The sequence below is a fragment of the Kitasatospora sp. NPDC002543 genome, assembly GCF_053594915.1.
The window spans coordinates 1-53,572 of the sequence record NZ_JBSFWR010000053.1 but is presented as its reverse complement, the minus strand read 5'-3'; the positions used below and the strand labels follow the sequence as shown (position 1 = coordinate 53,572).

General features: G+C 75.2%; 46 protein-coding genes and 1 pseudogene. 23 read left to right on the top strand and 24 right to left on the bottom strand.

Annotation, left to right across the window (positions count from 1 at the left end):
* Window positions 1-110: 110 nt before the first annotated feature.
* The 3 genes from ACWD4P_RS22410 to ACWD4P_RS22400 are packed head-to-tail and all read right to left on the bottom strand — an operon-like array spanning window position 111 to window position 3,105.
* Complete coding sequence (locus ACWD4P_RS22410; protein ID WP_449780773.1) at window positions 111-779, bottom strand: DUF6875 domain-containing protein; 669 nt, start codon at window positions 777-779, stop codon at window positions 111-113.
* A complete protein-coding gene (locus tag ACWD4P_RS22405) occupies window positions 776-1,585 on the bottom strand; it encodes a hypothetical protein (RefSeq protein WP_449780772.1) in 810 nt (269 codons plus the stop codon). Before ACWD4P_RS22405 ends, ACWD4P_RS22410 begins: the two co-directional genes overlap by 4 nt.
* On the bottom strand, window positions 1,582-3,105 hold the full coding sequence (locus ACWD4P_RS22400) for a pyridoxal phosphate-dependent decarboxylase family protein (protein WP_449780771.1): 1,524 nt from the start codon (window positions 3,103-3,105) through the stop codon (window positions 1,582-1,584). Before ACWD4P_RS22400 ends, ACWD4P_RS22405 begins: the two co-directional genes overlap by 4 nt.
* 410 nt (window positions 3,106-3,515) lie before the next feature.
* Between ACWD4P_RS22400 and ACWD4P_RS22395 the strand changes: the two genes are divergently transcribed.
* Window positions 3,516-5,039, top strand: a complete 1,524-nt coding sequence (locus ACWD4P_RS22395) for a multicopper oxidase family protein (protein ID WP_449780770.1) — start codon at window positions 3,516-3,518, stop codon at window positions 5,037-5,039.
* Window positions 5,040-5,222: 183 nt separating this feature from the next.
* Here the strand turns inward: ACWD4P_RS22395 and ACWD4P_RS22390 are convergent, their stop codons facing one another.
* On the bottom strand, window positions 5,223-6,731 hold the full coding sequence (locus tag ACWD4P_RS22390) for an FAD-binding protein (protein ID WP_359829577.1): 1,509 nt from the start codon (window positions 6,729-6,731) through the stop codon (window positions 5,223-5,225).
* A gap of 63 nt (window positions 6,732-6,794) precedes the next feature.
* Window positions 6,795-7,148 (bottom strand): hypothetical protein, encoded by a 354-nt coding sequence (locus tag ACWD4P_RS22385; protein WP_449780769.1) that lies wholly within the window; start codon window positions 7,146-7,148, stop codon window positions 6,795-6,797.
* Window positions 7,149-7,465: 317 nt separating this feature from the next.
* Here ACWD4P_RS22385 and ACWD4P_RS22380 point away from each other — a divergent pair, with 317 nt between their 5' ends.
* Entirely contained in the window at window positions 7,466-7,765 is a 300-nt protein-coding gene (locus ACWD4P_RS22380; RefSeq protein WP_359829575.1) for a YciI family protein, read from the top strand.
* Between the two features lie 206 nt (window positions 7,766-7,971).
* Window positions 7,972-9,612, top strand: coding sequence for a phosphoglucomutase (alpha-D-glucose-1,6-bisphosphate-dependent) (gene pgm, locus ACWD4P_RS22375; RefSeq protein WP_449780768.1), 1,641 nt, complete (start codon window positions 7,972-7,974; stop codon window positions 9,610-9,612).
* Window positions 9,613-9,865: 253 nt separating this feature from the next.
* Here the strand turns inward: pgm and ACWD4P_RS22370 are convergent, their stop codons facing one another.
* The gene (locus ACWD4P_RS22370) at window positions 9,866-11,050 is read right to left on the bottom strand and encodes an MFS transporter (RefSeq protein ID WP_449780767.1); all 1,185 of its coding nucleotides are present in this window, start codon (window positions 11,048-11,050) and stop codon (window positions 9,866-9,868) included.
* 174 nt (window positions 11,051-11,224) lie between these two features.
* Here ACWD4P_RS22370 and ACWD4P_RS22365 point away from each other — a divergent pair, with 174 nt between their 5' ends.
* The 3 genes from ACWD4P_RS22365 (at window position 11,225) to ACWD4P_RS22355 (ending at window position 13,188) form a co-directional block, all read left to right on the top strand.
* A complete protein-coding gene (locus ACWD4P_RS22365; protein WP_449780766.1) occupies window positions 11,225-11,611 on the top strand; it encodes an ArsR/SmtB family transcription factor in 387 nt (128 codons plus the stop codon).
* 115 nt (window positions 11,612-11,726) lie between these two features.
* Entirely contained in the window at window positions 11,727-13,001 is a 1,275-nt protein-coding gene (locus ACWD4P_RS22360; RefSeq protein ID WP_449780765.1) for an alpha/beta hydrolase family protein, read from the top strand.
* Window positions 13,002-13,038: 37 nt separating this feature from the next.
* Entirely contained in the window at window positions 13,039-13,188 is a 150-nt protein-coding gene (locus ACWD4P_RS22355) for a hypothetical protein (protein ID WP_449780764.1), read from the top strand.
* A gap of 1,192 nt (window positions 13,189-14,380) precedes the next feature.
* Here the strand turns inward: ACWD4P_RS22355 and ACWD4P_RS22350 are convergent.
* Both ACWD4P_RS22350 and ACWD4P_RS22345 read right to left on the bottom strand, forming a co-directional pair.
* Entirely contained in the window at window positions 14,381-14,803 is a 423-nt protein-coding gene (locus ACWD4P_RS22350; protein ID WP_449780763.1) for a tautomerase family protein, read from the bottom strand.
* A 104-nt stretch (window positions 14,804-14,907) separates the two neighbouring features.
* The gene (locus tag ACWD4P_RS22345) at window positions 14,908-15,627 is read right to left on the bottom strand and encodes an SDR family oxidoreductase (RefSeq protein ID WP_449780762.1); all 720 of its coding nucleotides are present in this window, start codon (window positions 15,625-15,627) and stop codon (window positions 14,908-14,910) included.
* Between the two features lie 145 nt (window positions 15,628-15,772).
* Here ACWD4P_RS22345 and ACWD4P_RS22340 point away from each other — a divergent pair, with 145 nt between their 5' ends.
* Both ACWD4P_RS22340 and ACWD4P_RS22335 read left to right on the top strand, forming a co-directional pair.
* Window positions 15,773-16,357 (top strand): TetR/AcrR family transcriptional regulator, encoded by a 585-nt coding sequence (locus ACWD4P_RS22340; RefSeq protein ID WP_449780761.1) that lies wholly within the window; start codon window positions 15,773-15,775, stop codon window positions 16,355-16,357.
* A gap of 14 nt (window positions 16,358-16,371) precedes the next feature.
* Complete coding sequence (locus ACWD4P_RS22335; RefSeq protein WP_449780760.1) at window positions 16,372-17,100, top strand: HAD family hydrolase; 729 nt, start codon at window positions 16,372-16,374, stop codon at window positions 17,098-17,100.
* Window positions 17,101-18,467: 1,367 nt separating this feature from the next.
* Here the strand turns inward: ACWD4P_RS22335 and ACWD4P_RS22330 are convergent.
* The 3 genes from ACWD4P_RS22330 to ACWD4P_RS22320 all read right to left on the bottom strand — a co-directional run bounded on the left by ACWD4P_RS22330 (window position 18,468) and on the right by ACWD4P_RS22320 (window position 21,571).
* A complete protein-coding gene (locus ACWD4P_RS22330; RefSeq protein WP_449780759.1) occupies window positions 18,468-19,118 on the bottom strand; it encodes a GNAT family N-acetyltransferase in 651 nt (216 codons plus the stop codon).
* A 912-nt stretch (window positions 19,119-20,030) separates the two neighbouring features.
* Complete coding sequence (locus ACWD4P_RS22325; RefSeq protein ID WP_449780758.1) at window positions 20,031-20,864, bottom strand: alpha/beta fold hydrolase; 834 nt, start codon at window positions 20,862-20,864, stop codon at window positions 20,031-20,033.
* A 41-nt stretch (window positions 20,865-20,905) separates the two neighbouring features.
* Window positions 20,906-21,571, bottom strand: coding sequence for a DUF4097 family beta strand repeat-containing protein (locus ACWD4P_RS22320; protein WP_449780757.1), 666 nt, complete (start codon window positions 21,569-21,571; stop codon window positions 20,906-20,908).
* A 274-nt stretch (window positions 21,572-21,845) separates the two neighbouring features.
* Here ACWD4P_RS22320 and ACWD4P_RS22315 point away from each other — a divergent pair, with 274 nt between their 5' ends.
* Window positions 21,846-22,568 carry a helix-turn-helix domain-containing protein gene (locus ACWD4P_RS22315; RefSeq protein WP_449780756.1) on the top strand — a complete coding sequence of 241 codons (723 nt, stop codon included), beginning with the start codon at window positions 21,846-21,848 and terminating at the stop codon, window positions 22,566-22,568.
* A 94-nt stretch (window positions 22,569-22,662) separates the two neighbouring features.
* Here the strand turns inward: ACWD4P_RS22315 and ACWD4P_RS22310 are convergent, their stop codons facing one another.
* The 3 genes from ACWD4P_RS22310 to ACWD4P_RS22300 all read right to left on the bottom strand — a co-directional run bounded on the left by ACWD4P_RS22310 (window position 22,663) and on the right by ACWD4P_RS22300 (window position 24,981).
* Entirely contained in the window at window positions 22,663-23,196 is a 534-nt protein-coding gene (locus ACWD4P_RS22310; protein WP_449780755.1) for a hypothetical protein, read from the bottom strand.
* Window positions 23,197-23,300: 104 nt separating this feature from the next.
* A complete protein-coding gene (locus ACWD4P_RS22305; RefSeq protein ID WP_449780754.1) occupies window positions 23,301-23,552 on the bottom strand; it encodes a hypothetical protein in 252 nt (83 codons plus the stop codon).
* A 490-nt stretch (window positions 23,553-24,042) separates the two neighbouring features.
* Window positions 24,043-24,981, bottom strand: a complete 939-nt coding sequence (locus ACWD4P_RS22300; protein ID WP_449780753.1) for an NADP-dependent oxidoreductase — start codon at window positions 24,979-24,981, stop codon at window positions 24,043-24,045.
* 111 nt (window positions 24,982-25,092) lie between these two features.
* Between ACWD4P_RS22300 and ACWD4P_RS22295 the strand changes: the two genes are divergently transcribed.
* Both ACWD4P_RS22295 and ACWD4P_RS22290 read left to right on the top strand, forming a co-directional pair.
* The gene (locus tag ACWD4P_RS22295) at window positions 25,093-25,506 is read left to right on the top strand and encodes a winged helix-turn-helix transcriptional regulator (RefSeq protein ID WP_359831836.1); all 414 of its coding nucleotides are present in this window, start codon (window positions 25,093-25,095) and stop codon (window positions 25,504-25,506) included.
* A gap of 107 nt (window positions 25,507-25,613) precedes the next feature.
* The gene (locus ACWD4P_RS22290; protein ID WP_359831838.1) at window positions 25,614-26,009 is read left to right on the top strand and encodes a hypothetical protein; all 396 of its coding nucleotides are present in this window, start codon (window positions 25,614-25,616) and stop codon (window positions 26,007-26,009) included.
* 80 nt (window positions 26,010-26,089) lie between these two features.
* On the opposite strand, the gene ACWD4P_RS22285 is transcribed toward ACWD4P_RS22290, so the two are convergent.
* The 3 genes from ACWD4P_RS22285 to ACWD4P_RS22275 form a co-directional block, all read right to left on the bottom strand.
* The gene (locus tag ACWD4P_RS22285) at window positions 26,090-26,692 is read right to left on the bottom strand and encodes an AAA family ATPase (RefSeq protein ID WP_449780752.1); all 603 of its coding nucleotides are present in this window, start codon (window positions 26,690-26,692) and stop codon (window positions 26,090-26,092) included.
* 243 nt (window positions 26,693-26,935) lie between these two features.
* Entirely contained in the window at window positions 26,936-27,457 is a 522-nt protein-coding gene (locus ACWD4P_RS22280; protein WP_359829965.1) for a DUF6328 family protein, read from the bottom strand.
* Window positions 27,458-27,622: 165 nt separating this feature from the next.
* A complete protein-coding gene (locus ACWD4P_RS22275; RefSeq protein ID WP_449780751.1) occupies window positions 27,623-28,258 on the bottom strand; it encodes a MarR family winged helix-turn-helix transcriptional regulator in 636 nt (211 codons plus the stop codon).
* Window positions 28,259-28,306: 48 nt separating this feature from the next.
* On the opposite strand from ACWD4P_RS22275, the gene ACWD4P_RS22270 reads away from it, so the two are divergent.
* From ACWD4P_RS22270 to ACWD4P_RS22240, 7 genes are all read left to right on the top strand, one after another.
* Entirely contained in the window at window positions 28,307-29,320 is a 1,014-nt protein-coding gene (locus ACWD4P_RS22270; protein ID WP_449780750.1) for a DMT family transporter, read from the top strand.
* 82 nt (window positions 29,321-29,402) lie between these two features.
* Window positions 29,403-29,960 (top strand): nuclear transport factor 2 family protein, encoded by a 558-nt coding sequence (locus tag ACWD4P_RS22265; protein WP_449780749.1) that lies wholly within the window; start codon window positions 29,403-29,405, stop codon window positions 29,958-29,960.
* Window positions 29,961-30,161: 201 nt separating this feature from the next.
* Window positions 30,162-30,731: a hemerythrin domain-containing protein gene (locus ACWD4P_RS22260; RefSeq protein WP_449780748.1), complete on the top strand. Its 570-nt coding sequence runs from the start codon at window positions 30,162-30,164 to the stop codon at window positions 30,729-30,731.
* A 373-nt stretch (window positions 30,732-31,104) separates the two neighbouring features.
* Window positions 31,105-33,213: an elongation factor G gene (gene fusA / locus ACWD4P_RS22255; protein WP_449780747.1), complete on the top strand. Its 2,109-nt coding sequence runs from the start codon at window positions 31,105-31,107 to the stop codon at window positions 33,211-33,213.
* A gap of 203 nt (window positions 33,214-33,416) precedes the next feature.
* Window positions 33,417-34,325 carry a KPN_02809 family neutral zinc metallopeptidase gene (gene ypfJ / locus ACWD4P_RS22250; RefSeq protein ID WP_449780746.1) on the top strand — a complete coding sequence of 303 codons (909 nt, stop codon included), beginning with the start codon at window positions 33,417-33,419 and terminating at the stop codon, window positions 34,323-34,325.
* Between the two features lie 427 nt (window positions 34,326-34,752).
* Window positions 34,753-36,393, top strand: a complete 1,641-nt coding sequence (locus ACWD4P_RS22245) for an alkaline phosphatase D family protein (protein WP_359827380.1) — start codon at window positions 34,753-34,755, stop codon at window positions 36,391-36,393.
* A gap of 511 nt (window positions 36,394-36,904) precedes the next feature.
* Entirely contained in the window at window positions 36,905-37,426 is a 522-nt protein-coding gene (locus ACWD4P_RS22240; protein ID WP_359827382.1) for an LppU/SCO3897 family protein, read from the top strand.
* On the opposite strand, the gene ACWD4P_RS22235 is transcribed toward ACWD4P_RS22240, so the two are convergent.
* Together ACWD4P_RS22235 and ACWD4P_RS22230 are read right to left on the bottom strand one after the other, a co-directional pair.
* Window positions 37,413-38,660 carry a cytochrome P450 family protein gene (locus tag ACWD4P_RS22235; RefSeq protein ID WP_449780745.1) on the bottom strand — a complete coding sequence of 416 codons (1,248 nt, stop codon included), beginning with the start codon at window positions 38,658-38,660 and terminating at the stop codon, window positions 37,413-37,415. The two genes, ACWD4P_RS22240 and ACWD4P_RS22235, sit on opposite strands and share 14 nt — an antisense overlap.
* A 339-nt stretch (window positions 38,661-38,999) precedes the next feature.
* A complete protein-coding gene (locus tag ACWD4P_RS22230) occupies window positions 39,000-40,463 on the bottom strand; it encodes an alpha/beta hydrolase family protein (RefSeq protein WP_449780744.1) in 1,464 nt (487 codons plus the stop codon).
* Between the two features lie 379 nt (window positions 40,464-40,842).
* On the opposite strand from ACWD4P_RS22230, the gene ACWD4P_RS22225 reads away from it, so the two are divergent.
* The 3 genes from ACWD4P_RS22225 to ACWD4P_RS22215 all read left to right on the top strand — a co-directional run bounded on the left by ACWD4P_RS22225 (window position 40,843) and on the right by ACWD4P_RS22215 (window position 45,065).
* Window positions 40,843-42,162 (top strand): sensor histidine kinase, encoded by a 1,320-nt coding sequence (locus tag ACWD4P_RS22225; protein ID WP_449780743.1) that lies wholly within the window; start codon window positions 40,843-40,845, stop codon window positions 42,160-42,162.
* A complete protein-coding gene (locus ACWD4P_RS22220) occupies window positions 42,159-42,821 on the top strand; it encodes a response regulator (RefSeq protein WP_449780742.1) in 663 nt (220 codons plus the stop codon). Before ACWD4P_RS22225 ends, ACWD4P_RS22220 begins: the two co-directional genes overlap by 4 nt.
* Before the next feature lie 156 nt (window positions 42,822-42,977).
* Window positions 42,978-45,065, top strand: coding sequence for a HelD family protein (locus ACWD4P_RS22215; RefSeq protein WP_449780741.1), 2,088 nt, complete (start codon window positions 42,978-42,980; stop codon window positions 45,063-45,065).
* A 40-nt stretch (window positions 45,066-45,105) separates the two neighbouring features.
* Here the strand turns inward: ACWD4P_RS22215 and ACWD4P_RS22210 are convergent, their stop codons facing one another.
* From ACWD4P_RS22210 to ACWD4P_RS22200, 3 genes and pseudogenes are all read right to left on the bottom strand, one after another.
* Entirely contained in the window at window positions 45,106-45,672 is a 567-nt protein-coding gene (locus tag ACWD4P_RS22210) for a GNAT family N-acetyltransferase (protein WP_449780740.1), read from the bottom strand.
* Window positions 45,633-46,058 carry a hypothetical protein gene (locus ACWD4P_RS22205; protein ID WP_449780739.1) on the bottom strand — a complete coding sequence of 142 codons (426 nt, stop codon included), beginning with the start codon at window positions 46,056-46,058 and terminating at the stop codon, window positions 45,633-45,635. The genes ACWD4P_RS22210 and ACWD4P_RS22205 overlap by 40 nt, the downstream gene beginning before the upstream one ends.
* 318 nt (window positions 46,059-46,376) lie before the next feature.
* Window positions 46,377-46,874, bottom strand: a pseudogene (locus ACWD4P_RS22200) (DUF1062 domain-containing protein); the annotation flags it as partial.
* Window positions 46,875-47,378: 504 nt separating this feature from the next.
* On the opposite strand from ACWD4P_RS22200, the gene ACWD4P_RS22195 reads away from it, so the two are divergent.
* Window positions 47,379-48,614 carry a serine hydrolase domain-containing protein gene (locus ACWD4P_RS22195; protein ID WP_449780738.1) on the top strand — a complete coding sequence of 412 codons (1,236 nt, stop codon included), beginning with the start codon at window positions 47,379-47,381 and terminating at the stop codon, window positions 48,612-48,614.
* Window positions 48,615-48,847: 233 nt separating this feature from the next.
* On the opposite strand, the gene ACWD4P_RS22190 is transcribed toward ACWD4P_RS22195, so the two are convergent.
* A complete protein-coding gene (locus ACWD4P_RS22190; RefSeq protein WP_449780737.1) occupies window positions 48,848-50,497 on the bottom strand; it encodes a GDSL-type esterase/lipase family protein in 1,650 nt (549 codons plus the stop codon).
* Between the two features lie 189 nt (window positions 50,498-50,686).
* Complete coding sequence (locus tag ACWD4P_RS22185) at window positions 50,687-52,063, bottom strand: hypothetical protein (RefSeq protein ID WP_449780736.1); 1,377 nt, start codon at window positions 52,061-52,063, stop codon at window positions 50,687-50,689.
* A gap of 759 nt (window positions 52,064-52,822) precedes the next feature.
* Between ACWD4P_RS22185 and ACWD4P_RS22180 the strand changes: the two genes are divergently transcribed.
* On the top strand, window positions 52,823-53,572 hold a 750-nt coding region (locus ACWD4P_RS22180; protein WP_449780735.1), incomplete at its 3' end, for a trypsin-like serine peptidase.

The following is a 53,572-nucleotide window of genomic DNA, read 5'->3' as shown; positions in this document are numbered from 1 at the left end:
GCGAAGCGCACCTCGACCGGGAAGCCGACCTTCCAGTCGGAGCGCTCCACCAGGGCCTTCAGCTCGCGCAGCACCTCGCCGACCGGGCTCCGCGCGCGAGGGGGAGGGGGTCAGGCGGCGGCGTTCTCGCGGCGGGTGCGGACGCTGGTGACCAGCTGGGCGCGGATGCGGGCGGGCACCTCGGGGGCGAAGCGGGCCAGGTAGTGGTCCAGGTGGGTCTCGTCGCCGGCGAGGAAGGGCAGGTCGAAGACCAGCAGTTTGCGTACCGCGAGCAGCGGGACGGGGGCGCGCAGCGGCCGGAAGGAGTGGTTCCACAGGCCGGGTTCCTCGCAGACCGGGTGGAACTGGCCGATCATCAGGCCCTGTTCGACGAACTCGTCCTTGGCCTTGCGCTGGAGTTCGTCCAGCACGGTGGAGTCCTCACGGTCCAGCTGGGGCATGACCAGCAGCACGGTCAGCAGTTCGCGGTCGGACTCCTGGGTGAGCTCGGCGAGCAACTCGTCGTAGTGGGAGCGCAGTTCGGCGACCAGGGCGGGCAGGTCCCCGTCGGGGGCGGCGTCGGCGACGGCGATGTGGAACAGGCCGCGGCGCAGCGAGGGCTGGGTGTAGGGGCAGACCGGGCCGCTGCGGCCGAGGTCGGGGTGGGCGGTGGTGAGGAAGGCGCGGGCCCAGGCGAGGGTCTCGGCGGCCTCGGGGCGTGCGGTGGCGTGGCCGGCGTCGATCTGCGCGGCGCTGTACAGGTGCAGGGCCGAGGCGGCGGGGGCGGCGGGGGCGGTCATCGCGGTCCCCTCCACACCGGGGCCAGGCGGGGGCCGCCGCCGGGCAGGGCGATGGCCTCGCCGAAGCGGGCGAAGCCGCCGGCGGCGAGCAGGTGGGCGCCGCTGGGGGAGCTGGTCTCGGCGTAGGCGGCCTGGCCGGCGGTGTCGACCTCGGTGAGGAAGGCGTGCAGCAGGGCGTGGCCGGCGCGGGTGCGGCGGTCCTCGGGGCGTACCCCGACGAAGGCGAGGTAGTGGTGGGAGCGGTGGCGCGGGTGGCGCAGGGCCTGCAGGCGGGTGATGGCGGCCAGGCGGCGGGAGCTCTCGCCGTGGCCGTCGGCGTCGATCGCCTCGGCCAGGGCGGCGCCGGCGGTGCCGTCGTGCAGGCGCGGGTCGTCCCAGCGGCCGGGCGGCAGGAACAGCAGCGCCCCCAGCGGCTCCCCGTCCTGCGGCCCGCCGGGCCCGTCGGCGCCGTCGGCAGCGGAGTCGGTGGCGGAGTCGGTGGCGTGGTGGGCGACCAGGACGCCGCGGTGGGCCAAGCACTGGTCGACGTGGACGCGGAAGAAGGCGGGCAGGACGCGGGCGCGGTGTTCGGGGTCGGGGAAGGCCCAGAGCATCAGCGCGTCGTCGGCGAAGGCGGCGGCGAGCACGGCGGCCAGGGCGTCGCGCTCCTGCGGGCGTCCGGGGCGTACGACGCCCCGCCCGGCGGGCGATACGGCGGGCGATACGGCGGGCGATACGGCGGGTGGTGCGGCGGGCGACGCGGTGGGTGGTGCGGCGGTCCGTAAGGCGGTGCCCGCGGCGGCGGGCAGGGCGGTGGCGGTGGTCAACGGGCACTCTCCTCGAACGAGGGGGCGGACGGAGGGGAAGGCGGGTCAACGGTCACATCGGTGGACACGGAAGCAGCGGAAGGAGCGGCAGGAGCGGAAGCAGCGGAAGCAGCGGCAGGAGAAGCGGGCGGCGCGGTGGCCGAGGCGGCCAGGGCGGTGACGCGCGCGTGCAGCGGCGCCACCCACTCCTCGGCCTCCGGCTTGATCAGCACGCTGCGCAGGACCCGTGCCCCGTCGGCGTCCGCGCGCGTGCCGGGGTGGCGGCGGGTGAAGTCGGCGGCGTCCACGCGCAGCACGCTCAGGTAGACGGGGTCGTGTTCGTCGGCCATGCCCCGGCGCAGGACGTGGTCGCTGGCGGCGTCGATCGCCGACAGGGCGGGCGGGCGGGGGCCGGGGACGGTGGGGAAGTAGGTGACGATGTCCAGCTGCGGCTTCTGATGGAGCGTCAGTTCCTCGCTGGTGTCGATGAGTTCGGCCCATGCGAGGGCGGCGCGGCGGGAGGCGGCCAGTCCGGCGCCCAGCCCCTGGGGGGTGAGCGGCAGCAGTTGCAGGGTCAGCCACAGGGCGGCGGCCGAGGCTCCGGCGCGCGAGCACTCCAGGCTGATCTCGCCCAGGTGCAGTTCGGCGTCGGTGAAGTAGGTGTACGGGGAGTCGTGGGCGAAGTGGCGTCCGATGCCGGGGTCGGCGAACAGCACCGCCCCGCAGCCGTAGGGCTGCAGGCCGTGCTTGTGCGGGTCGACGGTCACCGAGTCGCAGCCGGCGATCGCCCGCCACGGCGCGGTGTCCACGCCGAGGGAGGCGGCCAGGGCGTCGTCGGCGGCCAGCAGGGTGAAGAACCCGCCGTAGGCGGCGTCCACGTGCACCCGCGCCCCGTGGCGGCGGGCCAGCGGGAGGATCTCGTGGACCGGGTCGACGGCGCCGGCCCCGGTGGTGCCGCAGGTGACCACGACCGTGCCCACCCGTCCGGTGCGCAGCAGTTCCTCCAGCGCGCCGACGTCCATGCGGCCCTCGGCATCGGCGGCCACCGCGTGGCCCTCGACGCCCAGGACGTGGCACATCCGGCTGTGGGTGTAGTGGGCCTGGCCGCTGTAGGCGACGCCGCGCCCGGGGTGGCTCTGGCGCGCCACGTACAGCGCTTCGAGGTTGGCGATGGTGCCGCTGCTGGTCAGGTGGCCCACGTGGGCGGGCAGGGCGAACATGGCGGCGAGCTGGGCGACGCACTCGCGTTCCATGTCGTTGGTGGCCGGCCCGCCCTCGTAGGCGTGGTTGTTGGGGTTGAAGCGCATCGCCGTCAGGTAGCCCACCACGGCCGCCGGGTGCGGCGGTTTGACCATCTGGCCGGCGTAGCGCGGGTGGAAGAACGGGTAGTTGTGCTCCAGGCGCTTGGCGAAGCGCTCGAACGCGGCGGCGAAGTCCGCCTCGTCCACCAGGTGGGAGGGGTGGGGGCGCAGCGGCCCGAACCGCTCGCCCCACCGCTCGGCCACCTCGGCCGCCCTCGGCAGCCAGTACCGCAGGTCCACGCTCCGGCCCTTCCCCTCAGTGCTTCGTGCGGGGTGCCGGCGCGTGGGTGAGCAGCACGCCGGGCCCCTGGCGAGTACGAGCGTTCACCGCGTGCCGAGTCCTCGTGAGCGTTCTTCCGGCTCTTGAGCGTTCCTCGACCGCGTCCGCTGCCACGGTGGCGAGCACCCGCAAGGCGCCCGCAACACCCGCAGCTCACCCACCGCCGCGCCCGCCGGCCCCACCCGCCCCGCCGCCGCATCCGCCGCCGCCGCACCCGCCCGGTCCGCCCGGCCGTCGCCCGGCGGGCGGGCCCGCTCAAGCCGGACCCCACCGGCACCCGAGGCGGCGCTGCTGCAATCACCCCCGGACGAGGGCCGCCCGCACCCACCCGGGGCGGATCCGGGGGACCGCACGCGGGAGGAACGACGCGATGGTGACCAGACGCAGGATGATCGGCGCCGCCCTGGCGACCGGGGGAGGAGTCCTGCTGGTGCGCACCACCGTGCGCCCGGCCGCCTCCACCCCCGCCACCGCCCCCGCCGCCGCGGCCGCGGGCCAGGACGCGGGCCACGCCCACCCGGTGGGCGCCGCCCTGCCCGACCCCGGCCCCGACACCGGCCCCTCGCTCGCGGAGAAGTTCACCACCGCGCTGCCGCTGCCCCCGGTGCTCAGCCCCGTGTCCACCGACGGCGGCGCCGACACCTACGCGGTGACCATGCTGCGCTCCTACGCCCGCATCCTGCCCGGGCGCCGCACCGAGGTCCTCACCTACAACGGCGCCTTCCCCGGCCCCGTCATCCGCGCCCGCTCGGGCCGGCCGGTGATCGTGCGCCAGACCAACCTGCTGGACGACCCGGTCTCGGTGCACCTGCACGGCTCCGCCGTCCCCGTGGACAGCGACGGCGGCCCGATGAACCTGCTGGGCGCCGGCGCCACCCGCACCTACACCTACCCCAACGACCAGCCCCACGCGAGCCTGTGGTTCCACGACCACGCCCACCACCTGGAGTCCGAGCACGTCTACCGGGGCCTGGCGGGCAGCTACCTGCTCACCGACGCCACCGAGGCCGCCCTGCCCCTGCCCTCGGGCCGCTACGACCTGCCCATCGCCCTGCGCGACGCCCGCTTCGACGCCTCCGGCAACCTCGTCTACCGGATGGACGACGCCGAGGGCCGCGCCACCGTCCTCGCCAACGGCCGCCCCTGGCCCAAGGTCGACGTCGCCGCCCGCCGCTACCGCATCCGCCTGCTCAACTCCTCCAACCTGCGCTTCTTCTCGCTGCGCCTGGCCGACGGCGGCCCCATCACCCAGATCGGCTCCGACGGCGGCCTGCTGGAACGCCCCCACACCACCGACACCATCGACCTCTCACCGGGCGAACGCGCCGACGTCGTCATCGACTTCTCCCGCTACCGCCCCGGCACCGGCGTCGTGCTCACCAACTCCATGCCCCCCGGCCCCGCCGAACACATCGGCCAGGTCCTGCGCTTCGACGTCGGGCGCCCCGCCCCCGACCCCTCCCACGTCCCCGACCGGCTGCGCACCCTGCCCCCGCCGGGACCGGCCGTGCGCGAGCGCACCGTCGTGCTCAAGGTCGAGGAGGGCGGCGCCGGCGCCACCGCGCGCGGACTGATCGACGGCAGGCAGTACGACCCCGACCGGGTGGACGCCGCCGTCGCGTTCGGCACCTCGGAGATCTGGACCGTCCACAACGCCAACACCGACGTCCCGCACAACTTCCACCTGCACCTGGTGCAGTTCCGCGTCCTGGCCCGCAACGGGGCGGCCCCCGGCCCCGAGGAGTCGGGCCTCAAGGACACCGTGCGCCTGATGCCCGGCGAGAGCGTGCGCCTGCACGCCACCTTCGACACCTACCGCGGCCGCTACCCGTACCACTGCCACCTGCTGGACCACTCCGCGATGGGCATGATGGCCCAGATGGAGATCACCTGACGCCCCGGGCGGCGCCCCGGGCCCGAGGGCCGCAGACGCCACCGGCCCGGGCCGTCCGTCCGCCCGCCCGCACGCCCGCACGCACACGCGCGCGCTGGCGGGCGGGCGGGCCGGCCCGGGGCCGACGGGCGCGCCGGAACGCGCCAGGACGCGCCGGAACGGGTCAGGACGCGCCGGAACGCGTCAGGACGCGTGGATGCCCTGGCCCGGCGTCAGGATCCCCGCCGGGTCCCAGCGCCGCTTGGCCGCCACCACCCGCCCCCACAGCGCCCCGTAGTGGCGCTGCCAGTCCGCCCGGGTCATCCCCGGCACCGCCCCGATCAGGTACCGCTTGCCGCCCAGCTCCACCGCCAGGTCGTACAGGCGCCGGTTGCGCTCCAGCATCGCCGCGGTGTCCGACCCCGGCCCGGGGAAGGCCAGCAGGTCGAAGTGCCAGCCCACCTCCTGCCCCGGCAGCACCGCCAGCGGCGCCGTCACCTTCGAGCGCAGGTACGGGTAGAACAGCAGCAGCCCCGCCCCCAGGTCCTCGGCCGTCAGCACCTGCGCGGCGCGCGCCATGAACGCCCGCGCCGAGGACGCCGGCACGAACACGCTCAGCCACGGCTTGGGCAGCGCCCAGAACCCGGCCGCCCGCAGGTACCCCGAGAAGCCGTCCACCCGGTAGGCGTACTCCCGCCAGCCCTGCTCCACCACCTCCGTGTCCACCGGCGTCAGCCCGGCCAGCAGCGCCGCCCGGTCCACCGCCTGCCCGGCGTCGGTGAACGCCACCAGCTCCGCCTTGTAGCGCCAGCGCGAACCGTCCGCGCTGCGCACCACGTCGCCGACCTGGAAGTCGAAGCGGCGCCGGGCCAGGACCTTCTCCTGGTCGGCGAGGTAGGCGTCCAGGTCGTCGTAGTAGAGGGAGAAGACGTGGGCGCGTTCGCGGACCCGGACCAGGGCGAGGGTGACGCGCACGATGACGGCGACCTGGCCGCCGCCGGCCAGCACCGCCTCGAACAGTTCCCGGTTGCGGGTGCGCGAGGCGGTGACCAGCTCGCCGGTGCCGGTGACCACGTCCAGTTCCAGCACGTTGTCGACCTGCATGCCGTAGCGCTGGACGCCGCCGCCGATGCCGCCGACGCTCAGGGTGCCGCCCACCGACAGGTGCAGGTAGTCGGTGAGCACCGGCGGCACCCAGCCGGCCGCCAGGCCCGCCTCGGTGACCTGGGCCCAGGTGGCGCCGGCCTCGACCACGGCGCGCCCCGGGTGCACCGAGACGATCCGGGACAGGCCGCGGGCGTCGATGGCGACGCCGCCGCGGGGGTTGGCCTGGCCGTAGCTGGAGTGCGACTCCAGCCCGGCGTCGCCGAGCTGGGCGCGGTCGCCGCTCTGCCCGTTGACGGCCACCGGGATGCGGTGGCGGCGGGCGAAGGCGATCAGCTGCTGCACGTCGCGCACCGAGCCGGGGCGCAGCACGGCCCGGGGCCTGGCGGTGACGAGGTGTCCGAAGTCGGTGGAGAAGCGTTCCAGTCCGTCGCCCTGGAGGGTCATGGTGCCGTCCAGGGCGGGCAGTCGGGCGATGTCGGCGGCCGTGCCGTCGTCGGCCTCGGTGGCCCAGGCGGCGGTGGTGGTGTTCCAGCCGACGACGGCGGTCAGGGCCCCGGCGCCGGCGGAGGACAGCAGGGTGCGGCGCGACATTCCTGAGCTGCTCATATCAGGTTTTCTCCGATCAGTCGTCAAATAGGGATTGTTGTACCGCACCCTCCGGGTGATCACCTACTGCCGTGCACCGGTGATCTGCTGCTCGACGCGCCGCAGCTCGGACACCGGGTACTCCCACATCCGCAGCTGGTGCCCGGGGGCGTGGGAGGGGATGTGCGCGGCGGCGGCCCGCGCCTCGGCCAGCAGCGCCTGACGCACCCGCTCGCGCCGCTCCTCGGGCAGCACCGCCACCCGCGGCCCCTGCGCGGCCTCCCGCAGGACCAGCGCCAGCTTGTAGGCGTGCACGGCCGGGCTGACGGCGAACAGCGTCCGGTACACCCACAGGCCCTCCTCGCCGTGCAGGATCCGCTCGTTGTGGCTCAGCAGCCGCACCCGCGCCTTGAGTACCAGGTCCTTGTGCACGCGCATCCGCCCGTCCCCCTTCGTCGTTCGTCCGGTTCCTCCCCGTCCGCGGGCAGCACGCCGTCCGCGCCGGGCGCCCGGGACGGGGCGCGCGGCACGCACGGCGCGTGGCGCGGAGAAGGGGATGCGCACGAGTCTGCGGGCGCGCACCACCGGGCGGCAAGGAGCGGGAAGGGTGTGCTGTGTCCTACCGAAGCCTTGCGCGACCTGGCAGGATCGGGGTCGGCACCCCGGCGGCGGGGCGGTTGCGGCGGGCGCGTTCCGGCGGGGCGCGGCGGGCCCTGGCGGCGGGGCGTGGCGGCCCCGGGTCTAGCCTGGGCCCCATGTTCGTACTGGAGCTGACGTACACCGCCGACCTCGAGTCGATCGACGCCGTCCTGCCGCGGCACGTCGCATGGCTGCGGGAGCACTACGCCTCCGGCACCTTCCTCGCCTCGGGGCGCAAGGTGCCGCGCGACGGCGGGGTGATCCTCGCGGTGGGCGAGGACCGGGCCGGCGTCGAGGCGCTGGTGGCCACCGACCCGTTCGTGCGGGCCGGGTTGACCGAGTACCGGGTGACGGAGTTCCTCGCCACCACCACCGCCCCCGAACTGGCCTCCCACCGCCAGGAACCGCCCGCCTGAGGCCCGGCCTGAGGCCCCGTCGGGGCCGCGGTCCTCGACGCGTCGCCCGGGCGCGTCCCCCCGTCCGTCCCCCCGGCCGCCGGCACCGTCCGTGCGCGGTGGCCCGCACCGCGCGCGGTTCGGGACACGGTCGCGTTCTGGCTACGATCGGTGAGCGCGGGACGGGGACGTATCGCGAGTTACCGACTTTCGGCGGGAGAAGACGGATGGCACACGCACGGGCCGGGCAGCCGGCGCAGCCCGGTGACCTGGTGGACGTGGCGCGGCTGGTGACGGCGTACTACGCGCTGAACCCCGACCCTCAGGAGCCCGGGCAGCGGGTCTCCTTCGGGACCTCGGGACACCGGGGCTCGTCACTGGACGCGGCCTTCAACGAGGACCACATCGCCGCGACCACGCAGGCGATCTGCGAGTACCGGGCCGAACAGGGCGTCGCGGGACCGGTGTTCCTGGGCGCCGACACCCACGCCCTGTCCGAGCCGGCCAAGGCCACCGCCCTGGAGGTGCTGGCCGCCAACGGCGTGCAGGTGCTGATCGACGCCGCCGACGGCTACACCCCCACCCCGGCCGTCTCGCACGCGATCCTCGCCCACAACCGGCGCAGCCCCCGCGCGCTGGCCGACGGCATCGTGGTCACCCCCTCGCACAACCCGCCGCGCGACGGCGGCTTCAAGTACAACCCGCCCAGCGGCGGCCCGGCCGGATCCCAGGCCACCGGCCGGATCCAGGACCGCGCCAACGAGCTGATCCGCGAGGGCATGCGCGGCGTCAGGCGGGTCCCCTACGCGCGGGCCCTGGCCGCCGCCACCACCGGGCGCCACGACTACCTCACCGCCTACGTCGAGGACCTGCCCTCCGTCCTGGACCTGGACGCCGTGCGCGAGGCGGGCCTGCGCATCGGCGCCGACCCGCTGGGCGGCGCCTCGGTGGCCTACTGGGAGCGCATCGCCGACACCCACCGCCTGGACCTGACCGTCGTCAACCCGGTGACCGACCAGACCTGGCGCTTCATGACGCTGGACTGGGACGGAAAGATCCGCATGGACTGCTCCTCCCCGGCCGCGATGGCCTCCCTCATCGGCCGCAAGGACGAGTACGCCATCGCCACCGGCAACGACGCCGACGCCGACCGGCACGGCATCGTCACCCCCGACGGCGGCCTGATGAACCCCAACCACTACCTCGCCGTCGCCGTCGACTACCTCTACCGCCACCGCACCGACTGGCCCGGGGACGCCGGCGTCGGCAAGACCCTGGTCTCCTCCTCGATGCTCGACCGCGTCGCCGCCGACCTCGGCCGCACCCTGGTGGAAGTCCCCGTCGGCTTCAAGTGGTTCGTCGACGGCCTGCTGGAGGGCTCGATCGGCTTCGGCGGCGAGGAGAGCGCCGGCGCCTCCTTCCTGCGCCGCGACGGCGGGGTGTGGACCACCGACAAGGACGGCATCCTGCTCGCCCTGCTGGCCTCCGAGATCGCCGCCGTCACCGGCGCCACCCCCAGCGCCCACTACCGCGCGCTGACCGAGCGCCACGGCGCCCCCGCCTACGCCCGCGTGGACGCCCCCGCCGACCGCGAGCAGAAGGCCCGCCTGGCCCGGCTCTCCCCGGAACGCGTCGGCGCCGGCGAGATCGCCGGCGAGAAGATCACCGCCGTCCTCGCCAAGGCCCCCGGCAACGGCGCCCTGATCGGCGGCATCAAGGTCTGCACCGAGAACGCCTGGTTCGCCGCCCGGCCCTCCGGCACCGAGGACGTGTACAAGATCTACGCCGAGTCCTTCCACGGCGAGGAGCACCTCGCCCGCGTCCAGGACGAGGCCCGCGCCCTGGTCGGCGAGGTCCTGCGGGGCTGAGACCCGCCCGCGCCCGCGGCGGTGCCCCGGCCCGGCTCCCGCGCCGGGCCGGGGCACCGCCGTCGGCGCCGCACGGCCGTTGCCCCGCACGGGTGTTGTGCTGTACGGGCGTTGCCCCGTACGGCCGTTGTGCTGTACGGGCGTGGCGGCGTACGGGCGTGGTGGCGCACACGCGCCGTCCCGTACGGCCGTTGCGGCGCACGTCGGCCGTCCCGTACAGGGGCCGCCGTGCGGGGCCGTCGCCCCGGGCGGCTCAGGCGCGGGCCGGCCGCACCCGCTCGGGCGCCGCGGCGCGCGCCGCCCGCCCGTCCCGGGTGGTCGCCGCCGCCACCGCGCACGCCACCAGCGCCAGCGCCGTGGCCGCCAGCGGGAACCACCGCCCGCCCAGCACCGCGATCGCCGCCGACCCCGCCACACCGCCCGCCGCCGTCCCCAGGTACAGCGCGCTGCTGTTCAGCGAGATCAGCAACGGCGCGTTCCCCGGATCGAGCGACGCCAGCCGGTGCGGCAGCGCCACCGACACCGCCCACCCCGCCAGCGGCACCACCATCGCGTACACCAGCGCCCCCGGCATGCTGCGCCCCAGCCACGGCAGCGCGGCGAAAGCGGCCGCGGCCGCCGCCGAGCCGGCCAGCAGCACCCGGCGCACCCCGAGGCGGTCCACCAGGCGCCCGCCCAGCCAGCTGCCGGCCACCGACATCACGCCGCAGGTCAGCAGGATCAGGCTCAGCCGGTCGGCGTCGCCGCCGGTGGCGTCCTTCACGGCGGTGGCCAGGTAGATGTAGACGCTCTGGAAGGCGAGGAAGAACACCAGGGTGGTGGCCGCGGCGCCCAGCACCCGGCCCCGGCGCAGCGGTGCCAGGCGGGCCCGCAGGGTGGGGGCGGCGGTGGGGGCGGGCAGGTCGCGCAGCAGCAGGGCCAGGCCGGCGAGCGCCGCCAGGCCCAGGGCGGTGACCAGCCACATCGTCATCCGCCAGTCGGTGCGTCCCACCCAGGTGCCCAGCGGCACGCCGAGGGCGGTGGCCACCGTCATCCCGCCGAGCACCGTCGCCAGGGCCCGTCCGCGCCGTTCGGGGGCGACCAGGGTGGTGGCCACCGCGTTGGCGGTCGGGGTGTAGAGGGCGGCGCCGGCCGCGGCCAGGACGCGGGTGGCCAGCAGCAGCCCGTAGGTGGGGGCGAGGGCGCTGAGCGCGTTGGCGGCGCTGAACACCGCGAGCGCGGTCAGCAGCAGGCGCCGGCGCGGCCAGCGGGCGGTGAGCGTGGCCAGCACCGGGGCCAGCAGCGCGTAGCCGAGCGCGAAGACGGTGACCAGCTGGCCGGCGGCGGGCACCGACACCCCCAGGTCGGCGGAGATCGGGCCGAGGATGCCGGCGACGACCATCGAATCGGTGCCCATGGCGAAGGTGCCGAGGGCGAGCAGGAGCAGACGTACGGGCACGGGAGGGCCCCCCGGGGTGCGTGGGAACAAGTTGTTGGACGAACATGCAACAGTTGGATGCTCGCCAAACAATCGGGGATGGGTGGATGATTGTCAAACCATCCGTCCCGTCCCGACCCCTCCCGCGACCCCAGCGACCCCAGCGACCCCCATGACCCCCGAGGAGCGTGCGCCATGACCGACGACGAGCGGCTTCCCCAGCCCGCCACCGCCGACATCGACCTCGTCACCGTCCTGCACGCCCTCGGCGACCCCGTGCGCATGACCCTGCTGCTCAGCTACGCCGACGGCGGCGAGCACTCCTGCGACCCGCGCGGCCTGGGCCTGGAACACCTCCACAAGTCGACCGTCTCCCACCACATGCGGGTCCTGCGCGAGGCCGGCGTCACCACCACCCGCGTCGCCGGCCGCAACCGCTTCGTCAGCCTGCGCCGCACCGACCTCGACACCCGCTTCCCCGGACTGCTCGACGCACTCCTGTCCGCCCGGGCAACCGCCCTACGGCAGAAGCCCGTTGACCCCCTAGGGGACGGTGCGGCGGGGCTGGTGCCGCAGGCGTAGGCCCGCGGTCGCAAACGGCCCGCACCCCCTCCTGCCCCGGGCGGACGCGCCCGGCCGGCCCGGCCCGGCACCGTGGACGCGGCACGCCGCCGCCCCCGCCGTCGAAGGAGCCCCCGTGACCGGAGCCCAGCCCACCCCTGCGCCCTCCTCCTCCCCGTTCTCCCCTCCGTCTTCTCCGTTCCCCGCGTCCTCCCACCGGCTGTCCCGCCGCCGCCTCCTCGGGGCGCTCGCCCTGGGCGCCGCGACCGCCGCCTGTGCCGCACCCGCCGCCGGTGCCGCACCCGCCCGGGCCGACGGCGGCACCGACGCCCGCTCCGGCGGGGCGGGGGAGCCCTGCCTGACCCTGCCCCCACCCACCGGCCCCCGCCCCGTCGGCACCGCCCTGCTCCACCTGACCGACACCACCCGCACCGACGCCTGGGCCCCCACCCCCCGCCCGCGCGAACTGCGCGCCCGCCTCTGGTACCCCGCCGCGCCCGGCGCCCGGGGCCCGTACGCGCCCTGGATGAGCCCCGCCGAGACCGCCCACCTGCAGGCCGCCTACTTCGGCGTCCCCGACGCCCGCCTCACCTGGCCCACCACCCACGCCCGCCCCGGCACCCCCGCCGACCGCACCCGCCGCCACCCCGTCGTCCTCAACTCCCACGGCTCCGGCGCCGACAGCGCCTTCAACACCGCCCTCGCCGAGGAACTCGCCTCCCACGGCCACGTCGTCGCCGCCCTCGACCACACCTACGACGCCGGCGAAGTCGAATTCCCCGGCCACCGCCTCGAAGTGCGCGACAAGGCCCGCGTCCAGGCCATGACCGACGCCGAGATCGTCGCCTACCGCGCCGCCGACACCCGCTGCCTGCTCGACCGCCTCCACCACGGCCCCCTGCCCGCCGGCCTGGACGGCACCCTCGACCTCGACGCCGTCGGCATGTTCGGCCACTCCATGGGCGGCGCCACCACCGCCCAGGCCCTGCACGACGACCCGCGCATCCACGCCGGCGCGATCCTGGACGGCCCCCTGTTCGGCCCCGCCGCCACCGCCGACCAGCCCCGCCCCCTGCTCCTGATGGCCTCCGCCTGGGACAGCCCCGCCCGCGACACCATGTGGGACACCCTGTGGCCCCACCTGACCGGCTGGCGCCGCCGCCTGACCCTCACCCACTCCGGCCACCTCTCCTACTGCGATCTCCAACTCCTCATCCCCCAGGGCCAGCCCGCCTTCGCCTGGCCCGCCGACCAACTGGAACACTTCCTCGGCACCGGCGACCCCCACCGCGCCGTCGCCGCCCAATGCGCCTACCTCACCGCCTACTTCGGCCTCCACCTGCGCGGCACCCCCACCACCCTCCTCGACGCCCCCACCCCGCACTGGCCCGAGATCCGCTTCGACGCCTGAGCCTCGGCGGGGCCGGCGCGTGTGCGGTGGCCCTCCGATGCGCCCGCCCCACGGCCTGCCCGGGGCCCCCGGCGGCGGGGTTCCCTCGGCCGTCGCCGCCCAACGCTCCTGCCTCGCCGCCTGCTTCGGCCTGCGCCTGCGCGACGTCCCCGCCCCGTCCCGGCCCGAGGCCCGCTTCGACGCCTGAACCCCGGCGGGGCCGGTGCGCGCGGCATGCCCGCCCGATGCGCCCGCCCCACGGCCTGCCCGGGGCCCCGGCGGCGGGCTTCCCTCGGCCGTCGCCGCCCAACGCTCCTGCCTCGCGGCCCACTTCGGCCTGCGCCTGCGCGGCGTCCCCGTGCCGTCCCGGCCCGTGGCCCGCTTCGACGCCTGAGCCCCGGCGGGGCCGGCGCGCGCGGCATGGCCGCCCGATGCGCCCGCCCCGCGGCCTGCCCGGGGACCCGGTGGCGGGTTCCCTCGGTCCTGCCGCTGGATGTCGCTGCGCCGTACCGGCCCGGGCCCGCCCCGGGTGGGTCGGTCGGGCGGCCGGTCCGTGTGCTGCGGCCACCCAACGTGCGCGCCGCAGCTTGCTTGGGCCGCTGCGTGCGGGGTGTCCTCGGCCCGCGCTGCTGGACGCGGCTGCGCCGTACCGGCCCGGGGCCCGCTTCGCCGCCGGGCCTCGGCCGATCGGTCCGACGGACGGCTCGTATGCTGCGGCCGCTCAACGCACGGGCCCCGCAGCTTGCTTGGGCTGCCGCCTACGGGGTGTCCTGGCCCCGCGCTGGGCGCTGCTGCGCCGTACCGGCCCGAGATCCGCTTCGGCGCCTGAGCCTCGGCAGGTCGGTCTGGTGGCCGGTTCATGTGCTGTGGCCGCCCAATACGACTGCCCCGCAGTCTGCTTGGGCGGCTGCCTGAGGGGCGTCCCGGCCCGCTGTTGGATGCTGCTGCGCCGTATCAGCCTTGGCTCGCCGATCCTGACTGCGGGTGTGCGGCGCCCCGCGCCGGCCTTCGTGAGGCTGCGCCCGGTCGCATCAACCAGGCTCTACGTAGGAGGACTTGGGTCTCACGGGCTTCGGAAGGAGTGCGCCGCCCCGCCCCCCGAGGTGTACGCGGGCATCCCGTGCCGGGGCCCCAGCGCGAGTGCGGGGGAGGGGGCGGAGGCGGCCACCGGGGTGCGCCCGCCCGGTCGGCCCTGCGGCGCCCCCGAAGGCCTTCGCGAGCGCGTCCCGCAGCGCCCCGGCGGCCCGCCTTCCCCTCCCGCGGGCCCTGCGCGGGTCCTTCAGGGTGGTCCGCTCCTCGGCGGCGGCCTTCTCGCGCAGTGGGTGCGCCGGGGCGGGAGGCCCGCGCGGCGGCGGGCCTCCCGCCCCGGGGTGCGGGGGCGTTCCGGTGGCGGCGGGGGATCAGTAGGGGATCGGGCGGTTCTCGCGGGCCCACGCCTGTTCGGCCTCGCTGCGGGGAGGCGGCGGGGCGATGCCGTCCGTCATCCACAGGTCCTGGGGCGTCTCGTCGATGTGGAACTCGCAGTACAGGCCGCGGTCGGAGGTGTGGGGCGCGAGGAGCGCGGCGAGGGCCTCGCGGGTGTGCCGGCGTGCCTGCGGGTCCCCGTTGTGGCGGGCGATGTGCTCGACCACGATGCGCACCGCCGTGCCGGACGGTTCGCCGCCGACGTGGAAGGAGTCGGCGGCGATCTCGTGGAAGAGGGTCATGACGTAGAACCTGGGCAGTCCGATGCGGGTGTAGAACCCGGTGACGTCGCCGGCCAGTCGGCGCTTCTGCTCGGGGGTGTAGGTGCCGGGAGGGTGGTAGACGTGCCACAGCGGCATGGGGGGCTCCTCGGTGTCAGTGCCAGTGTCGGTGTCGGTGCGGGCGACGCCCGTACGGCGTCGGTGCCGGTGCCGGTGCCGGTCTCGGTGCCGGTGTCGGCCGGTCAGCGGCCGATGCGGACGGTGAGGCCCTCCACGGGCCCGGACAGGGCGGCCTTGACGGCCCGGGTGGCGTCGTCGACGAGCACCTCGCTGTCGCCGCGCGCCAGGGCGTCCACGACGGTGCGGGCGACGTCGGCCGGCGGCACCTTCCCGACCGGCAGGGCCGCGACCATGTCGGTGTCCGCGAAGCCCAGGTGCACGCCCAGGACCTGGGTGTGCCGGCCGGCGAGTTCCAGGCGCAGGGAGTTGGTCAGCGACCACAGCGCGGCCTTGGACGCCCCGTAGGATCCGGCGCCCGCGCCCCAGGACAGCAGCGAGTGGATGTCGACCAGCGCGCCGCCGCCGCGCGCGGCCAGGACGGGCGCGAACGCCCGGGCGATGCGCAGCGGGCCGAGGACGTTGGTCTCGAAGGTGGCCCGGACGTCCGCGAGGTCGCCGGTCAGCAGCGGTGCCGGGTGCAGGACGCCGGCGTTGTTGAAGACGATGTCGATGTCGTCGGCGCGGGCGGCCGCGGCGGTCACCGAGGCGTCGTCGGTGACGTCCAGCGCGAGGACCTCCACCCGGGGGTCCCCGCCGGCTCCGGGGGCGGTGCCGGCGTCGGGGGTGCGGGCGGTGGCGTAGACCTTCCGCGCGCCGCGGGCCAGCAGTTCCGAGACGAACGCCCGGCCCAGGCCGCGCAGGCCTCCGGTCACCAGGGCGGTGGAGCCTTCGATCACGGTCATGTGCGTCTCCTCAGCTCTCCGGGCGGTGCCGGCGTGACGGGCGGCACCGCAACGTTTAGATTATTACCATCATCTAAACGGGATGGGAAAGTAGGACCGGCAGAACCGGTAGAACCGCACAACACCCGAGGAGAGGAACCCCGGCATGCCCCGCGTCCCACGCGCCGAGGCCGAACGCAGCCGCCGCCGCGTCATCGACCACACCGCCCGCCTGATCCGCGAGAAGGGCCCCGACCAGGTCAGCGTCCCCGAGGCGATGGCCGCCGCCGGACTCACCCACGGCGGCTTCTACCGGCACTTCACCTCCAAGGACGACCTCCTCGCCCACGCCCTCGCCGCCGCCTTCGCCGAACGCCGCGAAGCCATGGAACAACTCGCCGACCGGCCCGGCACCGACCACACCCCCCGCACCGAGTTCCTCGACCGCTACCTCTCCGCGCCCCACCGCGACCACCCCGGCCACGGCTGCGCCGCCGCAGCCCTGGCCGCCGACGCCGCCCGCACCGAACCCGGCTCCCCCCTGCGCACCGCCTACACCGCCGGACTGCGCGAACTCCTCGACGCCCTGGCCGCCCTGCCCGACGGCGCCCCACGGCAGGACACCCTCGCCGACCTGTCCACCATGGTCGGCGCCCTGCTGCTCGCCCGCGCCAGCGACGACCCCGCCCTGTCCGACGAACTCCTGGCCGCCGCCCGCCACCGCCTCGCCGACCAGGCGCCCGGGCACTGACGCAAGGACCCCACGTGCCCATCCGCGGCGTGCTCTTCGACGTCGACGACACCCTCGTCGACTACTCCGGCTCCGAACGGGCCGGCATCCTCGCCCACCTGCACCACCTCGACCTGCTGCGCCGCTTCCCCGGCCCGCAGGCCGCGGTGGAGCTGTGGCGCGAGGTCGCGCGGGAGCAGTACGCGCGCTTCGTGTCCGGCGAACTGACCTTCACCGCCCAGCAGTACGAGCGCACCCGCCGCTTCCTCGCCCGCCTCGGCGAGCCCACCGCCGCCATGCCCGACGAGGAGGCGGCCGCCTGGTTCGCCGGCTACACCGCGCACCGCGACGCCGCCCAGAGCGCCTTCCCCGACGCGGCCCCCGTCCTCGCCGCCCTCGCCCGCACCCACCGCCTCGGCATCGTCTCCAACTCCTCCACCGCCCAGCAGCGCCGCAAGCTCCACGCCACCGGCCTGCTGCACCACTTCGACGACACCGCCATCGTCTGCTCCGACGAACACGGCGAGGCCAAACCCGCCCCCGGCATCTTCCTCTCCGCCTGCGCCCGCCTCGGCCTGCCCCCGCACCAGGTCGCCCACGTCGGCGACAACTACGCCCTCGACGCCCTCGGCGCCCGAGCCGCCGGCCTCCGCCCCTTCTGGCTCGACCGCACTCCCACCGCCACCCCCGCTCCCGCCGCGACCGCCCCCGGCATCCACCACCTGCCCACCCTCACCCCCCTCCCCGCCGCCCTCCACCCCTGACCCCGGACACGCGGAAAGTCGGCCCGGCCGACTTCCCGCGTACGCGCCCTCGGCGTCCCCCATCTGCGCCCCCGCACCACCCTTCTCGCCGTCCTCCGTTCCTGTGCCGGAGTTGACGTCGCCGGTGTCGCGCACGCCGGGCTACCGCACCTCTGCCGGCGATGACGCGGCACCTCCCGTAAGCCCTCGCCCCTGCGGGCTCGCCCTTGGGGTGCGTGAGAAGTCGGCCCGGCCGACTTCCTGCGTGGGCGCCTGCGGCGTCGCCCTCGCATGGGCCGCTCGGCCGCTACTCCACCGCCGGCGCGGCTGCTCCCGGCGTCCACCATCTGCCCGACCGCACGGTTCTCCCCGCCGCCCTGCATCCCCTGACCCGTGCCGCACGAGAAGTCGGCCCGGCCGACTTCTGGCGCGGGCGCCTGCGGCGCTGGCCCTGCGTGGTCGTGTGGCTGAAGGTCCCGTCGGTAGTGGTGTCCGCGGTCTTTCGCTCTCGTCGCTGTGCGGGCCTGGCCTGCGCCGCGCGAGAAGTCGGCTCCGTCGACTTCCTGTGCGGGAGTTGACGTCGCCGGATGTTGTGCGCGCCGGTGTGCCGCGGTGCCGCGCCTCTGCTGGCGATGGCGCGGCACCTCCGGAAAGCCCTCGCCCCTGGGGCGCGTGAGAAGTCGGCTCGGCCGACTTTTGGCGCGGGGTCCCGTGGTGCCGGGCGTGTGTGGTCGAAGGTGCTGCCGGTGGTGGTGTCCGCCTCTTTCTCGTCTTGTGGCTCCGGGGGCTCGTTCCTGGGGTGCGTGAGAAGTCGGCTCGGCCGACTTCCTGTGCGGGGGTTGGTGGCGCCGGTGTTGCGTGGGCCGGGCTGTGGCGACTCTGTTGGGGGCGGCGCGGCACTTTCGGCAAGTCCTCGCCCTCTGCGGGCTCGCCCCCGGGGTGCGTGAGAAGTCGGCCTGGCCGACTTCTCGTGTACGAGCCGGCGGGTCCGGGCCGGTGGTGTCGTGTGTCGGGAGGTGGCGGGGGCCTTCGGTCTTGGGTGGGGCAAGTCGGTTGTGGTGTGAGGGCCGGTTCTGCAGCATCGGCCGGGGCGGTCGGGGACGGGACGGGCAGGGCGGGGGAGACGGGGGGATCTGATCGATCTCTCGGATGGCGACAGCGGTTTCCGGGTGCGGGTGCGGGTGCTGGGGCGTCGGATGCCGGGGGTGCTCCGTCTTCGATCCGGCAGGTCGGGTGTCCGCGTGTTCATCCCGCTGTGCCTCGAGGAGGGGTGGATCGACGAGCAGCGCGGACTGCTCGGGCGGGTGCGGACGGCGTGGCCGGGCGAGGTCCTCGAGTCCTCGCCGGGCGTCTGTGAGTGGCGGCGCCGAACCACCGCCGGGCGTCGGTCAGGCGGGGAGGCCGAAGAGGGGGCGGCAGGCGGCGGTGAGGCCGGTGACGGTGACCGGGGTGCGGGCGTGTTCGGCCCAGGCCTCGGGGGTCAGGCGCAGGCGCTGGGAGACGACCACCCGTCCGTCCAGGACGTCGCGGTCGATGCCGTCGTCGCGGTAGCCGAGGCGGCGTGAGACGGCCAGGGAGGAGTGGTTGTCGGTGAAGGAGAGCGAGGTCGCCGACCGGGTGCCCAGTTCCGCGAAGGCGAGGTGGAGCATCGCGGCGCGCATCTCGGTGCCCAGGCCCTTGCCCTGGTGGTCCAGGCCGAGCCAGGAGCCGGAGACGATCTCGCGCCGCACGCCGTACTCCTTGGCCCGCATGTCCTGGATGCCCACCGGGCGTCCCTGGTGGAAGGCGACCAGGTCCAGTGCCCAGTCCCGGGCGGTCCAGCGGCCCAGGCGCGTCCAGTGCGACTGCACCACGTGGAGGGCGCGTTCGGCCGGCGGCAGTTCGCCCCACGGCGTCAGGAAGGGGCGTTCCCGGGGCGGGTGGACGCCGTGTGCGGCGACGTCGGCCACCTCGGCGAGCTCGTCCTCGGTGGGCAGGCGCAGTTCCAGGCGGGGCGTGGTCACGCGCAGCCCCCGCAGGGGCCAGTGGTCGGCGATCATCGACCCAGTGTGCCCAGCCGGCCCGTTCCGCGCACCGCCATTTCCGCCCCCGCCAAGCCCCGGCCCCCGCCAAGCCCCGGCCCCCGGAGCCCCCCGGAGCCCCCCGGCGGCCGACGGGCGGTCAGGCGGGCGGTCAGGGGGCCCAGGGCAGCCGCAGGGCCTCGATCTCGGTGTCGGTCAGCAGCGCCTCGATCAGCGCGGGGGTCCGGCGACCTTGGTGCCCCACAGGTCGTAGTCGGTGCACAGGATCCAGGAGTGGTCCTCCGCCCGGAGGTTGGAGGGGCTGAAGTGGCTCTCCGGGTTGTCGTACAGGAGTGCGGCGCCGCTCAGGCAGCGGGTGTCGGGGCCGGCGGGGCTGTGGGCGAGGAGGAGGGCCGTCAGCCGGTTCCAGGTCTCGCGGTCCAGGCTGCCCTCGGCGGGCGGGCGGGAGGAGGCCGACCGGCCGGCTGCCGCGCCTCCTGACGGAGGGGAAGCAGGCGCGGGAGGGCGGCAGCCCCTGGGAGACGACGGGGGCGCCGGCGCGTTCGGCGAGTTCCGCCCGGCGCAGCCGCCGCCAGTGCGGGCCGGGGTGTTCGGCGCGGCCCAGGTCGCCTCCGGTGACGACGAGGCCCGGTTCGTCGAAGTCGACGCCCGCCACGGTGTCGCGCGGGATGCTCCCGTCCGCCGGGCCCGCCTGCCGCCGCTCGTGGTACGACACCGCGGTGGGCCCGGCCCGGTGCTCGTACAGGGCGTTGGGCACCCGGGCGGCGTCGGGCATCGGCGGCGGCGTGAACCCGGTCAGGCCGTCGCCGCACAGCTCCGGCAGCCGGCCGGTCGCGGCGGACGGTGCGAGCGGCCACCGGCCGGACGGCGGATTCGGTTCCCCGCCCGTGCGTTCATGATCGCAAGGGGGGCCGGGGTCACCACCTGCCCTCAGCCGGCGGCGCCGGGGCGGTCGAGGGCGGTGACCTCGCGCACGGCGTCGGCGACGGCGCGGAAGTCCTTCTTCAGGACCGAGTCGTGGCTGCTGTCGACCTTCGCGCCGAGCCTGATGTGCGGGTTGCGTTCGGTCACCGCCGGCACCGCCGCGCGGATCAGTTCCTGCTCGTCGCCCTTGCTGCCCAGCGAGGCGCCCGAGGCGAGCACGTAGCGGGTCGGCACGGTGATGGCGTCCAGCACCGGGCCCAGGGCGCGGGCGCTGCCGATCCTGCCCAGTTCGATGTTGCACTCGGACATCTGCCGGTGGCTCATCCGCGGGGTCAGGCCGGTGGGGCGCAGCAGCACCATGAGCGGGTACCAGAGCCGGAACTGGCGGCGGATGCGCCGTTCCAGGTCTTCGGTGAGCCAGTCGTACGGTTCGGCGCCCTCCACCAGGACGGCGCCGATGGCGCGCCGGGGGTTGCGCGAGGTCCAGTGCGCGGCGACGAACGCCCCGTAGGACCAGCCGGCGATCACGGCCCGTTCCACGCCGCGGGCGGCGAGGACGGCGTCGACGTCGCGGACGGCGGCCTCGAAGGAGTAGTCCGCGGAGCGCTTGGAGGTGCGCCCGCGGGCCCGCTCGTCGTAGGTGATGTGCCGGTACCGCGGGCCGAGGTCGCCCAGGACGCGGCGCCAGTAGCCCTGGGTGGCGAACTGGCCGTTGAGGTAGAGCACCGGCACGCCGGTGCCGCCGGTGTCGGTGACGGCCAGGGCGGTGTCGTCGACGGCCACCATGCCCTTCCACGCGGGCGGGCGGGTCGAGGACGGGGGTGCGGAGTGGATCGTCATGGTGTCCCCCTTGGAGGGTGTCGGGCCCCGCGCGGGCGGGGTCAGAGGCTGCGGGCGGTGATGTCGCCGCGGGAGGTGGTGGCGCGGATGTCGAGCACGGTGGTGCCGTCGTTGCGCAGGGCGTTGTCGATGCGGCCGTGGCCGGTGCCGGCGTCCAGGGCGGCGGAGGCCGTGGGGGCGGCGCCGACGGTGATGCTCCCGGACCGGGTGTTCAGTTCGACGGTGCCGCGGTGGGCCTCGGTGACGCGGATGTCGCCGCGGGCGGTGGAGATCCGGGCGGGTCCGGTGAGGCGGCCGACCTCGATGTCGCCGTCGACGGCGGTCAGTCGCAGGCTCGCGGCCTCGTCGACCTTGGTGTGGCGGTACGCGCCGTCGAAGGCGACGTCGCCCAGGCGCCCGACGCAGCGCAGTTCGGCGGCGGCCGCCCTGCCCCGGACGGCGGAGCCGGCCGGCAGCTTGACGGTGACCTCCACGGAGCCGGTGGGGCCGAGGAGTTGGTGCCCGGCCGGGGCGGTGGTGATCCGCAGCACGCCGTCCTCGAAGGCGAGGGCGGTGCGCTCGGCGGCCTGGACGTCGCGGTTCTTGCCGGGCTCGGCGGGGTGGACCTCGACGGTGGTGTCGGTGCGCTCGGCGGCGATCAGCCGCACGCGCCCGCCGGGGATGTCCAGGACGACGGTGATCGGGGCGGGGGTGTCGAACTTCTGCATGGTGCTGCTCCTGTGTGCGGTGTGCGATGCGCTGTGCGCTACGGCCCGTCGGCGTTTCCGACATTGGAAACGCTACGTTGCTTTCAAGATCCCGGCAACTAGTTCGTTGCGTCAAAACTGCATCACCGCAGGTGAATAGCGGGAAACTGTTGCAACGAACCTGTCGGGTAACGCAACGAAAGCGACGTCGATCATTGCAATGGATGAAAGGTGAACGCTATGGTGGGGACGCGACGGCCGGGAACCGCCCGCCCACCACCACCGAGGAGACGCGATGCCGGGAGGCAGGCTCACCCAGCAGGAACGCCAGCAGATCGCGCTGGGGCTGGCCGACAGCCTCCCCTACGCCGAGATCGCCCGACGCCTGGAACGCCCCACCTCCACCGTCACCCGCGAGGTCATGCGCAACGGCGGCCCCCACGCCTACCGCGCCGACCTCGCCCACCGCGCCACCGAACACCGCGCCCAGCGCCGCCGCCCCACCACCCCCGGCACCACACCCGCCGGCCCCCAGCCCCACGGACGCGACAGCGAAGCCGTCGCCGCCTACGAGGAACGCCTCACCACCGTCCTCATGGGCTCCGGCCTCAACCGGATGGCCGCCCGCGTCGTCACCTGCCTGTCCACCACCGACGCCGGCAGCCTCACCGCCGCCGAACTCGCCCAACGCCTCCAGGTCAGCCCCGCCTCCATCTCCAAGGCCATCGCCTTCCTGGAGAGCCAGAGCCTGGTACGCCGCGAACGCGACGAACGCCGCCGCGACCGCTACATCGTCGACGACGAGCTCTACTACCAGTCCGTCATCGCCAGCGCCCGCGCCAACGACCGCGTCGTCCAGGCCGCCCGCGAAGGCGTCGCCGTCCTCGGCCCCGACACCCCCGCGGCCGCCCGCCTGGAGAACATCGCCCGCTTCCTCGACTACATCAGCGAAAGCATCGTCCGCGCCGCCGAACAGGCCCGCGAAGTCCTCCACACCAAACCGGCCACCGACCAGTAGGGGCACCGCACCCACCAGGCCACCCGGCCCCCCGGTGCCCCGGCGGCCCCGGTGCCCCGGCCCCCGGTGCCCCGCCCCGCGGCCGCCGACCGGCTCAGGCCGCCCGACGCGCGGCGGCCTTCTCCATCGCCCGCACCCGCCGCCACGTGTACACCCACGCGTCGATGTCCCGCACCCCGCAGATCTGCAGGAAATGCCGCACCTTCTCCATCCGCGGCAGCGCCGAGGCGTTCAGCATGTCGGAGATCGTGCTGCGCCGCAGGACCCTGCCGTACGCCGTCGGTCGCTGCTGGTGCAGCCGCGCGCTGCGCTCCTCCAGGCGGCGCAGCGACGGCTCGCCGGCCCAGACCCGGACGTCCTCCAGGCCCGCGACGAACTCCCGCACGGTGGAGAACATCACCGGGTCGGGTTCGCCCGCGGCCGGGACCGGCACGCGCCAGTCGGGGGCGGGGCGCTCGGCGGGGGTCCTCTTGGGTGTGGGCGGCTCGGCGTTGAGCATTTCCCTCAGCGCTCTCTCGCGGAGGATCAGCATGTGCTGTCGGTCGCGATCGCTCACGTCCATCGCTTCCAGCAGTGCCACCGTGGGCGGCTCCTTGGGGAGGGCGTCGCCCTCGAACACCCTGGCCACGAACGCGGTTCCCAGGCCGCTCCTGGCCGAGAGTCCCGAGACGGTCGCGTCGGGCCCACGCAGGCGGTGTCTCCGTAGTTCGGACGTGAACTCCTCGCGTGCGCTCATCGCCGCCCCCGCGCGGCCGCGCCGCAGGCCTCGGCGGCGGCGGTGACGATGACGGTCACCAGCGCCTCGACGGCGTAGCCGAGGACGACCAGGGCGACGACCCCGGCCAGGGCGACCGCGAGGAACGCGGCACACAGCGCGGCGCGCCGCGGGCCGGAGCCCCCGGGGCCTTCGGGGCTCCCGGAGCTCCCGGGGTCTTCGGCGGGCGGCGGTGTGCGCCGCACCGCGCATCGGAGTTCGAGCAGCACAGTGGTCCCTTCTGAACCCTTGACCCGGACGTGGGGATTGCCGTCCCCGGGGCCACCCGGCGGGTGGCTGGGCCAGATCATGCGCGGGGCGCGACGACGCGCGCAAGTCCCGGGCGGGCGGCGCGAAGGCCCTCAACGGGCTTCGGGCCGAGGCGATGTGACCGACCGTCGGGACGAGTCCGGACACCGTGACGGACGGTCCGCCACCCGGGTGTCCGAAGCCGTCCGAAACCGTCCGCCCGCCCGCGCCCGCGGCGCCGGGATCGCGGCTGCTCGCGGCGGGCCGCTGTCCGGGAGTGTCCGAAGTCGTCCGGCCCGCTTGGTCGAAGAGCCGCCGGCGGGAAGACTGCGGACCGAGAGTCCTTCCCCTCGACCCGGACGGCCTTTCCGGGCGGAGCGCTGTTGCCGCAGCCCCGCCGTGACGCGGATCACATCGCGGAAGGCCTGCCCCGTGACGGGAGCAGGCCTTCCGCGTTCCCCGCGACGCCGGTCAGGGCGTCAGCAGCAGGCGGCCGCGCAGGCCGCCGGCCTCCAGGCGGCGGTGGGCGTGGGCGGCCTGCTCCAGGGGCAGCGTGTCGGCGACCCGCAGGGTCAGCCGGCCGTCGGCCACGAGGGCGGACAGCCGGGCGAGGGCGGGCCCGTCGGCGGTGATCCACACGTTGGCGACCCGGATGCCGCGCAGGGCCACCGGCGCGCTGCCCGCCGCGACCGCGACGAAGGCGCCGCGCCCGCGCACCGCGCCCAGGGCCCGTACGCCCAGCAGGGCGGCGTCGATCGCCCCGTCGACCCCGCCGGGCACCGACTGCCGTACGGCCTCGGCGACATCGGGCGCGGTGCGCGGCACGAACCACTCGGCGCCCAGTTCGCGCACCGTCTTCTCGTCGTCCTCCCCGGCGAGCGCCACCACCCGCAGGCCGCGCAGGGCGGCCAGTTCGACGGCGAAGCCGCCGACCGCGCCCGCCGCGCCGGTGACCAGCAGGGTGGAGCCGGCCGGCAGGCCGAGCAGGTCGAGCGCCTGCAGCGCGGTGAGGCCGTTGAGCGGCAGCGTGGCCGCGTGGGCGAGGGGGACGTCCGCCGGGGCCGGGGCGAGGGCGTCCGCGTCCAGGACGACGTGCTCGGCGTAGGTGCCGAGGTCGGTGTCCAGACGGTCGCGCAGGCCCACCACCCTTTGCCCGGGCGCGAATCCGGCCACGTCGGGGCCGACGGCGTCCACCGTCCCCGCGACGTCCCAGCCGATGCCGGTGACCGCCCGCGCGGCCATCAGTCCGGCCTCGGCGAGCAGCCCGGAGCGGGTGACCGCGTCCACCGGGTTCACCCCGGCCGCCGCCACCCGCACCCGCACCCGGCCCCGCCCCGGCTGCGGCACCGGCACCTGTGCCACCTCCAGCACCTCGGGACCGCCGAACTCCCGCACCACCACGGCACGCATCGCACCCACACCCCTCACGCCTCGACAACTGCACCCAACCTAAGGAGAGTTACTCTCCACGGGGAAGGACGTACCCGAAGGTGCGTACCGCACGGAAAGGAGAGTGGGCCGGTGCCCACCACCACGACCGCCGCCCAGCGCCGCGCCGCCGAGGCGGCCGCCTACGACGCCTACCTCGCCTGGTGCCCGGCCCGCCAACTCCTCGACCGGATCGGCGACAAGTGGACCAGCCTCGTCGTCAACGCCCTCGCCGACGGGCCGCTGCGCTACAGCGGCCTGCGCCGGCGCCTGGCCGGGGTGAGCGAGAAGATGCTCACCCAGACCCTGCGCGCCCTGGAACGCGACGGCCTGGTCAGCCGCACCGTCACCGGCGGGGTGCCGGCCCGCGTCGACTACGAGCTCACCGCGCTCGGACGCGACCTGCTGCCGCTCGTCCGCCAGATCAAGGCCTGGGCCGAGTGCCACATGCCCCAGGTGCTCGCGGCGCGCGCCGCCTACGACGACGGACAGTGCGCCCGGCAGTGACCCCGCCGGCCGTAACCCCCGGCCGGGGCGGCTCGTTGGGCCCGTCGAGGTCACCTGTGACCGGCCGGGGCCGACGAGCCGCCCCGGCCCGACGGGAGGGGAAGCTCATGCCCGACGACGAGAACGACCAGGCCGCCGGCTCCGCCGTGCGCGGCGGCAGCCCCGACTCCGCGGTCGACCGGGTCGCCGACTTCTACGGCGCCTACATCGACGCCGTCGACGACGGAACCGACGACCTGGGCGACCACCTGCGCGCCCACTACCTGACCGAGGACCTGCGCCGGCGGCTGGCCGCCTGGGAGGAGGCCAACCACGCCGACGGCGTGCTGCGCGCCCAGGACGTGCCCACGCACTGGGAGGTGCGCTACCAGGACTCGGGCGCCGGGCACCTGTTCACCACGGTCACCCTGACCTGGGGCACCGGCCCCGACGCCGGGCACACCCGGCTGGCGGTGCAGAGCGACCTGAGCACCAAGCTGATCTCGGACATCGAGGACGCCTGACCCTCCGGCACACCCCACCGCCCGCCGCCGCCCGCCGGCCCCGCCGCACCGGCGCCGCCCGCCGCTCCCGCCGTCCGCCGTCAGGCCAGGGCGGCGGCCAGGCGCTCGGGCAGCGTGGCGTACGGCCGGCAGTCGACCACCGGCAGCGCGTGGGCGCGGGCCTGCCCGGCGAGCCAGTCGCTGTAGCGCGCGCTGACGGCCGCGCGCCCGGGCTGCGGACCGCAATCCGGCTCCCGGTCCGCGTAGTTGGCGCCGATGTGCTCCGGGTCGCCCTCGTGCAGGAAGACCGCGCGCACCCGCCGGCCCTGCCCGGCCGCCTCGGCGACGGCCCGGGCCGCGGCGGCCGGGGTGAGGTAGTCGCCCTCGACGATCGCGGGCACGTCCACGGTGAGCCGGTTGCGCACGACGCCGAGCAGCGCGTCGTCCAGGGCGCCGGCGGTGGCGATCTGCAGTTCCAGGACGCGCTCGGCGGGCAGCGCGTCGGGGTCGGGCACGGCGGCGAAGTGGTGCAGCCCGGGATGGCCGTCGGGGGTGGTGGCGGCCTGGAGGGCGGCCACGACGTCGTCGAACTCGACCACGAACGCCCCGTGCCGGGCGGACAGGAGGGCCGCGGCGCGGCTCTTGCCGATGCCGGAAGCACCGCCGATCAACAGGACGTCCCACGGGATTTCGTCGGTATGCATACCGGAACGGTAAACGGTTCGGGGTGCGGGTGGGCTCTGTGGGGTGGGGGAGGCGGCCCGCGGTGCGCCTCCCGGCCCGGCCCCCGGCGCCCGGCAGCCGGTCCCGGCCCGGTCCGTGGTCCGCCGCCCGTACAACTCCGGTGCGGGCGGCGGCAGCGGGCGGCCGGCCGGGGCCCGCACGGAGCCCGCCCGGCCGGCTCGGGTCGGCTCAGGCCAGGCCAGGCCAGGTCGGGCCGGGCCCGGTCAGAGCCGGTCGCGGGTGGCGGCCCGGCGCACCGCCCAGGGCAGGACGAACCACAGCACCACGAAGGCCAGCGCGATCGCGACGGTGATCGGCACCGCCGGCGCCGTACCGAGGACGACGTCCAGGACCAGCAGCACCGCGCCGCTCAAGGCGGAGGCGAGCAGCAGCAGTCCCGCCTGGGCGATGCGCGCCGAGACCGCGACGATCCGCTCCTTGCCCGGGTGCCGGTACAGGCCGCGGTGCAGGGCGACGGGGGTGGCCAGCACGGCCGCGGCGATGACCGACAGCAGCAGGGTGACGACGTAGATGTCCTGCTGGGCGTCGGTGAGTTGGGCGAAGCGGGGGGTGAACGCGACGCCCAGCAGGAAGGCGAAGACGATCTGCACGCCGGTCTGCAGCACCCGCAGTTCCTGGAGCATCGCCACCAGGCGCCGCTCGGCCCGCACCTCCGGGTTCTTCCAGCCGGGCGGGGGAGCGGGGGAGGGCGGTGGGGGGTCGGGCGGGGGCGGTGCGCTGGTCATGGGGCAGCTTCTCACGGCCCGCCGCCACCGCCCGGCTCCCCGCGACCGGCGGCCCGGTACGGCCTCCCGCACCGGCTCCCCCGCCCCCGCGGGCGCCCCCCCAAGCGCCCCGCCGCGGTCGCCCCTACCCCCGCCCCTGCCGTCGCCCTGCTCCTGCGGCGGCCGTCACCGGTCGCCGGAAGCGCCCCCGCCGCCCCCGCCGCCGTCCAGACGGTGCTGCCAGGCGGTGAGCAGCCCCTGCAGCGCGGCGGCCTCCTCCGGGTCCAGGTGGCCCAGCAGGCGGTGCTCGTTGCGGATGTGAGCGGTGAACGCCTCGTCGAACAGTCGCCGGCCGGCGTCGGTGAGGGCGACCACGCGCCCGCGCCGGTCGTCGGCGGCCGGACGGCGGGTGACCAGTCCGGCCCGCTCCAGACGGTCGATCCGCTTGGTCATCGCCCCGGTGGTCACCATGGTGTGCGCGGCCAGCTCGCCCGGCGCCCGCTCGTACGGCGCCCCGGCGCGGCGCAGCGCGGCGAGGACGTCGAACTCGCCCTCGCCCAGGCCGTAGCGCTGGTAGACGAGGGTCAGCTCCGCGGTCAGCCGGGCGGCCAGGCGGTGCAGGCGCCCGATGACGGCCAGCGGCGAGACGTCGAGGTCGGGGCGCTCGCGCCGCCACGCCGCCTGGACCCGGGCCACGTGGTCCTCGCAGCCCTCCCCGCCGTGTTCCCCGCCGTGGTCCTCGCGGTGCTCCCCGCCGTGGTCCCCGCGCGGGCCGGGGCCCTGCCGCCGGTCGCGGTCCTCGTGCTGCCGGTCGGTCTCCATGGAGGCCACCCTACTCCGGTAGCTTCCCAGGAAGCTATATTGCCTTCCATGGAAGCCACCAAGCGGTGGGTGCTGCTCACCGCCCTCGCCCCCGTCGCCTGGGGCGCCAACTACTGGGTCACCCACACCCACCTGCCCGCCGACCGCCCACTGTGGGGCGCCGCCCTGCGCGCCCTGCCCGCCGGCCTGCTGCTGCTCGCCCTCGCCCGCCGCCGCCCGCACGGCCCGTGGTGGTGGCGCAGCGCCCTGCTCGGCCTGCTCAACACCGCCGCCTTCTTCGTCCTGCTCTACCTCGCCTCCCAACTGCTGCCCACCAGCGCCGCCGCCACCGTCATGGCCGCCTCCCCGCTGGCCATGCTGCTCACCGCCTGGGCGCTGGCCGGACAACGCCCGCGCCGCGCCCACCTGGCGGGGTCGGCGGTGGGCCTGGCCGGGGTCGCGATGGCCCTGGCCGGACCGGGGGAGGGGATCGGCTGGGCCGGGCTGGCGGCCTCGGCGGCCGCGATGCTGGTCTCCTCCGTCGGCTACGTGCTGGCCGCCCGCTGGCGCGAGGGCGCCGACCCGCTCGCCGCCACCGCCTGGCAGCTGACCGCCGGCGCCTTGGTGCTGCTGCCGCTGGCCGCCGCCGTCGAGGGCGCGCCCCCGGCCGTGGACGGGCCCACCCTGCTCGCCTTCGGCTACGCCACCGTGGTCGCCACCGCGCTCGCCTTCACCTGCTGGTTCGCCGGACTGCGCCACCTGCCGGCCGGCACCGTGGGCCTGCTGGGACTGCTCAACCCGCTCACCGGCGTGCTGCTGGGCACCGCGCTGGACGGTGACCCCTTCGGCGTGCGCCAGGGCGCGGGGCTGGCCCTGGTGGTCGCCGGGATCCTGCTCGGACGCCCGCGCGCCGGGACGGCCGAGCAGCCCGCTGCCGAACCCGCCGCCGCCGCCGGACCCGCCCCCGCTGCCGGACCCGCCCCCGCTGCCGGACCCGCCGCCGCCGGACCCGCCCCGGCCGCCGGACCCGGCACCGAGGACCGCCTCCGGACGGGGCCGGCGCGCTCCGGCCCGACTCCTTGATCTCAAGCCGACTTGAGGTCCTAGCCTCGGTGGTGCGCGACCGGACCGGCCGCGCACCACCGAGACCCCGGGAGCGACGCCCATGACCAGCACCACCACCACCGCGGACCTCGCCGCTCTGGAACGGCGGGTCCGGGTCCTCACCGACCGGGCCGACATCACCGGCCTCATCGATGGCTACCTGCTCAGCCTCGACACGGCGCCCCGCGCGGGCGGGCGGTTCGACGAGGCGTGGGCGCGGCGCTACTTCACCCCCGACGTGCGGATCACCTCGCCGGTGGGGGAGCACGAGGGGATCGAGGGGCTGGCCGAGTCCGAGCAGGCCACCCTCGGCAAGTTCGAGCGCACCCAGCACGTGGGCGCCAACTACATGATCGACCTGGACGGGGACCGGGCCGCGGTGCGCTGGAACGCCCTCATGGCGCACGTCCACCTCCCCTCGACCCAGCAGGCGCGGGGCGAGCGGCCCGGCGGCCACTTCGACGTCGGCGGCACGTTCACCGGCGAGGCGGTGCGCACCCGCGACGGCTGGCGCCTGCGGAGCCTGGACATCCGGGCCGTGTGGACGACCGGCCAGGGGCCGCTCGTCCTGACCCCGAAGGCCGAGGCCACCCTGCGCGACCTCGCCGGCGGGGCGTGACGGAGAGGCGTGGCCAGGCGTGGCGAGGCGTGACGGCGCCCTCGCCCCGATGCGCCGCCCCGGCCCCGGCACCGCGCTTGCCTGCGGCTCCGGCCCCACGCTTGCCCGCGGCCCGGGCCACGTGATCGGATGGCGCGAGCATCGCGTGCCGGTGACGGACTGCGTCAGGCATGGAGGTGCGCAACCGAAGGGACCGCCTCCGTGGCCTCCCCCTCCTCCGGCCGTACGGCCGCCCTCAGTCTCCAACTCTCCCAGGCACACCGGGACTTGCGCCGCCGCCTCGCCGACCTGCGGGCAGGCCTCGGCCGCCCCCGCCACCCGGACATCGACGCCGACACCGACGCCTACGGCGACACCGGCGCCCACGGCGGCACCGACGGCAGCGGTGGCGAGGGCCGGCTCCTCACCCACTGCCTGGCCTTCTGCGCCGCCCTGACCAACCACCACCAGGGCGAGGACGGCGGCCTGTTCGCCCGACTCCTGCGCGAACGCCCCGACCTGGCGCCGACCATCGGAAAACTCGTCGAGGACCACGGCCTGATCACCGACATCCTCACCCGGGTGCGCGACCTCGCCGCCCTGGCCGCCGCCACCCCGGGCGCCGACCTGGAGGCCATCGGAGGCGAACTCGACGGGCTCGCGGCCATCATGGACTCCCACTTCGGCTACGAGGAACGGGCCCTCGCGGCCGCCCTGGACGCCGGGGTGCCCGACGACGGCTGGTCCGAGCCGGTCCTGCGCTTCACCGCGCCGCGCAGCCCGGCCCCGTAAAACCCCTCGCCCCGCCCGACCCGCGGTCCCTACACTCGCCACGCGGCCGCGCCCACACACCCGGCCCGACCGTGACGACCGTGACGACCGCGACGACGGCAACCAGGAGAGGAGGCGAGCGGCCATGCCGAAGCACAGCGCCGCCGCCCCCTCTCCCGCGTCGCGGTACGAGGTGATCCTGGTGTCCCGCGCCTCCCGGTGCCCGCTGCGCGGCCGGCACCGGAGCAGTGCCGCCACCGTCTGACACCGTCTGACACCGCCGTGCCACCGGCCCCCGGGCCCGTCCACGCGCCGGAACCCGACGACCCGTCGGCACTGCCGCACAATCGCGCGCCCACCCCAGGAGAGAACCGCCCCGAAAGGCACCCGGGCCATGCGCACCCACGCCACCACCGCCGTCACCACCACCGCGGTCACCACCAGCAGCACCACCGCCGCGACCGCGACCGGCGCCATCGCCGCCGTCCGCAACCTCGGCATCCTCGCCCACGTCGACGCCGGCAAGACCACCGTCACCGAACGGATCCTCTACCTCACCGGCACCACCCACAAGCGCGGCGAGGTCCACGAGGGCACCACCGTCACCGACTTCGACCCCCAGGAACGCGCCCGCGGCATCACCATCTTCGCCGCCGCCGTCAGCTGCGCCTGGGCCGGGCACCGGATCAACCTCATCGACACCCCCGGCCACGTCGACTTCGCCGACGAGGTCGAACGCTCCCTGCGCGTGCTCGACGGCGCGGTGGCCGTCTTCGACGCCGTCGCCGGCGTCGAGCCGCAGAGCGAGTCGGTGTGGCGCCAGGCCGAACGCCACGGCGTGCCGCGCATCGCCTTCGTCAACAAGCTCGACCGCGCCGGCGCCGACCTTGACACCGCCGTCGCCGCCATCCGCGAACGCCTGCACCCCTGCCCCCTGGCCGTCCAACTGCCCATCGGCACCGAGGAGTCGTTCACCGGCGTCGTCGACCTGGTCCACCTGCGCGCCCTGACCTGGCACGACGACGGCACCCCGCAGGAGGGCCCCGTCCCCGCCCACCTCGGGGCCGAGGCCGGCGAACGCCGCCGCGCCCTGGCCCAGGCCGTGGCCGAACGGCACCCCGACGCCCTGGAGGAGTACTGCGCCCACGCCACGCTGAGCGCCGCCACCCTCACCGCCGCCCTGCGCGACCTCACCCGCACCGGCGAGGCCGTCGTGGTGCTGTGCGGCTCCGCCTACCGCAACCGCGGCATCGAACCGCTCCTGGACGCCGCCGTCGCCTACCTCCCCTCCCCGCTCGACGTCCCGCCCACCCGCTCCGCCGACCGCGCCCAGCAGCGCGAGGCCGATCCCCGACAGCCCCTGACCGCACTGGCGTTCAAGGTCACCGCCGCCCCGACCGGGCGCCTGACCCACCTGCGCCTGTACGCCGGAACCCTGCGCAAGGGAGCCACCGTGCTCGACACCGCCACCGGCCGCCGCGAACGCGTCGCCCGCATCCTCACCGTCCTGGCCGACCGCCACACCGAGACCGAACACGCCCGGGCCGGCGACATCGTCGCCGTCATCGGCCCCCGGCACACCCGCGTCGGCGCCACCCTGTGCGACCCCGACCACCCCATCGTCCTGGAGGCACCCGTGAGCGCCGAACCGGTCGTCACCGTCGCCGTCGAGGCCCGCCGCACCGCCGACACCGACAAACTCGCCACCGCCCTCGCCCGCCTCGCCGAGGAGGACCCCTCGCTGCGCGTGGCCACCGACCCCGAAACCGGCCGGCGCACCCTGTCCGGCCTGGGCGAACTGCACCTGGAGGTCGCGGTGGAGAGGATCCGGCGCGAGGCCGGCGTCGAAGCGGTGATCGGGCGCCCCGCGGTCGCGCTGCGCGAGGCCCTGCTCCGGGGCGTCACCGGCTTCGTCCACCGCCACGCCAAACAGGACGGCGGCGCGGGCCAGTTCGCCCACCTCGTCCTCGACGTCCACCCCCTGCCACCGGACGCCGAAGGGGAGTTCGCGTTCACCTCCACCGTCACCGGCGGACGCGTGCCGCGCGAGTACGTGCAGGCCGTCGAGGCCGGCTGCCGCGACGCCCTCGCTGAGGGCCCGCTCGGCGGGCACCCGGTCACCGGCGTCGCCGTCACCCTCACCGACGGGGCCACCCACCCCAAGGACTCCTCCGAACTCGCCTTCCGCACCGCCGCCCGCAACGGCCTGCGCGAAGCCCTGCGCGCCTCGCGCCTGCACCTGCTGGAACCGCTCGCCGAGGTGGACGTCACCGTGCCCGAGGACGCCCTCGGCACCGTCCTCGGCGACCTCGCCGCCCGCCGCGGCCACGTCCGCGCCACCGAGCCCGGCCCCGGCCCCGGCGCCGCGGCCCGGGTGAACGCGCTCGTCCCGCTCGCCGAACTCTTCGGCTACGCGGGCCGCCTGCGCGGCCGCACCCAGGGCCGCGGCACCTTCACCACCCGCCCGGCCGGCTACGCCCCCGCACCGCCGCCGGCCGGCTGAGCCCGCCGCCCGGCCCTCCCCGCCCCACGGGAGGGCCGGGCCGCCCCGGCGGCCGCCCACGCCGACGGGTACGGAGGGCCACCGGGCCCCGCTGCGGCGTGCCGGGCCCCGGGGCCCGTAGGCTGGGCGGGCCACCGGTGGTACAGACCGTCACCGAAGCGCACAAAAGCGACCGAACGACAGAAGCGGGCAGGCACAGGCACATGCAGTTCGACGACCAGGGCGACCTCGACACCTCACAGGTGGACGACCGGCGCGGCATCCCCGGCGGGAAGGTCGCCATCGGCGGCGGGGCCGTGGGCCTGATCGCGGTGCTGTTCGCGGTCGTCCTCGGCGTGGACCCGCAGCTGCTGGGCCTGTCCTCCGGCTCCGGTTCCTCCGGCTCCTCCTCCGCCGGCGTGCGCACCGAGGGCGAGGCGCAGAAGTCCTGCAAGACCGGCGCGGACGCCAACAAGCGCCAGGACTGCCGGATCGTGGCGGTCACCAACAGCGTCCAGGAGTTCTGGCGCAACGAGCTGCCGCGCGCCGCGAAGGTCCCGTACAAGAACGCCGAGACGGTGCTGTTCACCAGTCAGGTCTCCACCGCCTGCGGGTCGGCGACCTCCGCGGTGGGCCCCTTCTACTGCCCCGGTGACAAGAAGGCCTACTTCGACCTCGGCTTCTTCAACGAGCTGTCCGCCCGCTTCGGCGCCAAGGGCGGCCCGTTCGCCGAGTCCTACGTCGTCGCCCACGAGTACGGCCACCACGTCCAGAACCTCACCGGCGCGATGCAGAAGGTCGGCAACGACCGCCAGGGCGCCAACAGCGGTTCGGTGCGCCTGGAGCTGCAGGCCGACTGCTACGCCGGGGTGTGGGCGCACCACGCGACCACCACCCCGCAGCCCTCCACCGGCCGCCCGCTGATCGCCTCGCTCACCGACCAGGACATCGCCCAGGGCCTGGACGCGGCCGCGGCCGTCGGTGACGACCGGATCCAGCAGAGCGCCGTCGGCCGGATCAACCCGGAGGCCTGGACGCACGGCTCCGCGGAGCAGCGCAAGGCCTGGTTCACCACCGGGTACCGCAGTGGCGACTTCGCCCAGTGCGACACCTTCTCGGCCGCCAAGCTGTAGCGGACCCCGCCGTCGGGAACCCCCCCGGGCCCCGCCGCCTCCCCGGAGGCCGCGGGGCCCGCCCGTGCCCGCCCGTGCCCGCCCGAAGCCGGCAGCCGTCCCGTCGCCCGCCCCGGCCCGCCGTCCGGCCCCGGGCTTGACCTCCGCCTTGCACGGGCGCCGTCCGGGCCCGGCCGGCGTTCACGAATCTCCCACCCCGGCCCGGCCCGGCCCCACCCCGGCCCGCCCCGGCGGCCCGGACACCACCCGGACCCGTACGGAATGGGACGTCACGCCTGATTCCTCCCGGCCCAGGGGATATGCCGGACCTTCACGTCTCTCCCATCAGATGATCACTCTGCTGCCGGAATCCCGACCCCCGCAGTACGGGGCGGTCCACTCCAATTCCCTTCGCACACCCCCCGAGCTGCGAAAGGCCACCACCCCCATGACCCGCCCCGCCGACCGCCCCACGCCCGACCGGATGCTGCGCGAGGCCGCCGCCCGCCTGGACCGGCGCCGCTTCCTGACCGTCACCTCGGCGGCCGCCGCACTCGCCTTCGGCGTCAACCTGCCCTCCGCGCACGCCGACGACGCCGCCGAGATCGCCCCGCGGGCCCTGGGCGAGAACCCCTTCACCCTCGGCGTGGCCTCCGGCGACGCCACCTCCGAGGCCGTCGTGCTGTGGACCCGCCTGGCCCCGCGCCCGCTGGAGCCCGGCTCCGGCCTGCCGCCCACCGGCTCGGTCAAGGTCACCTGGGAGATCGCCCGCGACGAGAGGTTCCGCCGCGTCGAGCGCCGCGGCACCGCCCGCGCCCACGCCGAGTTCAACTACGCCGTCCACGTGGACGTCGACGACCTCGACGCCGGCCGCCCGTACTGGTACCGCTTCACCGTCGGCTCCTGGACCAGCCCCGTGGGCCGCACCCGCACCGCCCCGCCGCAGGGCCGCAAGCTCGACAGCGCCCGCATCGCCTTCGTCTCCTGCCAGGCCTACGAGGACGGCTACTTCACCGCCTACCGCCACCTGGCGAACGAGGACGTCGACGCCGTCTTCCACGTCGGCGACTACATCTACGAGTACGGCATCGACGCCGCCGGCGGCGACCGCAAGTACACCGACCGCACCCTGCCCGCCCACTACAACCACGAGACCACCACCCTGGAGGACTACCGGCTGCGCTACTCCCTCTACAAGACCGACCCCGACCTCCAGGCCGCGCACGCCGCCCACCCCTGGTACGTCACCTGGGACGACCACGAGGTCGAGAACAACTACGCCGCCGGCATCCCCGAGAAGAACCAGGACCCGGCCCCCTTCATCGCCCGCCGCGCCGCCGCCTACCGCGCCTACTGGGAGAACCAGCCGCTGCGCATGCCCCAGCCGCACGGCACCGACCTGACCCTCTACCGGCGCGTCCACTTCGGCCGGCTCGCCCAGTTCGACATCCTCGACACCCGCCAGTACCGCGACGACCAGGCCAACGGCGACGGCTGGCAGTACCCCACCCCCGAGTCCGACGACCCCAAGCGCACCCTGATGGGCGCCACCCAGGAACGCTGGTTCGCCGAGGGCCTGCGCCGCTCCAAGGCCACCTGGAACGTGGTGCCCCAGCAGGTCGTCTTCTCCCGCCGCAAGAACACCACCGCCGACCGCTCCAAGCTCTCCATGGACGCCTGGGACGGCTACCCGGCCGCCCGCGAGCGCTTCCTGCAGGCCGTCGACCGCTCCGGCGTCGAGAACCTCGTGCTGCTCACCGGCGACGTCCACGTGGCCTACGCCCTGGACGTCAAGCGGGACTTCAACGACCCGGCCTCGCGCACGGTGGGCGTGGAGTTCGTCGGCACCTCGATCAGCAGCGACGGCGACGGCGAGGAGAAGCCGTCCAACTGGAGCAACCTCATGTCGGCCAACCCGCACATGAAGTTCTACGACGGGCGCCGCGGCTACACCGTGCTCACCCTGGACCGCCACCGCGCCCGCGCCGACTACCGGGTGGTCTCCCACATCACCCGCCCCGGCGGCACCCTGTCCACCGCCGCCTCCTTCACCACCGAGGCCGGCAACCCGGGCATCCGCCCCGCCTGACGCCCCACCCGGCGTCCCGCCGCACGGCCCGGCCCCGCCGCCTTGAGGGAGGCGGCGGGCCCGGGCGCCCGCCCGGGCCCCGAGCGGGGGTACGGGCCGGGGTGCGGGCGGGGGGAGTTTCGACGCCGATCGACTGATTTGGGATCACGGTTCGGCGAACGTTGCGCCCGCCGGTGCCCCGGGCGGGCCCCGGCGCTGCCGTGCGGCGGTAGGTTGCGGCGCACACATTCATGATCGTCACGGGGGATCCACCATTTCCACTCAGCCCACCGAGCCGGCCCCGCACGCCCCGGCCCCGGCCCCGCACGCCCCGGCCCCGGCCCCGCACGCCCCGGCCGCGGTCCAGGCCGCGCCCGCCTACGGCGAGGGCCAACTCGCCTGCCGCTACTGCGGATCCGTCCCGGCCGTCAACGCGACCTTCCGCGGCCACCTGGGCCTCGTCGTCATCCTGAAGTACTTCAAGCGCAGCGGCCCCTACTGCCGCGGCTGCGGCATCACCGCGCACCGCGAGATGACCTCCGACAGCCTCTGGCAGGGCTGGTGGGGCATCCCCTCGATGATCGTCAACCCGATCATCATGCTGCTCAACGTCCCGCAGCGCCTGAAGGTCAACAAACTGGCGCCGCCGCTGCCCGGCGCGCCCCTCGCGCCGATGGACCCGGGCCGCCCGGTCTACCTGCGGCCCGCCGTCTTCGGCGCGCTCATCCCGGTGCTCCTGGTCTCGCTGATCGTCTTCATCGAGAAGGGCGACCCCGAGTTCGCCAAGGCCGGCGACTGCATCCACAACAAGAACCAGATCGTCCTGCCCGGTCTCCTCGACGCCAACGCCGACGTCGAGGTGGTGCCCTGCTCCGGCCCGGACGCCGACGCCCGCGTCGTGGGCCGCGAGGACGACACCACCGACGGCCAGGGCGTGTGCCGCCGCTCCTACCCCACCGCCGACGGCTACTTCACCTACAAGCGGGGCAGCGACAAGTACACCCTGTGCCTGCAGACCCTGAAGCAGAAGCCGAGCCCGATCACCCTCCCGTAGCGGGCACCGGCACCGGCACGACCCACAGCTCGGCCGGCCCGTTGATGATCGCGGACTCCAGCCGGGCGGCGGGCGCCGCCCTGGACGGGTCCAGGACGGCGCCGGGGTAGGCGCCGAACAGGCCGTCCAGGGCCACCTCGGCCTCCAGCCGGGCCAGCGGCGCGCCGAGGCAGAAGTGCGGGCCGTAGCCGAAGGCCAGGTGCTCCTTGTCGGGGCGCGCCGGGTCGAACTCGTCCGGCCGGTCCGGGTGGGCCTGCGGGTCCCGGCCGGCCGCGGCGAACCCCAGCAGGATCGGCTCGCCCCGCCGGATGACCACGCCCTCGCCCAGGTCGACGTCCTCCAGCGGGTAGCGCAGCGGAAGGTGCATCACCGGGCCCTCGTGGCGCAGGGTCTCCTCCACGACGTCCTCCCAGCTCAGCGCGCCCTCGCGGACGGCGGCCAGGTGGCGGGGGTGGGTGAGCAGCGCCTGGACGGCGCTGGTGATGAGGTTGACCGCGGTCTCGTACCCGGCGCCGAGCATCAGGAACAGCGTGTCGCGGGACTCCTGCTCGGTGCGGCCCGTCCCCTCCCCGGTCGGGAGGGCGGCCACGTCGCTGGCGAGGTCGGGCCCCGGCTCGCGCCGCTTGAGGTCCAGCAGCTCGGCCAGCGCCGCGTCCATCTCCGCGCGCCAGGCCGCCATCTGCCCGGTCGTCGCCGACGTCTTCAGCAGGGAGTCCATCACCCGGCCGATCCGGGGCCGCATCCCGGCCGGCACACCGAACAGGTCGCAGATCACCGACATGGTCAGCGGCAGGGACAGCGCCCGGCGGATGTCCACGGCCTCGCCGGGGCCCAGCGCGCCGAGCGCGCCGACCAGGCCGGCGGTCGTCGCCGCAATCCCGGGCCGCAGCGCGGCCACCCGGCGCGGCGCGAACGAGGGCGCCATCCGGCGCCGGCCCGAGCGGTGCTCGGCGCCGTAGAGGTTGAAGAAGTTCTCCTGCAGCGCGATCGGCCCCATCGGCCACCCCTCGGGCAGCTCGGCCAGCCCGGGCCAGTGCTTGCGCGGGTCGCGGGAGATCCGCGGGTCACCCGTCAGCGCGCGGATCACCGAACTGCGCGTCACCGACCAGGCGATGACGCCGTTGGGCAGCTCGACCCGCACGGCGGGCCCGGCGCTGCGCAGCCGCGTGTTCTGCCGGTGGGGGTCCCGGGCGGTCATGTCCAGCACCGGGCACTCGCTGTCGTCTGGAGCCATGGCCGTCGCTCCTCAGGAACTCTCGGGACCACTCGGGACCACTCGGGACCACCGCCGGGACCGTCCGGATACCGCGGGACCGCTCGGGACCGGTCGGGGCGCCCCGGTGGCGGGGCGTGCCGGGACACCGCCCACCGCGTCCGGGGCCGGTGCTGCGCCGCGGACCGGGGCCTGTGCTCCGTTGTAGAGGGGCGCCGCTCGGCCGTCAACGGAGCCTTGGCCCGTCCGGCGCACCCCGGCGCACCCCCGGCTCGCGGCCGCCCGCCGCGCGAGCGCCCCGGCCCGGGACGGTCGGCGCGGAGGGGACGGGCCGCCGCCCGGTCAGCGGCCGCCGCCCGGTCAGCGGCCGCCGTCCGGGCGGCGGACGGTGAGGCTGCCGTAGGCCGACAGCGCGCCGGACGGGTCGCCGGAGGAGCCCCGCACGGTGGCGTCCAGGAAGGCGAGGGTGGCCGCGGCGACGACGCGCGGCCCCTCGGTACGGCCCAGGGAACCGACGAGCGAGGGCACCGGCGGCAGGTACAGCGGCCCGTCCGTGAAGGTGAGGTGCGCGGCGCCGGGGACGGTCAGCCGGTAGCCCGGCGCGGTGGCGGAGGCGAGCGCCTCGGTGAGACGGGGCAGGTAGCGCGGGTCGGTCGACGGGGTGATCGCCTGGGTGAGCGCGAGCGCCGGCTGGACGAGGGCGGGCGTGGCGGGGCCGTGGGGGAAGCCGTCCAGGTCGACGACGGCCCGGAAGCGGTGGTCCCGCCGGGCCGCCTGCAGAGCGGCCGCGCCGCCCATGGAGTGCCCGGCCACCGCGGCCCGGCCGGTGTCCAGGCGCCCGCTCAGCGGGTCGGCACCCTCACCGCGGTCCAGGGCCTCCAGACGGGTGAGGACGAAGCCGAGGTCGGCGGCCCGCACCGCCGTCCAGCCGGCCGCCAGCTCCTCGTCCTTGTCCCGGTCGCCGCTGGAGGCGGTCCGCGAGGTGACGGTGCGGCCGTCGGCCAGGACGACGGCCGCGCAGTCGTACGGGTGGTCGAGGGCGGCGACCACGTAGCCGTGGCCGGCCAACTGCTCCGCCCAGGCGGTGTTCTGGGTGCGCGCCCCGCCCGAGCCGGGGGAGAACAGCACCACCGGGAACCGCCCGCCCCGGGCCTCCACCGGGGCGTCGGGGACGGCGTTGCCGCGGGCCCGCGCGGCGCCGTCCAGCAGGAAGCCCGGCAGGCCCACCCCGTGGGCGAGGGCGGCGGAGACGGTGCGCGCCTCCTGCCCGGTACGGCCCAGGTACGGGGCCCGCCGCGCACCGGCCGGGGCCTTCGGCGCCGGGTACCAGAGCTGGACGACGACGGTGCGCCGGTCGTCCGGATCGGCGGTGAAGGTCTCGGGGCGGCCCTGGTCGGTCCACTGCACCACCCGGGTGCCCACCGCGAACCCGCCCGACGGCTGCGGGAACACCGGCACCGGAAAGGCCCAGGCACCCACCGGGCCCGCGGCGATCAGGCCCGCGCAGGCCGCCGACCCCGGCAGCGCCAGCCACCGGCGGGCCCGCCACGCCGGCCGGCCGAGGCCGCGCCGCAGCGGCCGCAGCACGGGGCGGAGCGCGAACGGCAGCACGAGGGCGCCGCCCGCCAGCACCGGCAGCAGCTGCCAGCGCACGCCCGTCACGGCCAGGCCGAGCGCGCACGGCACGAGCACGGCCACCGCCGCGATCGTCACCCGGGGGCGGGCGGCGGGGGGAAGCCAGCGCGCCACCACCAGCGCGACGGCCCCCAGCAGGGCGAGGATTTCCAGGAGGGACATGTGCGGTCCCGCGATGATCTCGGTCACCCGGCCATGCTCGGCGCCGGGCGCACACCGCCGCATCGGCCACCGGTCGCCGCCGGACGGGACCGGGGGAGCAGCCCGCGAAGGCCCCCGTACGACCACGGAGGCAACCGGGCACACCGCACCGGCGCCCGCCCTGCGACCACGGGAGGTGACCGGCCTCCTCCTGCGGTCGTACCCCGGCCCCGCGCCGTCCGACGGTGGGCGCATGCGCCGCGTGCCCGCCGCCGCCTACCGTGGCAGGGCCGCGGCCGGCACCGGGCGCGGTACGCGGCCCCCGGACCAGGCCCCGACCAGGCCCGATCCCGCACCGGGCCCGGCCGCCCGCAACGCGCCCCGGCCGGGGCCGCCATGACGCCCACTTCGACGACGGGGACCTGTGATGACCGAGGCGGCCGCCGAACCCGGCCGGACCCACCGAGACCCGGCCCGGACGTGGACGCCGACGTGGGCCCGGGCCCGGGCACGGGCGTGGACACGGGACCCGGGCCCGCGGCGGTGGCGGGCCCGCCGGGCCAGGACCGCCACCCGACTGCCCCCCGTCCTGCGGGACGCCCTCCTGCCCGCCCTCCTGCTCCTCAACGCCGCCACCACCCGCGCCCCGCACGAACGGCCCGCCGCCACCGCCCTCACCGCCGCCCTCGCCCTGCCCCTGCTGTGGCGCCGCCGGGCCCCGCTCGCCGCGTTCGCCGCCGTGGCCGCCGCCGCCCTCCTCCAGTGGCTCGCGGACGCCCAACTCCCCGCCGACATCGCCCTGCTGGTGGCCCTCCACACGGTGGCCGCGCACACCGGCCGGCGCACGACACTCCTGGCCGCCGCCGTCACCCAGACCGGCGTCCTGCTGGCCTGCCTGCGCTGGGCCCCCGACGACGCCTTCCCCACCCTCCTCGTCGCACTCACCGCGATGACCGTGGCCGCCGCCGCCCTCGGCGTCAACGAGCGCACCACCCGCGCCTACCTCACCGCCGTCGAGGAACACGCCGCCCGCCTGGAAAACGAACAGGAACAGCAGGCCCGCCTGGCCGCCGCCGAGGAACGCACCCGCATCGCCCGCGAGATGCACGACATCGTCACCCACAACCTGTCCGTCATGGTCGCGCTCACCGACGCCGCCCGCTACGCCCAGCACCGCTCACCCGACAAGGCCACCGCCGCGATGCACCAGATCTCCGAAACCGGCCGCCAGGCCCTGACCGACATGCGCCGCACCCTGGGCATCCTGCGGGCCGACGAACCCGACGCCCACCGCCACCCCCTGCCCGGCATCGCCCAACTGGACGCCCTCGCCGACCAGATGCGCACCGCCGGACTCCCCACCCGCCTCGACGTCCACGGCGGCCACACCCACATCCCCGCCACCGCCCAACTCACCGTCCACCGCCTCGTCCAGGAAGCCCTCACCAACACCCTCAAGCACACCCCCGCCGGCACCCGCGCCACCGTCCGCGTCCGGTGCACCGCCGAGACCGTCACCGTGGACGTCACCGACGACGGCCCCCACCCACCACGACCCGCCCCCGCCCCGCCACCCGGCCACGGCACCCCGCCCGCCCCCACCGCACCACCCGGCCACGGCATCCCCGGCATGCGCGAACGCTGCGCCGCCTACGGAGGCACCCTGCACGCCGGCCCCCGACCCGACGGAGGCTGGCACGTCCACACCCGCCTGCACCTCACCGGCACCACGGCGGCCCCCGCATGACCATCCGCATCCTCATCGCCGACGACGAAGCACTGCTGCGCATGGCCTTCGGCACCGTCCTGGACGCCCAACCCGACATGGAACCCGTCGGCGAAGCCGCCGACGGCGCCCAGGCCGTCCACCTCACCCGACAACTGCGCCCCGACGTCGTCCTCATGGACGTCCGGATGCCCGGCACCGACGGCATCGAGGCCACCCGCCAGGTCGTCGAAGCCTGCCCGCACAGCAGGGTGCTGATCCTCACCACCTTCGACCTCGACGAGTACGCCTTCGCCGGCCTCAACGCCGGAGCCTCCGGCTTCCTGCTGAAGAACACCCGGCCCGAGGAACTCCTCACCGCGATCCGCGACGTCGCCGCGGGCGACGCCGCGGTCTCCCCGCGGATCACCCGCCGCCTGCTGGACGGCATCCGCCCGCACCTGCCCGCCGGCCGCCGCCCCGAACACGACGAACGGCTGCGCCGCCTCAGCGCCCGCGAACGCGAGGTGCTCGTCCAGGTGGGCCGCGGCCTGTCCAACACCGAGATCGCCGCCGCCCTGTACCTCGCGGAGGCCACCGTGAAGTCCCACCTGGGACGGATCCTGCACAAGCTCGAACTCCGCGACCGGATCCAGGCCGTGGTCTTCGCCTACGAGAGCCGCCTCGTCCGCCCGGCCTGACCGCACCAGCCGCGTCCACCGGCCGACCCCCCCCGGCACCGCAAGCCGCCGGCCGCCGCCGACGGCCACACCCGCACCGGCGAAGTCAACGTTTACTTCCCCGGACCGGCTCTGCATAGTGGTGGGCCGCAATCCGAAACACGAGGGGGCTCTTCCTTGTCGCAGATCCACGGCAACGCCGCACAGCAGGTCGAGCTGGAGCGGACCCGGGTGTCCGCCATCGCCGAGCTGTTCGACGAGCGGCTCGCCGGGGCGCGCGCGCAGCTGGGCCGGGTGCTCGCGTCGACGGCCGGCAGCGCGGGCGAGGTGTACGAGCGGGAGGTGGCGGCCGGACGGCTGGCGGGCGAGGTCCGCCGCCTGGAGGGCGCCGAAGGCGGACTCGTCTTCGGCCGCATCGACCTCACCGACGGCACCGTCCTGCGGATCGGACGGCTGGGCCTGCAACGCGACGAGGACGAGCTGCCGCTGCTGGTGGACTGGCGGGCCGAGGCGGCCCGGGCCTTCTACGAGGCGACACCGGTCCACCCGCTCGGCCTGCGCCGGCGCCGCCACCTGAGCCTGGCCGACCGCACCGTCGTCGCCGTCAGCGACGAACTGCTGGACGGCTCGGACCCGACCCCCGCAGACGTCGTCGGCGACGGCCCGCTGGCCGCCGCACTGCAGGAACGGCGCACCGGCCGGATGGGAACGGCCGTCGCCACGCTCCAGACCGAACAGGACGCGATCGTCCGCTCCCCGCACCGCGGGGTCACGGTCGTCCAGGGCGGCCCGGGCACCGGGAAGACGGTGGTGGCCCTGCACCGCGCCGCGTACGTGCTCTACGCGTTCCCCAAGGCCGCCGAACGCGGCGTGCTCGTCCTGGGCCCCAACACCCGCTTCCTGGACTACGTCTCCCAGGTGCTGCCCTCCCTCGGCGAGAACGACGTCGTCCTGGCGACCTGCGAGGAACTGGCCGGCGTCCGCCCGGGCGCCACGGACGCGTACGCCCCGGCACGCCTCAAGGGCGGCGCCGACCTCGCCGACGCCCTGGCCCGCTCGGTACGCGCCCGCCAGGCCCCCGACGGGGACTTCACCGTCCGGGTCGGACAGGAGTGGGTACGCCTGTCCGAACGGCAGGTCGCCGAAGCCCGCGACGCGGCCCGCACCGGCGGCCTCGCCCACAACCGGGCCCGCCGCCTGTTCCTGGAACTGCTGGTGGACGCCCTGACCGGCGAACTCGCCCGCAGCACCGCCGAGACCCTGGAACGCCTCGACGCCGAAGTCGCCCAGCTCACCGGCATCGACCTCGACAAGATGGCCGCCCGGGACCTGCGCAACCTCGGCATCGACGACCGACCCTCCACCGGCGCCGACGAGTTCGACGCCGACACCGTCCGCACCGCCCTCCTGGACGACACCCACCTGGACCGCGCCGTCGAGGAGATCTGGCCGCACCTGACACCCGACACCGTCGTCGACGCCCTGCTGACCGACCCCGACGCCCTGGCCGCACACCTGCCCCACCTCACCGACGACCAGCGGACGTCACTGCTGCGCACCCCCGGCGCACCGTGGACCGGCGCCGACGTGCCGCTCCTCGACGAGGCGGCGAGCCTGGTCGACGGGCCGCCCCGGCAGACCTTCGGACACGTCGTCGTCGACGAGGCCCAGGAACTGACGGCCATGCAGTGGCGGATGATCGTACGCCGGTGCCCGGGACGCTCGATGACCCTGGTCGGCGACTTCGCGCAGGCGGGCCCGGCGGCCACCGCGCGGGACTGGAACGAGGCGCTCGCCCCCCACCTGGGCCACCGCTTCGACCTGCGGACCCTGACCGTCAGCTACCGCACCACCCGGGAGATCCTCGCCACCACCCGGGACCTGCTCCAGCGCATCGCCCCGGAACAGCCGGCCCTCCGCTCGATCCGCCGCGGCGACGAGCCGCGGACCGTCACGGCCGCCCCGCGGCGGCTCGCCGACGCCCTGCTGCGCGAACTGCGGGCCCAGGACGCCGCCCACCCCGGCGAACTGCTCGGCGTCGTCTGCGCGGACGACCGGGTGGCGGAACTGGCGGCCGCCGGCGTCGAGGCCCACGCCCGGCTGGTCCCGGCGTCCGAGGCGCGCGGCCTGGAGTTCGACGAGGCCCTCGTGGTCGACCCGCAGGGCATCGTCGCGGCCCGGCCCGCGGGCGAACGGGACCTGTACGTCGCCCTGACCCGCGCCACCAAACGGCTGTGCACCATCACCCTCGCGCAGCCCGCCTAGGACACCCCCGCGCGGGGCCTCCCGCCGGGTGCGCGGGAGGTCAACGCGTCGGGCGGACCATCACCGTCAGCCGCGGCGAGTGCGCCGAGGCCGCCTGGGCGTTGAACGCCCGGTAGCCCCACCCCTCGTACAGGCGCAGCACCTTCCCGTCCCCGGCGAGCGGATTCACCATCAGCACCACCCGCTCCTCACCCCGCCCGGCCAGCAGCGCGTCGTGGACCCGGCGGGCGGTGCCGGTGCCCCGCCAGGCCGGGCGCACACCGATCTCCCTCAGCGCCAGGACCGGGGCACGGGGGCCGTCCTCGGACAGCGGCTCCGCCATGCGCTTCCAGTACGGGTCACGGGCCTCGACGGTGTTGCCGTACGCGTAGCCCACCGCCCGCCCGCCGTCGTAGCCCAGGACCAGCTCGAAACCCGGGCCGGCCGCGTGCAGGCCCAGGCGCTCGGTGAACGCGGCCAGACCGTAGTTCGCCAGGTGCAGCAGCGGCGCCCGCACCTCGGCGTACACGTCCAGCAGGTCCCGCCGCACGACCGGGGACAGGGCGGTGTGGTGGCGCAGTTCGACGCTCACGCGGCGGCCTCCCGGGTGGACGGGTTCGTTCGCCATCGGGTCCTCACGCCCTGACCCAGGGCATCTCCGCCGACCCGGGCTCCATCAGGAACGAGCCGGGCCGGGGCCGGGAACACCGGGGTCGGGCCCGGCTGCTCCCAGCGGTGCTCCTCGCCCTCGATCCGGTCGCGCAGGTCGAGGTCGGAGGTGGTGCGCCAGGCCGCCAGGCCGCTCGGCCCGTCCCGGTGGAGCGGCTTGTCCTGCGGCGTGTACACGCCCCACTCGCCGTTCAGGTTCGCGCCGCCGTACAGGTCGACGAACGCCCGGTAGTCCGAGGGCAGTTGGACCCCCAGCTCGGCGGGCGCCCGCTCCCACGGGACCCGCGCCGGGGTGTACACCGGCTCTCCCATGATCGCCCGCAGTCGGTCCCACGCCTCGCTCATCGCCCGCCCCCTCGCCGGCCGTCGGCCCCGTCGACACCGCACTCTAGGCGAGGGCCCCGACAGCCCGCGGACCCCGGCCCCGGCCTACCGCTTCAGCGCCCGGTAGCGCTTGTGCAGGGCGGTCAGCGCCTGGGGGTCGGCCCTGCCGTTGAGTTCGGTGACGAGGTCGTCGGGGCAGAGCTCGTCGTGGTCGCCCCAGGCGTCGGGCGCGTCGAGGGACTTCGCGTGCTTGGCCGCATCGACGGAACCGGGTCCGTGGAGGGTGAGTTCGAAGTCCTGGCGCGCCTTGGCGTCCGGAGCGAACGGCAGGCGGATCCGCCCGTCCGCGACCAGACGGCGCACCTCGGCCCGGCTCAGGCCGAGACCGAGCCGGAGCAGCCGTTCCACCCGGACCGGCGCGGGCAGCTCGAAGCGCACCCGCACCGGGAGCGGGTTCGGGTCGTCGAGCGCGTACAGCGGCATCCGGGTCTCCAGTTCCCACGTCCCGGTCCAGTCGAGCCGGTACCGGTTCTTCGCCGCGAGCGACGTGCTCGTCACCAACTCCTTTACCGCTGCCGGGTCGTTGGTCTCGTAGGCCACCAGTCGGGCCGGCTCCAGCGTCGAGACGTGGACGCGTTCGTGGACGGGCACCTTGGAGGTCCGGTCGCAGGTCGCGCAGCTCAACAGCAGCCAGACGTCGAGCAGTTTGCCGCTCGCGTTGACGCGGATCTTCCCCGAGGCGCGGTGCCGCGTGCCGGGACAGTCCGGGCAGGGCCGGACGATGGTGGGCAGGGCGGACTGACGCACGGCCCACAGGGCCTTGCGGTCGGTATTCATGTGTGTGGGGTGCTTTCAGGACTCAGCGGGAGGGCATGCCGAACTCACTCGGCGGCTCCCGCTCTCTGACGGATGCTCACGAGGGGCGCGCCCCATCGCCCCGGGGCCGGTCGTCAGGCTCCGAGGTCGATCGCGCGACAGGTACGTACGACGTGGCAGTCATCAAAAGTCCATGCGGGCGATCATGATCGCGACGGCGGTCCGCGGCAACCGAATTTCCCCGTGCCCTCGGCGGCCGAACCGGCCGCGGGCCCGGCCCGGATGCGGCCCGGATGCGGTCCGGCCCGGATGCGGTCGGGGCCCGCGGGCCCCGGGGCGGGACTCAGGGGCGGTCCCCTCCCTGAGGGGGAGAGGCCCGTCGTCCCCAGGGAGGTCCGGGAGCGGATCCGGCCTGGACCGTGGGTGGACGACCCGCCGCCCGTCCGGCTGTCACAGTGTCAGTCGTCGTCATTCGCGGGGGAGTTGCACGCGCCCTTCGGCATGGGTGCGGGAAGGTGGACGGGCATGGCGGAACACAGGGGCGGAACGGGTCCGGCCGCGCGCCTGGTGGCGCTCGCGCTGGCGGGCGCGGGCCTGGTGGGGGTGACGGCCCCGGCGGCCGGTGCCCTCGGCGCGGCGGGGCCGGCCGCGGCGGTGACGGTGACCGCCGCCCAGGACCCGGCGCGGGACGCCGCCGGCCGGGGGCCGCACAGGGGCGTCGACCCCGGGGCCCTGGACGCCGCGGTGCGGGCCGTCGTCGACTCCGGCGCCTCGGCCTCGCTCGCCCGGGTCGGCGGGTACGGCCGCACCCTGTGGAAGGGCGCCGCCGGCACCGCCGACGACGCGACCGGTGCTCCCGCCTCGGCGACTGGCCGGTTCCGGATCGGCAGCGTGACCAAGACCTTCGTGTCCACCGTCGTCCTCCAACTGGTCGCCGAGGGACGGCTGGGCCTGGACGACCCGGTGGAACGGCTGCTGCCGGGCGCGGTGCCGAACGGCGCGGACATCACCCTGCGCCGGCTGCTCGACCACACCAGCGGGCTGTTCGACTTCACCGAGGACCACGCCTTCGACCCCACCGCGCCCGGTGCCCTCGAACGGTGGCTGGAGTCCGGCCGCTACACCCGCTGGACACCGCAGCAGCTCATCGCCCTCGCCAACGGCCACCCGCCGTACTTCCCGCCCGGCCAGGGCTACCACTACTCCAACACCGACTACGTCCTGGCCGGACGGATCATCCGGCGGACCACCGGCCGCACCTGGCAGCAGGAGGTCGAGCGCCGCATCATCCGCCCGCTGGGCCTGACCGGCACCTCCATGCCCGACCACGAGACGGTCATCCCCGGCCCGCACGCCCACGGCTACTTCGACCTGCCCACCGGCCGCGTGGACGTCACCGACCTGGACCCGAGCATGGCGGGCGCGGCCGGCGCCGGGATCTCCACCACCGCCGACCTCGACACCTTCATCACCGCCCTGCTCGGCGGACGGCTGCTGCCCCGCCCGCAGCTCGCCGAGATGATGACGGCCACCCCGCAGAGCCAGGGCCGGTACGGCCTCGGGCTGGAACGGACCACCACCGACTGCGGTGAACTGTGGGGCCACACCGGTGGCATCCCCGGCTTCAGCACCTTCCTGTACACCAGCCCCGACCTGCGCCGCCAGATCGCCGTCTCGATGAACAACAGCGGCCTGTCGACCCCGCTGCCCACCCGGAAGGCCTTCGAGAAGCTGCTGGACGCCGCGACCTGCACCGCCTGACCCGCAGGCCCCCGCGATGGCCGCAGGGCCGCGCCGACAGGGCCTCCTGGACGGCTCTTCGGCGTAGACGCCCTTCGAGCTGCCAGGAGGCCCTGCCTTCCATGCGCGGCGACGACCGCCCTCACCCGACCGGGACTCCCGTGGAAAGGACGCCGCCCGGCACCGCGCGTGTGCGGCGGGCCGGCAGGCGGGTCGCCGACGAGCCGGCGCGTGTGCCGGTGCCGTGCGCCGGCTCAGCGGGTGAAGGCGGCGGTGACCCCGATGGAGTCGGCGCCGGTGGCGGCCTGGTTCCAGGAGCTCCAGCGGCCGGTGTTGTAGTCGCCGTCGATCTCCTGGAGGCGGTTGTTGCCGTCGACGGCGAAGATGTGGTTCACGTTGTCGGCGGCGGCGCTGGCGATGCGCTTGAGGCCGGATCCGGGCATCTTGGTCCAGCCGTTCCACTGGCCCCGGTCGAAGTCGCCGTCGGTGTTCGACCAGCTGCCGTCCGGTGCGATGGCGCTGAGGTGCACGATGTTGCCGGAGGCGGACGCCGCGACGTCCTGCGCGGTGAACGCGTTCGACCCGGCCGCCGCCCAGGAGCCCCAGCTGCCGGCGCAGTAGTCGCCGTCGAGCTCGTTGACCCGGTTGTTGGCGTCGATGGCGAAGATGTGGTTGACGTTGGTGGACGTCGAGGCGCTGGCGACCCGCTTGAAGTTGCCGCCGTGGTCCGTCCAGCCGTTCCACCGGCCGGCCTCGTAGTCGCCGTCGGAGTTGTACAGGTGTCCGTCGGCGCCGATCACCACCAGGTGGACGGTGTGGTTGAACGAGGAGGCGGTGATGGAGACGGCCGGGGAGGGCAGTGCCCCGATGCTCGGCTGGAACCAGCCCGACCACTGCCCGCGGCCGTAGTCGCCGTCCTTCTCGTACACCCGACCGTCACGGCCGATCGCGAAGATCCGGTTCACCGAGAATGTCGCGGCGCTCGTCACCTCCTTGATCCCCGAGGCGTCCAGGCTGCTCCATCCGCTCCACGAGCCCGCGGTGAAGTCGCCCTCGTTGTTGCGCAGGCTGCCGTCCGGTGCCAGGTTCACCAGGCGGACCGTGTTGGCCGGCCGTGGGGGCTGCGCGGCGCGGCCGGTGTACCAGCGGGCGTTGTACGCCTGGTCGAGCGGCGCCAGGAAGTTCCGGCCCATCACGGCGTAGCCGGCGTCGTTCGGGTGCAGTCCGTCCGACATCTGCGCGGGCTCGGTGGCCGTGCCCTGGCCGGCCGGAACCAGCGCCGGAGCGGCGACGTACCTGAAGTGCCTGCCCGCCTGCTGCTCGGTGGCCTCCAGTCGCTGGAGGGCGGCGTTGTAGTCCGGGATGTTCCTCGCCATGTCCGGCATGGGGCTGTTCATGCCGGACATGGTGGGAACCAGTCCCTGCATGATGACGGTGACGCCGGGCTGGTCCGCGAAGATCCGGTTCACCAGCCGTTCCGCCTTGGCGGCGGTGTCCGATCCGCCGGCGTACTGGTTGAGGTCGTTGGCGCCGATGTGCAGCAGCACGACATCCGGGTGGGTGGCCGCCAGCCATCCGTCGATGTTGTCGCTGATCTGGTCGACCGTGTATCCCGGGTGGCCCTCGTTCGCCGGGTCGGCCATCACGCCGTTCTGCTGCGAGCCGACGTAGTCGATGGCGAAGCGCCCTTCGGCGGTGACCAGGTTCTGCAGGGGCCCCCGGTAGCCGTTGCCGGTGCAGCTGTTCCGGCCGTAGGTGATCGAGTCGCCCAACGGCAGGACCCGGACCGTCGGCGGGGCTGTGGTCGGGCTGGTGGCCGAGGCGCTCGCGGGGGCGGGGGCCGCGGCGAATCCCGCCGCGGCCAGCACAACGGTGGCCGCGGCGAGGGCGGTGGGACGGGTCATGGCATTCTCCGGATCTGGCACCCCAAAGGTGGGTGGTGCGGGCCGTACGCGGGACGCGGACGGCGGACGGCGGACGGCGGACGGCGGCCCGGCACGGACACACCGCGCCCGGCGGCCCGGCACGAGGCTCGGGCGCGCCGGACGCGGTGGGAGCGGCGGTCACGGCATCGCCGTACGTGGGCTCTTCGGTCAGTGGGTGAAGGCGGCGGCGACGCCGATGGAGTCGGCGCCGGTGGCGGCCTGGTTCCAGGAGCTCCAGCGGCCGGCGTTGTAGTCGCCGTCGATCTCCTGGAGGCGGTTGTTGCCGTCGACGGCGAAGATGTGGTTCACGTTGTTGGCGGCGGCGCTGGCGATGCGCTTGAGGCCGGATCCGGGCATCTTGGTCCAGCCGTTCCACTGGCCCCGGTTGAAGTCGCCGTCGGTGTTCGACCAGGTGCCGTCCGGTGCGATGGCGCTGAGGTGCACGATGTTGCCGGAGGCGGACGCCGCGACGTCCTGCGCGGTGAACGCGTTCGACCCGGCCGCCGCCCAGGAGCCCCAGCTGCCGGCCGCGTAGTCGCCGTCGAGCTCGTTGACCCGGTTGTTGCCGTCGATGGCGAAGATGTGGTTGACGTTGGTGGACGTCGAGGCGCTGGCGACCCGCTTGAAGTTGCCGCCGTGGTCCGTCCACCCGTTCCACCGGCCGGCCGTGAAGTCACCGTCGGAGTTGTAGAGATGACCGTTCGCGCCCACGACGACCAGGTGCACCGTGTTGCCGAACGACGACGCGCTGATCGCCACCGCGGAGGTCGGCAGGTTCCCCGTCGCCGGGTGGAACCAGCCCGACCACTGACCGCTCCCGTAGTCGCCGTCCTTCTCGTAGATCTGGCCGTCGTCGGTGATCACGAAGATCCGGTTCACGGAACCGGTGGCCGCGCTGGTCACCTCCCTGACCCCGTAGGCGCCCATGTCGCTCCACGAACTCCACTTGCCGGCTGAGAAGTCACCCTCGGCGTTCTGCAGCCGGCCGTCCGGCCGCAGGTCCACCAACCGCACCGTGTTCGGCACGGAGGGGGGCGACCCGACAGAACCCTCCAGGAAACGGAACTGCTTGGAGTCCCCGGTCCACCCCGGCATGCAGGCGGACTGGCCGCCGGAGATCGCCTGCACGTAGCAACCCCTGCCGGTGTTGTAGAGGCTGGTGTAGTCGCCCCTGAGCGACGCGTACTTCCACCCCTGGTCGGTGTAGTTCCACCCGATGTCACCTTCGGGCTTGCACCCCGTGGTGTACACGTCGCCGTAGTTGCCCACGGTCAGACAGAGGCTGTACGTACCGGCGCCCACCAGGGAGAGCATGTTCGTGATGTTGGCCCAGTGCTGCGTGGACTTGGTCCCGCAAGGAGCTTCGTAGACGGGGTGGATGGCGGACGGCGTGTCGACCGTCCCGGTCAGGCACAGGCCGGTCGCCTTGTTCTGGATCTGGTACCCGCCCACGGCCGCCGACGCCGGAGTGCCGGCGGCGACGACGGTGCCGACGACCAGGGCGATGGCGCCGACGAACGCGGGGAGCCTCGTTGTCTTCTGCATGAGTCCTCTCGGGGATGACGGGCGAACGGCCCGTCCGTGGACACGAATTCGGTCGTGTCGGTGAATGCCCCGCCAGGGGGGGCGTTGATAGGTGCAGTGCGGACCTGCGGACCCGCGGACCTGCGGACCCGCGGACCTGCGGACCTGCGGGGCGTGGGGGAGTCTGTGGCGAGGATATGTGCTGTGCACAGCGATGTCGTTCACATGTGTGGACGCGTGTGGCGGTGTCTGTCTATCCGTCATAACCGCTGTGGTGACGCCGGGGTGGGCACGAGTACGGGAACCATCGTGAGCCGGGTGGGGCCGGCTGTACCGGGGAAAGCGGCGGGGCCGTGGACTTACATCCTCACCCCCACCCCCACCCCTCCGCTTTCACCTCGCCAACCGCCCCCGTCACGTTCCGTATGCTCCACCCGGCGAGCGGCCAAGCGCCACCGCTGAGAGGGGTGGCCCCACCACCCGGCAGCGGGACGGCGCCCGGACCTCGCCGAACCCGCCGCTGCCCGGAGCACCCGGCGGACTCCGGCTGCGCTGCCCGAGGCCCCGGTGCGGCACCATCGGCTGCCCCGAGCCGTGCTGCCGCCGAACGGGTGACGGAAACGGCCGCGGGACCGGCCGAGAAGTGAATTCCCTTGCTGATCAAGCCTGTTCGAGCACTTTCTTTGAGTATCCGTACTCAGGCGACGCGCCCGGGCCCGGTGTCACGCTGCCATGACGGCGGCCATCCGGCCGTCCGACGGACACGGAAGTGGGGACGAAGTGAAGTTGCTGAGGACTCTTGGCGGCGCCGCGCTGGCGCTCGCTCTGGGGCTGGGGACGGTCGGCACCGCCGACGCGGCCGCGCCCCGGCCCGACCGGACCGCCGGCACGTCGACCTCGGAGACCACCGCGGCGGACGACGCGGCGGCCCGCGCGTACTGGACGCCCGAGCGGATGGCGGCCACCGTCGCCGAGGAGGCGAAGGCCGCCGGCGGCGAGGCGGCGGACCGGGCCGAGGTCGACGCCGCGGCCGCCCGCTTCGCGGTCAACGGGTCGGTGGACCGGACGGTGGGGCGGGTCTTCTACTTCAACACGGTCGAGCAGGTGAACAAGAGCTGCACGGCCAGCGCCCTCAACAGCCCCTCGAAGATGATGGTGATCACGGCGGCGCACTGCGTCGCGGGCAAGGGCAGCCGGATGAACGGCGGGGAAGCGAAGTGGTTCAAGGTCGACTGGATCTACGTGCCCGCGTACAACGGCAACGACCCGTACCCGTACGGGATGTTCACCTGGAAGCAGGCCCGGGTGTTCAACAACTGGCTGGACGAGAAGGACGCCCCCGAGTGGGACGTCGCGATGGTCACCCTCAACCCCAACGCCAACGGGCAGAAGGTGGTCGACGCCACCGGCGGGAACGGCCTGGTGGTGAACCGGCGTGAGGAGACCTTCGTCACCGCCGTCGGGTACCCGGCGAACATCGACTACGCCGCCCACCAGGTGAGCTGCGCGGGGACCCTGGAGCGGCTGATC

Excerpts from the sequence above, each read along its gene's own strand:
- ACWD4P_RS22225 (WP_449780743.1), top strand. The coding sequence starts at position 40,843 with ATGACCGAGGCGGCCGCCGAACCCGGCCGGACCCACCGAGACCCGGCC.
- ACWD4P_RS22345 (WP_449780762.1), bottom strand. The coding sequence starts at position 15,627 with ATGACCGTGATCGAAGGCTCCACCGCCCTGGTGACCGGAGGCCTGCGC.
- ACWD4P_RS22390 (WP_359829577.1), bottom strand. The coding sequence starts at position 6,731 with ATGAGCAGCTCAGGAATGTCGCGCCGCACCCTGCTGTCCTCCGCCGGC.
- ACWD4P_RS22205 (WP_449780739.1), bottom strand. The coding sequence starts at position 46,058 with ATGAGCGAGGCGTGGGACCGACTGCGGGCGATCATGGGAGAGCCGGTG.
- ACWD4P_RS22245 (WP_359827380.1), top strand. The coding sequence starts at position 34,753 with ATGACCCGCCCCGCCGACCGCCCCACGCCCGACCGGATGCTGCGCGAG.
- ACWD4P_RS22325 (WP_449780758.1), bottom strand. The coding sequence starts at position 20,864 with ATGACGATCCACTCCGCACCCCCGTCCTCGACCCGCCCGCCCGCGTGG.
- ypfJ (WP_449780746.1), top strand. The coding sequence starts at position 33,417 with ATGCAGTTCGACGACCAGGGCGACCTCGACACCTCACAGGTGGACGAC.
- ACWD4P_RS22365 (WP_449780766.1), top strand. The coding sequence starts at position 11,225 with ATGACCGACGACGAGCGGCTTCCCCAGCCCGCCACCGCCGACATCGAC.
- ACWD4P_RS22270 (WP_449780750.1), top strand. The coding sequence starts at position 28,307 with ATGGAAGCCACCAAGCGGTGGGTGCTGCTCACCGCCCTCGCCCCCGTC.
- ACWD4P_RS22410 (WP_449780773.1), bottom strand. The coding sequence starts at position 779 with ATGACCGCCCCCGCCGCCCCCGCCGCCTCGGCCCTGCACCTGTACAGC.
- pgm (WP_449780768.1), top strand. The coding sequence starts at position 7,972 with ATGGCACACGCACGGGCCGGGCAGCCGGCGCAGCCCGGTGACCTGGTG.
- ACWD4P_RS22265 (WP_449780749.1), top strand. The coding sequence starts at position 29,403 with ATGACCAGCACCACCACCACCGCGGACCTCGCCGCTCTGGAACGGCGG.
- ACWD4P_RS22300 (WP_449780753.1), bottom strand. The coding sequence starts at position 24,981 with ATGCGTGCCGTGGTGGTGCGGGAGTTCGGCGGTCCCGAGGTGCTGGAG.
- ACWD4P_RS22240 (WP_359827382.1), top strand. The coding sequence starts at position 36,905 with ATGACCTCCGACAGCCTCTGGCAGGGCTGGTGGGGCATCCCCTCGATG.
- fusA (WP_449780747.1), top strand. The coding sequence starts at position 31,105 with ATGCGCACCCACGCCACCACCGCCGTCACCACCACCGCGGTCACCACC.
- ACWD4P_RS22285 (WP_449780752.1), bottom strand. The coding sequence starts at position 26,692 with ATGCATACCGACGAAATCCCGTGGGACGTCCTGTTGATCGGCGGTGCT.
- ACWD4P_RS22330 (WP_449780759.1), bottom strand. The coding sequence starts at position 19,118 with ATGATCGCCGACCACTGGCCCCTGCGGGGGCTGCGCGTGACCACGCCC.
- ACWD4P_RS22210 (WP_449780740.1), bottom strand. The coding sequence starts at position 45,672 with ATGGCGAACGAACCCGTCCACCCGGGAGGCCGCCGCGTGAGCGTCGAA.
- ACWD4P_RS22355 (WP_449780764.1), top strand. The coding sequence starts at position 13,039 with ATGCGCCCGCCCCACGGCCTGCCCGGGGCCCCCGGCGGCGGGGTTCCC.
- ACWD4P_RS22350 (WP_449780763.1), bottom strand. The coding sequence starts at position 14,803 with ATGCCGCTGTGGCACGTCTACCACCCTCCCGGCACCTACACCCCCGAG.
- ACWD4P_RS22280 (WP_359829965.1), bottom strand. The coding sequence starts at position 27,457 with ATGACCAGCGCACCGCCCCCGCCCGACCCCCCACCGCCCTCCCCCGCT.
- ACWD4P_RS22185 (WP_449780736.1), bottom strand. The coding sequence starts at position 52,063 with ATGCAGAAGACAACGAGGCTCCCCGCGTTCGTCGGCGCCATCGCCCTG.
- ACWD4P_RS22395 (WP_449780770.1), top strand. The coding sequence starts at position 3,516 with ATGGTGACCAGACGCAGGATGATCGGCGCCGCCCTGGCGACCGGGGGA.
- ACWD4P_RS22195 (WP_449780738.1), top strand. The coding sequence starts at position 47,379 with ATGGCGGAACACAGGGGCGGAACGGGTCCGGCCGCGCGCCTGGTGGCG.
- ACWD4P_RS22235 (WP_449780745.1), bottom strand. The coding sequence starts at position 38,660 with ATGGCTCCAGACGACAGCGAGTGCCCGGTGCTGGACATGACCGCCCGG.
- ACWD4P_RS22315 (WP_449780756.1), top strand. The coding sequence starts at position 21,846 with ATGCCGGGAGGCAGGCTCACCCAGCAGGAACGCCAGCAGATCGCGCTG.
- ACWD4P_RS22380 (WP_359829575.1), top strand. The coding sequence starts at position 7,466 with ATGTTCGTACTGGAGCTGACGTACACCGCCGACCTCGAGTCGATCGAC.
- ACWD4P_RS22290 (WP_359831838.1), top strand. The coding sequence starts at position 25,614 with ATGCCCGACGACGAGAACGACCAGGCCGCCGGCTCCGCCGTGCGCGGC.
- ACWD4P_RS22190 (WP_449780737.1), bottom strand. The coding sequence starts at position 50,497 with ATGACCCGTCCCACCGCCCTCGCCGCGGCCACCGTTGTGCTGGCCGCG.
- ACWD4P_RS22275 (WP_449780751.1), bottom strand. The coding sequence starts at position 28,258 with ATGGAGACCGACCGGCAGCACGAGGACCGCGACCGGCGGCAGGGCCCC.
- ACWD4P_RS22320 (WP_449780757.1), bottom strand. The coding sequence starts at position 21,571 with ATGCAGAAGTTCGACACCCCCGCCCCGATCACCGTCGTCCTGGACATC.
- ACWD4P_RS22340 (WP_449780761.1), top strand. The coding sequence starts at position 15,773 with ATGCCCCGCGTCCCACGCGCCGAGGCCGAACGCAGCCGCCGCCGCGTC.
- ACWD4P_RS22385 (WP_449780769.1), bottom strand. The coding sequence starts at position 7,148 with ATGCGCGTGCACAAGGACCTGGTACTCAAGGCGCGGGTGCGGCTGCTG.
- ACWD4P_RS22220 (WP_449780742.1), top strand. The coding sequence starts at position 42,159 with ATGACCATCCGCATCCTCATCGCCGACGACGAAGCACTGCTGCGCATG.